General features: G+C 69.4%; 44 protein-coding genes and 1 pseudogene (2 of these 45 only partly in view). 33 read left to right on the top strand and 12 right to left on the bottom strand.

Annotated features, from left to right (window positions below; genetic code table 11):
• Together ACZ5K7_RS03180 and ACZ5K7_RS03175 are read left to right on the top strand one after the other, a co-directional pair.
• A protein-coding gene (locus ACZ5K7_RS03180) for a DUF4193 domain-containing protein (protein ID WP_003997302.1) crosses the window boundary here: on the top strand, positions 1-148 show its 3' end. Its footprint begins 149 nt before the window's first position; 148 of the gene's 297 nt are visible here — the last part of the coding sequence; its start codon lies off the left edge, out of view; its stop codon occupies positions 146-148.
• Positions 149-161: 13 nt separating this feature from the next.
• Positions 162-1,115: a hypothetical protein gene (locus tag ACZ5K7_RS03175; RefSeq protein WP_351709993.1), complete on the top strand. Its 954-nt coding sequence runs from the start codon at positions 162-164 to the stop codon at positions 1,113-1,115.
• Positions 1,116-1,150: 35 nt separating this feature from the next.
• On the opposite strand, the gene ACZ5K7_RS03170 is transcribed toward ACZ5K7_RS03175, so the two are convergent.
• The gene (locus ACZ5K7_RS03170) at positions 1,151-1,612 is read right to left on the bottom strand and encodes a DUF3093 domain-containing protein (protein ID WP_351709995.1); all 462 of its coding nucleotides are present in this window, start codon (positions 1,610-1,612) and stop codon (positions 1,151-1,153) included.
• A gap of 58 nt (positions 1,613-1,670) precedes the next feature.
• Here ACZ5K7_RS03170 and ACZ5K7_RS03165 point away from each other — a divergent pair, with 58 nt between their 5' ends.
• The 8 genes from ACZ5K7_RS03165 (at position 1,671) to ACZ5K7_RS03130 (ending at position 9,590) form a co-directional block, all read left to right on the top strand.
• Complete coding sequence (locus tag ACZ5K7_RS03165; RefSeq protein WP_351709997.1) at positions 1,671-2,255, top strand: PaaI family thioesterase; 585 nt, start codon at positions 1,671-1,673, stop codon at positions 2,253-2,255.
• A gap of 17 nt (positions 2,256-2,272) precedes the next feature.
• Complete coding sequence (gene dut / locus ACZ5K7_RS03160; protein ID WP_468909866.1) at positions 2,273-2,818, top strand: dUTP diphosphatase; 546 nt, start codon at positions 2,273-2,275, stop codon at positions 2,816-2,818.
• Between the two features lies 1 nt (position 2,819).
• Positions 2,820-3,584: a DUF3710 domain-containing protein gene (locus ACZ5K7_RS03155; RefSeq protein WP_351710003.1), complete on the top strand. Its 765-nt coding sequence runs from the start codon at positions 2,820-2,822 to the stop codon at positions 3,582-3,584.
• 144 nt (positions 3,585-3,728) lie between these two features.
• Positions 3,729-4,916 carry an alginate lyase family protein gene (locus ACZ5K7_RS03150; RefSeq protein ID WP_450972394.1) on the top strand — a complete coding sequence of 396 codons (1,188 nt, stop codon included), beginning with the start codon at positions 3,729-3,731 and terminating at the stop codon, positions 4,914-4,916.
• A gap of 158 nt (positions 4,917-5,074) precedes the next feature.
• A complete protein-coding gene (locus ACZ5K7_RS03145) occupies positions 5,075-7,645 on the top strand; it encodes an ATP-binding protein (RefSeq protein WP_468909782.1) in 2,571 nt (856 codons plus the stop codon).
• Positions 7,642-8,328, top strand: a complete 687-nt coding sequence (locus ACZ5K7_RS03140; protein ID WP_351710013.1) for a response regulator — start codon at positions 7,642-7,644, stop codon at positions 8,326-8,328. The genes ACZ5K7_RS03145 and ACZ5K7_RS03140 overlap by 4 nt, the downstream gene beginning before the upstream one ends.
• 104 nt (positions 8,329-8,432) lie before the next feature.
• Positions 8,433-8,831, top strand: a complete 399-nt coding sequence (locus tag ACZ5K7_RS03135) for an OB-fold nucleic acid binding domain-containing protein (protein WP_351325771.1) — start codon at positions 8,433-8,435, stop codon at positions 8,829-8,831.
• A 3-nt stretch (positions 8,832-8,834) separates the two neighbouring features.
• Positions 8,835-9,590 carry a DUF3159 domain-containing protein gene (locus ACZ5K7_RS03130; protein WP_351710016.1) on the top strand — a complete coding sequence of 252 codons (756 nt, stop codon included), beginning with the start codon at positions 8,835-8,837 and terminating at the stop codon, positions 9,588-9,590.
• Between the two features lie 76 nt (positions 9,591-9,666).
• Here ACZ5K7_RS03130 and ACZ5K7_RS03125 read toward each other — a convergent pair whose 3' ends face one another.
• Positions 9,667-10,338: a potassium channel family protein gene (locus tag ACZ5K7_RS03125; protein ID WP_351710019.1), complete on the bottom strand. Its 672-nt coding sequence runs from the start codon at positions 10,336-10,338 to the stop codon at positions 9,667-9,669.
• On the bottom strand, positions 10,338-11,009 hold the full coding sequence (locus tag ACZ5K7_RS03120; RefSeq protein WP_351325777.1) for a potassium channel family protein: 672 nt from the start codon (positions 11,007-11,009) through the stop codon (positions 10,338-10,340). The genes ACZ5K7_RS03125 and ACZ5K7_RS03120 overlap by 1 nt, the downstream gene beginning before the upstream one ends.
• Before the next feature lie 363 nt (positions 11,010-11,372).
• On the opposite strand from ACZ5K7_RS03120, the gene ACZ5K7_RS03115 reads away from it, so the two are divergent.
• The 3 genes from ACZ5K7_RS03115 to ACZ5K7_RS03105 all read left to right on the top strand — a co-directional run bounded on the left by ACZ5K7_RS03115 (position 11,373) and on the right by ACZ5K7_RS03105 (position 17,239).
• The gene (locus ACZ5K7_RS03115; protein ID WP_351710022.1) at positions 11,373-13,418 is read left to right on the top strand and encodes an APC family permease; all 2,046 of its coding nucleotides are present in this window, start codon (positions 11,373-11,375) and stop codon (positions 13,416-13,418) included.
• A 116-nt stretch (positions 13,419-13,534) separates the two neighbouring features.
• The gene (locus tag ACZ5K7_RS03110) at positions 13,535-14,863 is read left to right on the top strand and encodes a class I SAM-dependent RNA methyltransferase (protein ID WP_468909774.1); all 1,329 of its coding nucleotides are present in this window, start codon (positions 13,535-13,537) and stop codon (positions 14,861-14,863) included.
• A 543-nt stretch (positions 14,864-15,406) separates the two neighbouring features.
• Positions 15,407-17,239 (top strand): TerD family protein, encoded by a 1,833-nt coding sequence (locus ACZ5K7_RS03105; RefSeq protein ID WP_468909771.1) that lies wholly within the window; start codon positions 15,407-15,409, stop codon positions 17,237-17,239.
• A gap of 473 nt (positions 17,240-17,712) precedes the next feature.
• On the opposite strand, the gene ACZ5K7_RS03100 is transcribed toward ACZ5K7_RS03105, so the two are convergent.
• Complete coding sequence (locus ACZ5K7_RS03100; RefSeq protein WP_468909768.1) at positions 17,713-22,380, bottom strand: LamG-like jellyroll fold domain-containing protein; 4,668 nt, start codon at positions 22,378-22,380, stop codon at positions 17,713-17,715.
• Positions 22,381-23,137: 757 nt separating this feature from the next.
• On the opposite strand from ACZ5K7_RS03100, the gene ACZ5K7_RS03095 reads away from it, so the two are divergent.
• A complete protein-coding gene (locus ACZ5K7_RS03095) occupies positions 23,138-29,377 on the top strand; it encodes an RHS repeat domain-containing protein (protein WP_468909765.1) in 6,240 nt (2,079 codons plus the stop codon).
• A gap of 124 nt (positions 29,378-29,501) precedes the next feature.
• Here the strand turns inward: ACZ5K7_RS03095 and ACZ5K7_RS03090 are convergent, their stop codons facing one another.
• Positions 29,502-30,053, bottom strand: a complete 552-nt coding sequence (locus ACZ5K7_RS03090) for a hypothetical protein (protein WP_351710108.1) — start codon at positions 30,051-30,053, stop codon at positions 29,502-29,504.
• A 73-nt stretch (positions 30,054-30,126) separates the two neighbouring features.
• Here ACZ5K7_RS03090 and ACZ5K7_RS03085 point away from each other — a divergent pair.
• The 4 genes and pseudogenes from ACZ5K7_RS03085 to ACZ5K7_RS03070 form a co-directional block, all read left to right on the top strand.
• A pseudogene (locus ACZ5K7_RS03085) lies at positions 30,127-30,392 on the top strand (IS630 family transposase); the annotation flags it as partial.
• Between the two features lie 100 nt (positions 30,393-30,492).
• Complete coding sequence (locus tag ACZ5K7_RS03080) at positions 30,493-32,076, top strand: FMN-binding glutamate synthase family protein (RefSeq protein WP_468909762.1); 1,584 nt, start codon at positions 30,493-30,495, stop codon at positions 32,074-32,076.
• A 13-nt stretch (positions 32,077-32,089) separates the two neighbouring features.
• Positions 32,090-33,853: a thiamine pyrophosphate-dependent enzyme gene (locus tag ACZ5K7_RS03075; RefSeq protein ID WP_468909759.1), complete on the top strand. Its 1,764-nt coding sequence runs from the start codon at positions 32,090-32,092 to the stop codon at positions 33,851-33,853.
• 96 nt (positions 33,854-33,949) lie between these two features.
• Positions 33,950-34,795 carry an RNA polymerase sigma factor SigF gene (locus ACZ5K7_RS03070; RefSeq protein ID WP_450972401.1) on the top strand — a complete coding sequence of 282 codons (846 nt, stop codon included), beginning with the start codon at positions 33,950-33,952 and terminating at the stop codon, positions 34,793-34,795.
• A 932-nt stretch (positions 34,796-35,727) separates the two neighbouring features.
• Here the strand turns inward: ACZ5K7_RS03070 and ACZ5K7_RS03065 are convergent.
• The 3 genes from ACZ5K7_RS03065 to ACZ5K7_RS03055 form a co-directional block, all read right to left on the bottom strand.
• Positions 35,728-36,936: a phospholipase D-like domain-containing protein gene (locus ACZ5K7_RS03065; RefSeq protein ID WP_468909754.1), complete on the bottom strand. Its 1,209-nt coding sequence runs from the start codon at positions 36,934-36,936 to the stop codon at positions 35,728-35,730.
• Positions 36,937-37,231: 295 nt separating this feature from the next.
• Positions 37,232-38,863 (bottom strand): SpoIIE family protein phosphatase, encoded by a 1,632-nt coding sequence (locus tag ACZ5K7_RS03060; protein WP_468909751.1) that lies wholly within the window; start codon positions 38,861-38,863, stop codon positions 37,232-37,234.
• A complete protein-coding gene (locus ACZ5K7_RS03055) occupies positions 38,860-39,390 on the bottom strand; it encodes a methanogen output domain 1-containing protein (protein ID WP_468909748.1) in 531 nt (176 codons plus the stop codon). The genes ACZ5K7_RS03060 and ACZ5K7_RS03055 overlap by 4 nt, the downstream gene beginning before the upstream one ends.
• 268 nt (positions 39,391-39,658) lie before the next feature.
• Between ACZ5K7_RS03055 and ACZ5K7_RS03050 the strand changes: the two genes are divergently transcribed.
• The 4 genes from ACZ5K7_RS03050 to ACZ5K7_RS03035 all read left to right on the top strand — a co-directional run bounded on the left by ACZ5K7_RS03050 (position 39,659) and on the right by ACZ5K7_RS03035 (position 42,552).
• A complete protein-coding gene (locus tag ACZ5K7_RS03050; RefSeq protein ID WP_351710128.1) occupies positions 39,659-40,063 on the top strand; it encodes an ATP-binding protein in 405 nt (134 codons plus the stop codon).
• Between the two features lie 181 nt (positions 40,064-40,244).
• Complete coding sequence (locus tag ACZ5K7_RS03045; RefSeq protein ID WP_468909745.1) at positions 40,245-40,646, top strand: STAS domain-containing protein; 402 nt, start codon at positions 40,245-40,247, stop codon at positions 40,644-40,646.
• Positions 40,646-41,578 carry an anti-sigma factor RsbA family regulatory protein gene (locus ACZ5K7_RS03040; protein WP_468909742.1) on the top strand — a complete coding sequence of 311 codons (933 nt, stop codon included), beginning with the start codon at positions 40,646-40,648 and terminating at the stop codon, positions 41,576-41,578. Before ACZ5K7_RS03045 ends, ACZ5K7_RS03040 begins: the two co-directional genes overlap by 1 nt.
• 125 nt (positions 41,579-41,703) lie before the next feature.
• Positions 41,704-42,552 carry an RNA polymerase sigma factor SigF gene (locus ACZ5K7_RS03035; RefSeq protein WP_351710134.1) on the top strand — a complete coding sequence of 283 codons (849 nt, stop codon included), beginning with the start codon at positions 41,704-41,706 and terminating at the stop codon, positions 42,550-42,552.
• A 174-nt stretch (positions 42,553-42,726) separates the two neighbouring features.
• Here the strand turns inward: ACZ5K7_RS03035 and ACZ5K7_RS03030 are convergent, their stop codons facing one another.
• Complete coding sequence (locus tag ACZ5K7_RS03030; protein WP_351710137.1) at positions 42,727-43,956, bottom strand: flavin-containing monooxygenase; 1,230 nt, start codon at positions 43,954-43,956, stop codon at positions 42,727-42,729.
• Between the two features lie 328 nt (positions 43,957-44,284).
• Between ACZ5K7_RS03030 and ACZ5K7_RS03025 the strand changes: the two genes are divergently transcribed.
• Together ACZ5K7_RS03025 and ACZ5K7_RS03020 are read left to right on the top strand one after the other, a co-directional pair.
• Positions 44,285-44,884: an ABC transporter ATP-binding protein gene (locus ACZ5K7_RS03025; protein WP_468909738.1), complete on the top strand. Its 600-nt coding sequence runs from the start codon at positions 44,285-44,287 to the stop codon at positions 44,882-44,884.
• Positions 44,881-45,681 carry a hypothetical protein gene (locus ACZ5K7_RS03020; RefSeq protein WP_468909735.1) on the top strand — a complete coding sequence of 267 codons (801 nt, stop codon included), beginning with the start codon at positions 44,881-44,883 and terminating at the stop codon, positions 45,679-45,681. The genes ACZ5K7_RS03025 and ACZ5K7_RS03020 overlap by 4 nt, the downstream gene beginning before the upstream one ends.
• Positions 45,682-46,023: 342 nt before the next feature.
• Here ACZ5K7_RS03020 and ACZ5K7_RS03015 read toward each other — a convergent pair whose 3' ends face one another.
• Complete coding sequence (locus ACZ5K7_RS03015) at positions 46,024-47,763, bottom strand: PP2C family protein-serine/threonine phosphatase (protein WP_468909732.1); 1,740 nt, start codon at positions 47,761-47,763, stop codon at positions 46,024-46,026.
• A 678-nt stretch (positions 47,764-48,441) separates the two neighbouring features.
• On the opposite strand from ACZ5K7_RS03015, the gene ACZ5K7_RS03010 reads away from it, so the two are divergent.
• The gene (locus tag ACZ5K7_RS03010; protein ID WP_147995503.1) at positions 48,442-48,636 is read left to right on the top strand and encodes a ribbon-helix-helix protein, CopG family; all 195 of its coding nucleotides are present in this window, start codon (positions 48,442-48,444) and stop codon (positions 48,634-48,636) included.
• The gene (locus ACZ5K7_RS03005; RefSeq protein WP_351710149.1) at positions 48,633-49,025 is read left to right on the top strand and encodes a type II toxin-antitoxin system death-on-curing family toxin; all 393 of its coding nucleotides are present in this window, start codon (positions 48,633-48,635) and stop codon (positions 49,023-49,025) included. The genes ACZ5K7_RS03010 and ACZ5K7_RS03005 overlap by 4 nt, the downstream gene beginning before the upstream one ends.
• A gap of 276 nt (positions 49,026-49,301) precedes the next feature.
• On the opposite strand, the gene ACZ5K7_RS03000 is transcribed toward ACZ5K7_RS03005, so the two are convergent.
• Positions 49,302-50,159 (bottom strand): helix-turn-helix transcriptional regulator, encoded by an 858-nt coding sequence (locus ACZ5K7_RS03000; RefSeq protein WP_468909729.1) that lies wholly within the window; start codon positions 50,157-50,159, stop codon positions 49,302-49,304.
• Positions 50,160-50,396: 237 nt separating this feature from the next.
• Between ACZ5K7_RS03000 and ACZ5K7_RS02995 the strand changes: the two genes are divergently transcribed.
• The 4 genes from ACZ5K7_RS02995 to ACZ5K7_RS02980 all read left to right on the top strand — a co-directional run bounded on the left by ACZ5K7_RS02995 (position 50,397) and on the right by ACZ5K7_RS02980 (position 53,792).
• Positions 50,397-51,272, top strand: coding sequence for a helix-turn-helix transcriptional regulator (locus tag ACZ5K7_RS02995; protein WP_468909726.1), 876 nt, complete (start codon positions 50,397-50,399; stop codon positions 51,270-51,272).
• Between the two features lie 128 nt (positions 51,273-51,400).
• Complete coding sequence (locus ACZ5K7_RS02990) at positions 51,401-52,240, top strand: SDR family NAD(P)-dependent oxidoreductase (RefSeq protein WP_351710158.1); 840 nt, start codon at positions 51,401-51,403, stop codon at positions 52,238-52,240.
• 130 nt (positions 52,241-52,370) lie between these two features.
• Positions 52,371-53,153, top strand: coding sequence for an SDR family oxidoreductase (locus ACZ5K7_RS02985; RefSeq protein WP_468909723.1), 783 nt, complete (start codon positions 52,371-52,373; stop codon positions 53,151-53,153).
• 90 nt (positions 53,154-53,243) lie between these two features.
• Positions 53,244-53,792 carry an NAD(P)-binding domain-containing protein gene (locus tag ACZ5K7_RS02980; protein ID WP_351710164.1) on the top strand — a complete coding sequence of 183 codons (549 nt, stop codon included), beginning with the start codon at positions 53,244-53,246 and terminating at the stop codon, positions 53,790-53,792.
• A gap of 31 nt (positions 53,793-53,823) precedes the next feature.
• On the opposite strand, the gene ACZ5K7_RS02975 is transcribed toward ACZ5K7_RS02980, so the two are convergent.
• Positions 53,824-54,663: a GntR family transcriptional regulator gene (locus tag ACZ5K7_RS02975; RefSeq protein ID WP_468909719.1), complete on the bottom strand. Its 840-nt coding sequence runs from the start codon at positions 54,661-54,663 to the stop codon at positions 53,824-53,826.
• A 260-nt stretch (positions 54,664-54,923) separates the two neighbouring features.
• Here ACZ5K7_RS02975 and ACZ5K7_RS02970 point away from each other — a divergent pair, with 260 nt between their 5' ends.
• The 3 genes in view from ACZ5K7_RS02970 to ACZ5K7_RS02960 are tightly spaced (at most 32 nt apart) and all read left to right on the top strand, a layout consistent with a single transcriptional unit that may run on beyond the window.
• Positions 54,924-56,192: an extracellular solute-binding protein gene (locus ACZ5K7_RS02970; protein ID WP_468909716.1), complete on the top strand. Its 1,269-nt coding sequence runs from the start codon at positions 54,924-54,926 to the stop codon at positions 56,190-56,192.
• Between the two features lie 32 nt (positions 56,193-56,224).
• On the top strand, positions 56,225-57,214 hold the full coding sequence (locus tag ACZ5K7_RS02965; RefSeq protein WP_468909713.1) for a carbohydrate ABC transporter permease: 990 nt from the start codon (positions 56,225-56,227) through the stop codon (positions 57,212-57,214).
• Positions 57,211-57,671, top strand: the 5' portion of a protein-coding gene (locus ACZ5K7_RS02960; protein ID WP_468909710.1) for a carbohydrate ABC transporter permease. The gene runs 379 nt beyond the window's last position; 461 of the gene's 840 nt are visible here — the first part of the coding sequence; the start codon lies at positions 57,211-57,213; the stop codon falls past the right edge of the window. Before ACZ5K7_RS02965 ends, ACZ5K7_RS02960 begins: the two co-directional genes overlap by 4 nt.

Here is a 57,671-nt window from a genome sequence, read left to right as displayed (position 1 = left end):
CGCGGACCTCTCGAACGAGGAGCTGGCCGTCCGGGTGCTGCCCAAGCAGCAGGACGAGTTCACCTGCATGAGCTGCTTCCTGGTGCACCACCGCAGCCAGCTGGCCCGGGAGAAGAACGGTCAGCCGATCTGCCGCGACTGCGACTGAGGAGGGGTCGGGCATGACTGGCTCGACCCCACCTCGGAGGCGCCGCTTCTCTCTTCGGGGAGCGGACTCGGGGCCGTCCGACGGCCCGCGCGCGCGTGACGACGAGCGAGGCTCATCCGATCCGGGAGCCTCGCTCGAACCGGCGGCCGACCGGGGTGACCTCCCGGCGCCGGCGGACCAGCCCGCACCCGTCGCCAGGACGGGGGTCCCCCCGCTCGAGCGATTTCGAGAGTGGGGGAGGGCCGGGGTCGTCCGTGACAGAGCCGTGAATCTGGCCCGGGAAGGCGCCCGCAAGGGCGGCAGCCGGGCGCGAGCGGGGCTGGCCTACCTCGCGGACCGGATCATCGAGATCGCCCCTCGTGTCCCCGTACGCGACCTCGCGACCCTGCGCCGGCAGTTCCCGGACCTGGGACCGGAGCAGCTCGCCGACAAGCTGGTGGCGGGCGCGGCGGGCGCGACCTCGGCGGTCGGGGCCGGGGTCGGCGCGGCGGCGATGCTGCCGGTGCCGCCGGCGATGCCGACCGAGCTGGCCGCGGAGATCACCGGGGTCGCGGCGATCGAGCTGAAGCTGATCGCCGAGCTCCACGAGGTCTACGGCGTGCGGCCGCCGGGGAACCTGAAGGCCCGCAGCACCGCGTATCTGTCCTCCTGGTCGGGGGAGCGCGGGATCGACGTGATGAAGCCGTCGACGATCAACGGCGCCCTCGGCGGGCACATGAAGCGCGAGCTGCGTCAGCAGATCATGAAGCGGATGGTGCGGGACCTGCCCAACCTCATGCCGTTCATGGTGGGCGCCGCGGTGGGCGCGGTCATGAACCGCCGGGACACCAAGAAACTCGCGGCGCGGATCCGGGCGGACCTGAGAAAGATCCAGGTGCCGTGGGAGAAACTGCCCGAGCTGCCGCCGCTGGAGGAGCCGGCGGAGCCGCTGCCGATCGCCGAACTGCCGGAGGACCTCGGAGGCTGACGCCGGCCGGCGGCCCGCGGCGAGACCTGCCGGGCCTACCGGGCGTTCTTCGCGGCCTCGATCGCCGCCGCCAGAGCTTCCGGCTCGCGCGTCGACAGATACAGGTACGGCGTCGGGTCCGCCGGGTCCGTGACCTCCACGCGCAGGGCCCTGGGGATGTAGGCACGCAGCAGGAGGAAGGCGCGGACGTCGGCCTTGTACGTGCGCCAGGCGCGCGCCTCCTCCGGGTCCAGGACCTCGGACGCGCCCAGGGCGGACACCGGGATCTTCGCCTCGCCCGCGATCAGCGAGTCGCCCACCACCCGGATGCGCGGGGAGCCGTACGAACTGGCCACCACCGCTGCCGCCGCCGTGCCGCCCACCAGGCCGCCCAGCGTCGGCAGAGTGCCGAAGGGAAGCAGGACCAGGGCGCACGAGACGCCGATCAGGAAGCTGAGGAACCACCACGACCGGGGGGCCGTGAGGCGTTCTTCGTACGGGGTGGCGGAGAGCTGCATGGAGTCAAGCTTGGCACGGTGTCCGGATTCACCGGACGCGCGGGTAAGGTCTGCGGCTGTGAGTGGTAGTTCCGCAGCTCTTCAGCCTCCCGCCAGTGCCCGGAAACCGGTGCGGCATCCCGACGCTCCCGCGCCCGGCGAGCTCATCGGCGCGCACTACGAACAGTGTTTCGGGTGCGGCCGCGAGCACGCGCACGGGCTGCATCTGGAGGTACGGGCCGGCGCGGGGGTCTCCCTCACCGCCGAGTTCACCGTGCGGGCCGCCCACCAGGGCGCCCCGGGCCTCGCGCACGGCGGTGTCCTCGCCAGCGCTCTCGACGAGACGCTCGGCTCGCTCAACTGGCTGCTGCGGAAGATCGCCGTCACCGGACGGCTGGAGACCGACTTCGTACGGCCGGTGCCCGTGGGCACCACGCTGTACCTGGCGGCCGAGGTCGTCGCGGTGGCCGGCCGGAAGATCTACTCGACCGCCACCGGGCGCCTGGACGGCCCCGGCGGCCCCGTCGCCGTCCGTGCCGACGCCCTCTTCGTGGAGGTACCGGTCGAGCACTTCGTCGACAACGGCCGCGAGGAAGAGATCAAGGCCGCCATGAACGACCCGGACCAGATCCGGCGCACCCGCGCCTTCGAGGTGAACCCGTGAATCCCGCGTCCCCACCAGTGAGCCCTCTCGACGTGCTCATCCGCCGCGTAGACCCCGGCGTGCCGCTTCCGGCCTACGAGCACCCCGGTGACGCGGGAGCCGATCTGCGGACCACCGAGGCGTGCGAGCTGAAGCCCGGCGAACGGGGCGTACTGCCCACAGGGGTGTCGATCGCCCTCCCGGATGGGTACGCGGCCTTCGTACACCCTCGTTCGGGGCTCGCCGCCCGGTGCGGTGTGGCCCTCGTGAATGCCCCGGGGACGATTGATGCCGGGTACCGTGGGGAGATCAAGGTGATCGTGGTGAATCTCGACCCGCGCGAGGCTGTGCGGTTCGAGCGCTTCGACCGGATTGCCCAACTGGTCGTCCAGCAGGTCGAGAAGGTCCGCTTCCAGGAGGTGGCGGAGCTTCCCGGCTCGGCGCGGGCCGAGGGGGGCTTCGGGTCCACCGGCGGGCACGCCGCGGTGGGCGACGTGAGCGGCACAAGCGGTCAGGCCGCCGACGGTGGCCGGACGGGTGGGAATCGATACGCTTCGGTCGTATCCGACCGGGAAGGACAGTGACGTGTTCGGACGTCGCAACAAGAAGGGTGCCGCCGAGGACGCGGCCGGCGAGGCCGAGCAGGTCGTCGACAGCGTCGGCACCGAGGCGGACGAGGAAGAGGGCGAGCGCGAGCGCGTACGCCTGGAACCGGAGCCCCGGCCCGACGGGCCGTGGGACGACTCCGAGGTGCGTGAGCCGGGCGAGGGCCGGGTGGACCTCGGCGGGCTGTTCGTGCCCGGCGTCGACGGCATGGAGCTGCGGGTCGAGGTCGCGGGTGACGCGATCGTCGCGGCGACCGTGGTGCTCAAGGACAGCGCCGTGCAGTTGCAGGCCTTCGCCGCGCCCAAGCGCGAGGGCATCTGGGGCGAGGTGCGGGAGGAGATCGGCTCCGGCATCACCCAGCAGGGCGGCATCGTCGACGAGGTCGAGGGTCCGCTGGGCTGGGAGCTGCGCGCCCAGGTGCCGGTGCAGCTGCCGGACGGCACGGGCGGTTTCCAGGTCGTGCGGTTCGTCGGTGTGGACGGTCCGCGCTGGTTCCTGCGCGGGGTGATCTCCGGGCAGGGCGCGGTGCAGCCGCAGGCCGCCGGGCTCCTGGAGCAGATCTTCCGGGACACCGTCGTGGTCCGCGGCGAGGGCCCGATGGCCCCCCGTGACCCGATCGTCCTGAAGCTGCCGAACGACGCGCAGATGGTCCCCGAGGGCGTCCAGCAGCAGGAGGAGGGTTCGCGCTTCTCCGGCGGCATGGGCCAGCTCCAGCGCGGACCGGAGATCACCGAGGTCCGCTAGGCGCTCCGCCGGGAGAGCCGTTCGAGAGCCGCACCCTTCGGGGTGCGGCTCTTTTGTGTGCGCACCCCCTTGACGGCCGCATTGGTCTGTACCTACGGTCACGCCTCAACGCGCCGTTCATAAAGGCGCTTCACGTTCACCCACATGAACGAGAGGCCTTCAGGTATGCGCAGAACCGGACTCCTCGCGGCCGTCGTCGCCCTCGTCCTCGGAGCCCTTTCCTGGCCGGCCCAGGCCGCCCCAGCCACCTTCGTCCACCCCGGAGTCACCGTCTCCAGGGCCCAGCTGGACTTCGCCCGCACCGAGGTACTGGCCGGCGCCCAGCCCTGGAAGGCGGCCTACGACCAGATGATGGCGAGCAAGTACGCCGACCTGAACCGGACGCCCGCACCCAGGGCGACGGTCGAGTGCGGGCCGTACTCGAACCCCAACTACGGCTGCACCGACGAGCGCGAGGACGCGATCGCCGCCTACACCGACGCCCTCGCCTGGTACATCACCAAGGACGCCCGCTACGCCCAGAAGGCCATCCAGATCATGGACGCCTGGTCGGCCACCATCACCAGTCACACCAACAGCAACGCGCCCCTGCAGACCGGCTGGGCCGGCTCCTCCTGGCCGAAGGCCGCCGAGATCATCAGGTACACGTACACCGGTACCTGGGCGAACGAGGCCCGCTTCGCCACCATGCTGCGCAACGTCTACCTCCCCACCGTCATCAAGGGCTCCAACTCCAACGGCAACTGGGAGCTGACGATGATGGAGGCCGCCGTCGGCATCTCCGTCTTCCTGGAGGACAAGGCGTCGTACGACACGGCCATGGCCAAGTTCCGCACCCGCACCGCCGCCTATGTCTACCTGGCCTCCGACGGGTCGGTGCCGAAGACCGTGCCCAGTCAGAACCTCGACACCACCGCCAAGATCGTCTCCTACTGGCAGGGCCAGTCCACCTTCGTCACCGGCCTCACCCAGGAGACCTGCCGGGACTTCACGCACACCGGCTACGGCATCTCCTCGATCTCGCACGTCGCCGAGACCAGCCGGATCCAGGGCCAGGACCTCTACGGCACCGACGTCGGCGAGCGGCTGCGACAGGCGCTCGGCTTCCAGGCCAAGTACCAGCTGGGCACCGCCGTCCCCAGCTGGCTCTGCGGCGGCTCCCTGACCCTCGGCCTCGGGCCCGTCACCGAGGTCGGCTACAACGCCCTCCACAACCGGCTGGGCATCGCCATGACCAACACCCAGACGCTCACCCAGAACAACCGTCCCGCGGGCTCCAACAACCTCTTCGTGGCCTGGGAGACCCTCACCCACGGCGACAACCCCAACTGAACCGACGAGGTGCCCCGCGGCCCATCCGGAGAGGGCCGCGGGGCACATCAGAGTTGCGTCAAAGATGCCCGCTGCCCCGCCCACCGTCCCGTTCGCCGGGATTGTTGGCCGTAAGGTCGACGCTGCGTAGGCGGTAGTTACGGGAAGACAATAGGACCATGGCACGCGGCAAGCTTCGGATCTATCTCGGTGCGGCACCGGGTGTGGGCAAGACCTACGCCATGCTCTCCGAGGCCCACCGGCGCGTGGAGCGCGGCACCGACTGCGTGGTCGCCTTCGTCGAGCACCACGACCGGCCGCGCACCGAGGTGATGCTGCACGGCCTGGAGCAGGTCCCGCGCAAGGAGCTGGAGTACCGGGACGCCCTCTTCACGGAGATGGACGTGGACGCCGTACTGCACCGCGCCCCCGCCGTCGCCCTGGTGGACGAACTCGCCCACACCAACATCCCCGGCTCCCGCAACGCCAAGCGCTGGCAGGACGTCGAGGAACTGCTGGCGGCCGGGATCGACGTCGTCTCGACCGTCAACATCCAGCACCTGGAGTCCCTCGGCGACGTCGTCGAGTCCATCACGGGAGTGCGCCAGCGCGAGACCGTGCCCGACGAGGTGGTACGGCGCGCGGACCAGATCGAGCTGGTCGACATGTCGCCCCAGGCGCTGCGCCGGCGCATGGCGCACGGCAACATCTACCAGCCGGACAAGGTCGACGCGGCCCTGTCCAACTACTTCCGGCCCGGCAACCTCACCGCCCTGCGCGAACTGGCGCTGCTCTGGGTGGCCGACCGGGCCGACGAGTACCTGAAGCAGTACCGCAGCGAGCACCGGGTCTCCGCGATCTGGGGCTCGCGGGAGCGGATCGTCGTCGGGCTCACCGGCGGGCCCGAGGGGCGCACGCTGATCCGGCGGGCCGCGCGGCTCGCCGAGAAGGGCGCCGGCGGCGAGGTCCTCGCCGTCTACATATCCCGCAGCGACGGCCTGACCTCGGCCTCCCCGAAGGAACTCGCCGTCCAGCGCACCCTGGTCGAGGACCTCGGCGGCACCTTCCACCAGGTCGTCGGCGAGGACATCCCCGCGGCCCTGCTCGACTTCGCACGCGGGGTCAACGCCACCCAGATCGTGCTCGGCTCCTCCCGCCGCAAGGCCTGGCAGTACGTCCTCGGGCCCGGCGTCGGCGCCACGGTCGCCCGCGAGTCGGGACCCGACCTGGACGTCCACATCGTCACCCACTCCGAGGCAGGCAAGGGACGCGGACTGCCGGTGGCCCGGGGCGCCCGGCTCGGCCGGGGCCGGATCATCGCGGGCTGGCTGGTCGGACTGGCCGGCCCGGCCGTCCTGGCGGTGCTGCTGAACACCGTCGGCCTCGGCCTCGCCAACGACATGCTGCTCTTCCTGACCCTCACGGTCGCGGCCGCACTGCTCGGCGGGCTCTTCCCGGCGCTGGCCTCGGCGGCCTTCGGATCCCTGCTGCTGAACTACTTCTACACCCCGCCCCTGCACCGGCTGACCATCGCCGATCCGAAGAACATCGTGGCCATCGTGATCTTCTTCGGGGTCGCGCTGTCCGTCGCCTCGGTCGTGGACCTCGCCGCCCGGCGCACCCACCAGGCGGCCCGGCTGCGCGCCGAGTCCGAGATCCTCTCCTTCCTCGCCGGCAACGTGCTGCGCGGCGAGACCAGCCTGGAGGAGCTGCTCGAGCGGGTCAGGGAGACCTTCGGCATGGAGTCCGCCGCCCTCCTGGAGCGGGCGGCCGACGTCGAGCCGTGGAGCTGCGCCGGACGCGTCGGTGTCGGCCCCGCCCTGCAGCGGCCCGAGGACGCCGACGTCGACGTGCCCATAGGCGACCACATGGCGCTCGCGCTGACCGGCCGGGTGCTGCCCGCAGAGGACCGCCGGGTGCTCGCCGCCTTCGCCGCCCAGGCAGCCGTCGTCCTGGACCGCAGGCGCCTCCAGGAGGAGGCCGAGCAGGCCCGCGCGCTCGCCGAGGGCAACCGCATCCGTACGGCCCTGTTGGCCGCCGTCAGCCATGACCTGCGCACCCCGCTCGCCGGGATCAAGGCAGCGGTGTCGTCACTGCGCTCGGACGACGTGGCCTGGTCCGAGGAGGACCAGGCGGAGCTCCTGGAGGGCATCGAGGAGGGCGCCGACCGGCTCGACCACCTCGTCGGCAACCTGCTCGACATGTCCCGCCTGCAGACCGGCACCGTCACCCCGATCGTCCGTGAGATCGACCTCGACGAGGTGGTCCCGATGGCGCTGGTCGGGGTGGACGAGGGCAGCGTCGAGCTGGACGTCCCCGAGACCCTGCCCATGGTCGAGGCCGACGCCGGGCTCCTGGAGCGGTCGGTGGCCAACCTGGTCGAGAACGCCGTCAAGTACAGCCGGCCCGACAGCGTGGTCGTCGTGTCCGCCAGCGCCATCGCCGACCGGGTGGAGCTACGGGTCGTGGACCGCGGGCCCGGCGTGCCCGACGATGCCAAAGAACGCATATTCGAGCCCTTCCAGCGCTACGGTGACGCTCCGCGCGGCGCCGGGGTCGGTCTGGGGCTCGCGGTCGCCCGGGGCTTCACCGAGGCGATGGGCGGCACCCTCAACGCCGAGGACACGCCCGGTGGCGGCCTCACCATGGTCCTCACCCTTCGCGCGGCAGGATCGGTGACCGCAGCAGCAGAACCCGTGGCGGAAGCAGCAGCACAAGCCGCGGCAGAACCGGAAAGGCAGGCCTCATGACCCGTGTGCTCGTGGTCGACGACGAGCCGCAGATCGTGCGTGCCCTCGTGATCAACCTCAAGGCGCGCAAGTACGAGGTCGACGCGGCCCCCGACGGCCGTACCGCCCTCGAACTGGCCGCCTCCCGCCACCCCGACGTGGTCGTGCTCGACCTCGGCCTGCCCGACATGGACGGCGTCGAGGTGATCAAGGGGCTGCGCGGCTGGACCCGGGTGCCGATCCTGGTGCTCTCCGCCCGCCACTCCTCCGACGAGAAGGTCGAGGCGCTCGACGCGGGCGCCGACGACTACGTCACCAAGCCCTTCGGCATGGACGAGCTGCTGGCCCGGCTGCGGGCCGCCGTCCGCCGTGCCGAGCCGGTCGCCGGGGGCGGCGAGGACGACGTGCTGGTGGAGACCGAGGGGTTCACCGTCGACCTGGCCGCGAAGAAGGTCAACCGGGCCGGCCGGGACGTCCGGCTGACCCCCACGGAGTGGCATCTGCTGGAGGTGCTGGTCCGCAACACCGGCCGGCTGGTCAGCCAGAAGCAGCTGCTGCAGGAGGTGTGGGGGCCGTCGTACGGCACGGAGACCAACTACCTGCGCGTCTACATGGCACAGCTGCGCCGGAAGCTGGAGGCGGACCCCTCGCACCCCAAGCACTTCATCACGGAGCCGGGGATGGGCTACCGGTTCGAGAAGTGAACCGGGCCGGCGGTCCGGGCAGTGAGCCGGGCCGCCGTTCGGGAAACGAGTCGGGGCGTGAGCTGGACTACGGCAGTGTCGGTGAGCCCCGGTACGCTTCAGACATGAGTGCTGTTCCTCGTTCCGAAAAGCCGGCCGGCCGGTTCCGGCGCATGCTGGGCCGGCTGTCCTCGTCGCAGGAGGACCTGGAGTCCGAGGAGCTGCGCGAGGACGCCGACACGGCGGGCTGCATCCGCATCGGCGACTGCCAGGACCGGCAGATCGTCACCGTTACTGGTACCTTGCGCACGGTCACCCTGCGGCCGCGCGCCGGAGTCCCGGCCCTGGAGGCCGAGCTGTTCGACGGCTCCGCGGCACTGGACGTGGTGTGGCTCGGCAGGCGCTCCATCGTGGGCATAGAACCGGGGCGCAGGCTGATCGCATCGGGCCGGATCTCGCTGAGCCGGGGCCGCCGGGTGCTGTTCAATCCCAAGTACGAACTGAGACCCCTCGGTAGGGAGTAACCGGTGACGTCGCTCGACAAGCCGACCGAAGACACGCAGGCGGAGGACGATGCGCGGGCGGTGACCGAGGCCGCGCTGTTCGAGGCCTTCGGCGGCGTGCGCGGCATGGTCGAGACGGTGCTGCCCGGCCTGCTGTTCGTCACGATCTTCACCATCAACAAGGACCTGCACTGGTCGGCGATCGCCGCCCTCGCGGTCTCCGTGGTGCTGGTCGTGGTCCGCCTGGTCATGAGGGACACCGTCAAGCACGCCTTCAGCGGGGTCTTCGGCGTCGCCTTCGGCGTCGTCTTCGCGATGATGACCGGCAACGCCAAGGACTTCTACCTCCCCGGCATGCTCTACACGCTGGGCCTGGCGCTGGCCTACATCATCACCACGCTGTGCGGAGTGCCGCTGATCGGCCTGATCCTCGGCCCGGTCTTCAAGGAGAACCTCTCCTGGCGCACCCGCAACCCCGGCCGCAAGAAGGCGTACGCCAAGGCCAGCTGGGCCTGGGGCCTGATCCTGCTCGCCAAGTGCGCGATCCTCTTCCCGCTGTACTGGTGGGCCAACACGGCCCAGCTCGGCTGGGTGCTGGTCGCGCTGAAGATCCCGCCGTTCCTGCTCGCCGTCTGGCTCACTTGGGTCTTCCTGGCGAAGGCACCGGCGCCGATCGACGTCTTCGCCGAGATGGAGGCGGAGGAGAAGGCCGAGGAGGAGCGCAAGGCCGCGCTGGCCGCGGAGAGCGGCGAACCCTCCGGCGGACGGCACCGCAAGTAGCCGGCGGACGGCACCGCAAGCAACCACGGGAAAGGGCGCCCTCGATGCCGAGGGCGCCCTTCGCCGTACCCGTACGTCAGACGTCTTCCCGCCGAACCGACAGCAGGTCCTCCAGCTGTTCCTCGCGGGCCTGGGCCGCGACGAACAGGAGTTCGTCGCCCGCCTCCAGGGAGTCCTCGCGCGAGGGGGTGAGGACCCGGGTACCCCGGATGATCGTGACCAGGGAGGTGTCCTCGGGCCACTCCACGTCGCCGACCTGGGTGCCGGCCAGGGCCGACTCCTCCGGCAGGGTCAGCTCCACCAGGTTGGCGTCGCCGTGGCTGAAGCGGAGCAGCCGGACCAGGTCGCCGACGCTCACCGCCTCCTCCACCAGGGCGGACATCAGGCGGGGCGTCGAGACGGCGACGTCCACGCCCCAGGCCTCGTTGAACAGCCACTCGTTCTTGGGGTTGTTGACCCGGGCGACGACGCGCGGAACGCCGTACTCCGTCTTCGCGAGCAGCGAGACGACCAGGTTCACCTTGTCGTCGCCCGTCGCGGCGATCACGACGTTGCAGCGCTGCAGCGCCGCCTCGTCCAGGGAGGTGATCTCACAGGCGTCGGCGAGCAGCCACTCCGCCTGCGGGACCCGCTCCACCGAGATGGCGGTCGGGGCCTTGTCGATCAGCAGGACCTCGTGGCCGTTCTCCAGCAGCTCGCCCGCGATCGAGCGGCCGACGGCGCCGGCTCCGGCAATGGCGACCCTCATCAGTGACCGCTCTCCTCTTCCGGACCCCCGGCGAAGGCGGCCTCGACCTTGTCGACGTCGTCCGTGCGCATCATCACATGGACCAGGTCGCCCTCCTGCAGCACCGTCTGCGAGGTGGGCAGCATCGCCTCACCGAGCCGGGTGAGGAACGCGACCCGGACGCCGGTCTCCTCCTGGAGCGTGCTGATCTTGTGGCCGACCCACTTCGGGGAGGCGTGCACCTCGGCGAGCTGGACCCCGCCGGTGGGGTCGCGCCACAGCGGCTCCGCGCCCGAGGGCAGCAGCCGGCGCAGCATCTGGTCGGCGGTCCAGCGGACCGTGGCCACGGTCGGGATGCCGAGGCGCTGGTAGACCTCGGCACGGCGCGGATCGTAGATGCGGGCCGCGACGTTCTCCACGCCGAACATCTCGCGGGCCACCCGGGCCGAGATGATGTTCGAGTTGTCACCGCTCGAGACGGCGGCGAAGGCGCCCGCCTCCTCGATGCCCGCTTCGCGCAGAGTGTCCTGGTCGAAGCCGACCCCGGTGACCCGGCGGCCGCCGAATCCCGGGCCCAGCCTGCGGAAGGCGGTGGGGTCCTGGTCGATCACGGCGACCGTGTGCCCCTGTTGCTCCAGGGTCTGGGCGAGAGCGGAACCCACTCTGCCGCAGCCCATGATGACGATGTGCACGACCGTCCTTCCGGTGTCCAAAAGTTAGTGCTCAGCCCCATCAGGGTCTCAGACCGAGGCTTAAGCTACACACGCACGGTCCCGGGCGGGCACCCCTGTGCCACGCTCATCGCCGAGTGATGCTGCGCACGCTCCAGGCAGTGAGGATTCCGAGGCCGACGAGGGCGACCGTGGCTCCGATCAGTTCTGCGGTCGCGGGCATGAGACCTCCGAAGTGCGAAGACGGGCGGGATCTGCCATCTAGGCACGAATGGCGCGAAGGCTGCGGAATCCGCAGTTCCGACCGTCACTTTTTTCACTCGGGAGGCAGATCCCGTATTGCGGCTGGAGGCCTGCCAGGTCGAAGGCCTACGATCCTCTCTCGTGTCCAAACTGACCGACGTGCCCAAACGGATCCTGATCGGGCGCGCTCTGCGCAGTGATCGGCTGGGCGAAACGCTCCTGCCGAAGCGCATCGCACTCCCCGTCTTCGCCTCCGACCCGCTGTCCTCCGTCGCCTACGCGCCGGGGGAGGTCCTGCTGGTCCTCTCCATCGCGGGCGTGTCGGCGTACCACTTCAGCCCCTGGATCGCCGTCGCGGTCGTCGTGCTGATGTTCACGGTGGTCGCCTCCTACCGGCAGAACGTGCACGCCTACCCGAGCGGCGGCGGCGACTACGAGGTCGCCACCACCAACCTCGGCCCCAAGGCCGGCCTCACCGTCGCCAGCGCCCTGCTCGTCGACTACGTCCTGACCGTCGCCGTCTCCATCGCCTCCGGCATCGAGAACCTCGGCTCGGCGATCCCCTTCGTGGTCGAGCACAAGGTCTTCTGCGCGGTCACCGTGATCGTGCTGCTGACCCTGATGAACCTGCGGGGGGTGAAGGAGTCCGGCAAGCTCTTCGCGATCCCGACGTACGTGTTCGTCGGCGGCGTCTTCATCATGATCGCGTGGGGTGCGTTCCGGGGCCTGGTCCTCGGGGACACGATGCGGGCACCCACCGCCGACTACCACATCAAGGCCGAGCACCAGGGCCTGGCCGGCTTCGCCCTGGTCTTCCTGCTGCTGCGCGCCTTCTCCTCCGGCTGTGCCGCGCTCACCGGAGTCGAGGCGATCTCCAACGGCGTCCCGGCCTTCCGCAAGCCCAAGTCGAAGAACGCGGCGACCACGCTGGCCGCGATGGGTCTGCTGGCGGTCACCATGTTCTGCGGCATCATCGCGCTCGCCATGGTCACCAAGGTCCGCATGGCCGAGAACCCGGCCACCGACCTGCTCCACAACGGCGTCGCGATCGGCTCCGGCTACGTCCAGAACCCGGTGATCTCCCAGGTCGCCGAGGCCGTCTTCGGCAAGGGCAGCTTCCTGTTCATCCTGCTCGCCGCCGCCACCGCCCTGGTCCTGTTCCTGGCGGCGAACACCGCGTACAACGGCTTCCCGCTGCTCGGCTCGATCCTCGCCCAGGACCGCTACCTGCCGCGCCAGCTGCACACCCGCGGCGACCGCCTCGCCTTCTCCAACGGCATCGTGCTGCTCGCCGGCGCCGCCGCCCTGCTGGTGGTCATCTACGGCGCCGACTCGACCCGCCTCATCCAGCTGTACATCGTCGGTGTGTTCGTGTCCTTCACGCTCAGCCAGACCGGCATGGTCCGGCACTGGAACCGCCACCTGGCGACCGAGAAGGACCCGGCCAAGCGCAGCCACATGATCCGCTCCCGCGCGATCAACGCGTTCGGCGCCTTCTTCACCGGCCTGGTGCTGGTCGTCGTCCTGGTCACGAAGTTCACCCACGGCGCCTGGGTGGCGCTGCTCGGCATGTGCATCTTCTACGCGACGATGACCGCGATCCGTAAGCACTACGACCGGGTCTCCGAGGAGATCTCGGCCCCCGAGGTGCCGGACGACGACCTGGTACGGCCGTCCCGCGTGCACTCGGTCGTCCTGATCTCCAAGATCCACCGCCCCACGCTGCGTGCCCTGGCCTACGCCAAGCTGATGCGCTCGGACACCCTGGAGGCGCTCACCGTCAACGTCGACCCGGCCGAGACGAAGGCGCTGCGCGAGGAGTGGGAGCGGCGCGGCATAGACGTGCCGCTGAAGGTCCTCGACTCGCCCTACCGCGAGATCACCCGGCCGATCATCGAGTACGTCAAGAGCCTGCGCGCCCAGTCCCCGCGGGACGCGGTCTCCGTGATCATCCCGGAGTACGTCGTCGGCCACTGGTACGAGCATCTGCTGCACAACCAGAGCGCCCTGCGCCTCAAGGGCCGGCTGCTGTTCACCCCGGGTGTCATGGTGACCTCGGTGCCCTACCAGCTGGAGTCCTCGGAGGTCGCGAGGAACCGGGCCCGCAAGCGGCAGGACTGGAACGCACCGGGCGCGGTCCGGCGCGGTCCGGCCGAACACCGGCCGAAGGAGCACAGCGGGGGGTGAGCCGGAAGGGGCGTCCGGCGCGGGGGCGGGCGCCTTCGGCGAACACGTAGACTGGTGGGCTGTCGTCGGCCCTCGCGCGGCCGTACCCCCTCTCGTTGATCTGGAGTCACCCCGCCATGCAGGCAGAACCGAAGAAATCTCTGGTGGGGACGGAGTACGAGGTCGAGGTGGGCCCGGTCGCGCACGGCGGGCACTGCATCGCCCGGACCGCCGAGGGCCAGGTGCTGTTCGTCCGGCACGCGCTGCCCGGCGAGCGGGTCGTGGCCCGGGTGACCGAGGGCGAGGAGGGGGCCCGCTTCCTGCGCGCCGACGCGGTCGACATCGTGGACGCCTCCAAGGACCGCGTCGAGGCTCCCTGCCCCTACGCCGGCCCCGGCCGGTGCGGCGGCTGCGACTGGCAGCACGCCAAGCCGGGCGCCCAGCGCCGGCTCAAGGGCGAGGTGATCGCCGAGCAGCTGCAGCGACTGGCCGGCCTGACGCCGGAGGAGGCGGGCTGGGACGGCACGGTGATGCCCGCCGAGGGCGACAAGCTGCCGGCGGGCGAGGTGCCCCAGTGGCGCACGCGCGTGCAGTACGCGGTCGACGCCGACGGCAACGCGGGACTGCGCCGGCACCGCTCGCACGAGGTGGAGCCGATCGAGCACTGCATGATCGCGGCGCCGGGCGTCAGCGAACTCGGCATCGAGGAGCGCGACTGGTCGGGCATGGTGTCGGTGGACGCGATCGCCGCGACCGGTTCCCAGGACCGGATGGTGATCCTGGAGCCCCGCCCCGGCGCCCGCCTGCCCCTGGTCGAACTGGACAAGCCGGTCTCGGTCCTGCGGGTGGACGAGAACGACGGCGGCATCCACCGCGTCCACGGCCGCGCCTTCGTCCGCGAACGGGCCGACGGCCGCACCCACCGCGTGGGCAACGGCGGCTTCTGGCAGGTCCACCCGAAGGCGGCGGACACCCTGGTGACGGCGGTGATGCAGGGTCTGCTGCCGCGCAAGGGCGAGATGGCGCTGGACCTCTACTGCGGAGTCGGCCTGTTCGCCGGCGCCCTCGCCGACCGCCTCGGCGAGAAGGGCGCGGTGCTGGGCATCGAGTCCGGCAAGCGAGCGGTGGAGGACGCGCGCCACAACCTGGCCGACTTCCCCCGGGTCCGCGTCGAACAGGGCAAGGTCGAGTCGGTCCTCCCGCGCACCGGCATCACCGAGGTCGACCTCATCGTCCTCGACCCGCCCCGCGCGGGCGCGGGCCGCAAGACGGTGGAGCACCTGACATCGCTGGGCGCCCGCCGAATCGCCTACGTCGCCTGCGACCCGGCCGCCCTCGCCCGCGACCTGGCGTACTTCCGGGACGGCGGGTACCGGGTGCGGACGCTGCGGGCGTTCGATCTGTTTCCGATGACGCATCATGTGGAGTGCGTGGCGATTCTTGAGCCGGCCGCGAAGGGCTCCTGACCTGCTCCTGCATGTCGGCCACGTCCTCCGCTGCCGTCGCGTGCTTGTCATGGCAGTAGCCAGCCTGTTCGCGGAGGTCAAGGAGTGTTGCCTATCGCAGGGCACGAGGAGCGCTGGTTTCCTCACTTCTCGGCTATCCGAACGCGGTAGTCGTAGAGGTGGGTGGTGTCTGTGCCACGACGTCATGTCCGCAGCGGCCGCGCAGAGGTGCGCTCGCAGCATGTCTGCGGCTTGTCGCTCTACAGCGGCGAAGACCTTGCCTATGTTGCCGTCGAGCTCACGAGTCGCACCCCCGGCGAATCAGCCCTTGCGGGTGGGGTCAGAACTGACTCCAGCACCGGTCGCGAAGAGATCCTGACCTGCGGTTTGGTGCGTGCGCATTGCGCGAGGCGCGGGTGCCGCCGTTCTTGATTGGTGCCGGTGGGCTGGCTCTCCGTTACCGATACACCACGAAAGCCGCCAAGTGCGTGCGAAAATCCCACCGGTCGATCATCGCGGTGGAGGGTGCGTGTCGCCCGCCGCACCGGGGGAGGGGAGCCTCACATGGTCCTGCTGTCATCGAGCCCGAAGTGGCCCACCCTGCCTGACTACTTCCATGACTGGGCGCTGGTGGACGTGGAGACCTCCGGGCTGAGACCCGGTCGGGACCGTGTCCTGTCCCTCGCGATCCTCACGCTGGACGCGCACGGCAACCAGACGGGGGAGTTCTCGACCCTCCTCAACCCAGGCTGCGACCCCGGCCCCGTGCACATCCACGGCCTCACCCCGGCCCGGCTCGCCGGCGCTCCCACCTTCGAGGAGATCGCGCCGCAGGTGGGGGCGCTCCTCAGCAGCCGGGTCCTGGTCGCCCACAACGCGCAGTTCGACTACGACTTCCTGGCCCACGAGTTCGCCCACGTCCGTTCCTGGGTGCCGGTGAGCAGGCGGTTGTGCACGCTGGCTCTCAACCGCCTGGTCGGGCCCGCGACGCCCGATCTCAAGCTGGGCACGCTCGCCGCGCACTACGGCGTGCGTCAGGAGAAGGCCCACGACGCGCAGGACGACGTACGGGTGCTCTCCGGCATCCTGCGCGGCTCGCTGGGCGCGGCCGAGCAACTGGGCCTGTCCCTGCCGCTCTTGGACTGCCCGCCCCGCCAGGACTACAAGCCGCATGTCCCCAAGACGCCCTGCGCATACCGCAATCCGGGTCGTCTGGAATCGGGCGGGGCGCTGGTGCAGGGGATGAAGGTCGCCATCACCGGGGACACCCAGGTCTCCCGTGAGGAACTGGTCGCCCGCTCGGCGGCGGCCGGGCTGAACATGATGACGTCGGTCAGCGGCCAGACCGGCGTTGTCGTGACCAATGACCCGGGCGCCGCATCTGCCAAGCTGCGTCGCGCCGAGGACGAGGGCGTGCCCCTCGTGGACGAGCCGACCTACCTTCGGCTGTTGGAGAGCGTGCGGCCGGGTCAGGCCAAGGGCACCGCTCGGCAGGGTCGCGCGGCCGAGACGTCCGCGGGCGCGACGACCGTACAACCTGAACCCGTACCGAGCTTGCCGGCGCAGCGCACGGCCACGCAAACTGCGCCCGCCGCCCATGCGGACCAGCCGCTCACCGGGCGCAGGGTCCTGGTCCTGGGCGGCACCCACGACGAGGCCGTCGAGGCACGCGCGCGTGCTGTCGCCCTTGGCGCCTCCGCGGCGGTCAATCTCTCGGCCGGTGTGACCGACGTCGTCGTGCTTCCCGGCGGCGAGGCGGACCGGCGCATGAGTCGTATCGCCGCCCTCGGCCTCCGTGTCCACGACGCCGACTGGCTGCTCGCACCCACGCCTGCGCCGGCACAGAGCCTGGCCGGTGACCGGTCGGACATGGCAGAGGTACTGGTCCGAGGTGCCGTCATCGACCTGTCCGACACCACAACGCCCTGGACGGTGGCCGCCACCTGGCGTCAGCAGACCGCCTGCGATGTGGACGTCGTCGCCTTCGCGGTCGACGCCCAGGAACAGGTCCCGGGGGACGAGGACTTTGTCTTCTACGGCGCCCCCGAGCACCCGGACGGCACCGTGCGGCTCGCTACCGACGGTCCGACGGAGCAGGCCGTCACCGCCGACCTGGAGCGGCTGCCTCTGGAGATCCACCGGGTCGTGATCGCCGCCGCGATCGACGGTGCCGCGACCTTCTCCGACGTCGGAGCCGTCGAGTTCACCGCCTCCTGCGGGATCGGCGCGGCCCCGACCGCCCGGGCCACCCTCGACGCCGCCACCACCGAGCGCACGATGATCCTCGCCGAGCTCTACCGCAGAGGCGACGGATGGCGGCTGCGTGCGGTCGGACAGGGCTACGACCATGGCTTGGCCGACCTTGCTCGCGGCTACGGCGTCGATGTCGCCGAATGACCGACGGACTCCCAATTGGCCAGCTGCAGCTACCGGCAGGTTGTGACGCTCGTTTGACGCTCCGGGCGCCTGAGGAGCCTTCTAGTAGCGCCGTAAACTGCCACTGACCTGCGACTATGTCAGTGTCCTCCTGTGGTGATCCGTTTCCGATGACGCATCATGTGGAGTGCGTGGCGATTCTTGAGCCCGCGGCAAAGGTCATCTGACCTGCGCGTTCGTGGATCCGATAGGTCTGCTCGACCTCTTTTGGAGTGCCGAGCGGGTGCACCGTGTGGAGTGCGGTGTAGTGCCTGAATCTGTCACCGATGAAGGGTGATGAGGCATCACCTGGAGTGCGTGACGATCTCGGAGCCCGTCGTCCGATGAAGCGGGCTGGTGGCAGCTCGGCGTTGGCTGGCGTGGGTTGGGGCTCATGTGGTTCGCCGCCGTGGGTGCTCCCGGCCCGACAGCCAGGGGCACCCACGGCGCAGGGGTTAGGGGATTTGTTGGTAGAGGGCGGTCACCTGGTTGGGGGTGAGGGCGTAGTTCCAGGCCTGGACGGTGCTGATCAGGCCGGGGAAGAAGTCGGAGTTGCTGCCGTTGTACAGGCTGCGGCCGATGGTGAAGGCGTTGGCGGCGTTCCAGGAGGTGACGCCGGTGGCGGTGGCGGCGAGGGTGCCGTTGACGTAGAGCTGGGCTGTCTTCGTGGTGGCGTCGTAGGTGCCGACCAGGTGGGTCCAGGTGTTGGCGGCTGCTGCTGTTGCCGACTCGGCGACGGTGAGGGCCGGGTTGGTGGTGTCGGTGCCGGCGAAGGTGAGGGCCCATCGTGGGCTGCTGGTGTTGGCGTAGTCGTACTGGAGGTAGAAGGGGCTGTTCTGGGCGCCGTCCTGGGCGGCGACGGTGGCATTGCGGGTGGGCAGTGAGGAGAGTTTCACCCATGCCGAGACGGAGTAGCTGCCGGCGGTGTTGAGCGCCTGGCCGCCGCCGGCGGCGTAGCCGGTGGAGCCGTCGAAGGAGAGGGTTTCGCCGCGGGTGGTGTCGTTGGTCCAGGTGGTGCTGCCGTTGAGGGTCAGGGTGTTGCCGCCGACGCCGGTGGTGTCGTTGACGGTGTAGGGGGTGTCGGTGGGGGCGGTGTCGTTGGCGACGGTGAAGCCGTCGCCGTCGTCGAGGGCCCAGGTGTCGTGGGGGGAGAGGATGGCGAGGGTTTCGGCGGCGTATCCGGAGTTGGTGAGGTTGACGTGGTCGCCGGTGTCGGCGGCCGTGGCGAGTCTGTTCTCGCCGTTCCCGGTGTCGGGTACGGCGAGAGCGGTGTCGAAGTCGGCGAAGTAGACCGGCGGGGTGGACCAGGGGCTGCCGAGATCCATGTCGTCGAGCCAGCCGTTGACGTCGGTGCGGTTGGCGTCGACGGCGCTGGTGCAGGGGTCGTTGGCGGCGGCACCGTCGCCGGCGAAGCCGTCGCAGGGGGTGAGGGAGGTCAGGGTGGTGGAGATGCCCCAGCCCTGGAGCTGTTGGACAAGGGCGGTGTAGCCGTTGCCTTCGAGGTCGTCCGGGGAACTGCCGCTGAGGAGGTCTTCGAGACCTTCGTAGACCACGACGCTGCTGATGCCGGGCTGGTCGAGGATGTCGCGGTCGATGCGGGAGAGCGCTGAGGGGCCGCCGAGGGTTTTGCCGTTGTAGGTCTGCGGGTTGTCGGTCATCAGGTCGTTGGACTCGATGCCCTCGGCGATGGTGCCGTAGGGGCTGGGGGTGGTGGGTTCGGCGCCTTCCAGGGTGTCGGAGACGCGGCTTCCGCTGGCGACGGGGGTGGTGTTGGGCTGGAAGGCGTCGATGAGTCCGTCACCGAGCACCGCTTGGGTCGGGGTGTGGCTGGTGGTGACGTCGACATTGGTGACGAGGTCGGTGAACCAGCCCTGCAGGGTTCCGGTGCTGCCGTCGAAGGGTGTGCCGGTGGTGTCTGTGGTCTTGTCCCCGGCGCCGGTGACGGTGACGTACTGGTAGGCGTTGTTGGCGAACGAGTGCTGGACCAGGTACGGCACGGAGTTGCTCAGTTGGTAGGAGACGAGGAGGTAGTGGTTGGCGGTGACGGGGAAGGTGAGCGGGTCGCTGTAGAGGGAGCCGCCCTGGGGGATGGTCACCGACTGGCTTCCGCCGAAGGTGAGGGTGGTGGGGGTGGCGGCGGGTACGGCGGATGGGCCGCCGGACGCGGAGTTCTGGGCGATGGTGGCGTGGCCGATGGACAGCTTGCTGGTGCCGAGGGCGTTGTCGAGCTTGATGCGGACGGTGTTGCCGGAGATCGAGGCGGGGAGGGCGATACGGAAGGTCTGGTTGGAGAAGTTGGCGCCCTGGAAGTTGTACTGGCCCTCGTTGGGGTTGGCCCAGGCGCCGGTCCAGCTCTGGCCGGCCGGTGCGGCGGCGGTGGTGCCGGTGACCTCAGGGGTGCCGGTGGTGGTGTTGCGGGTGGCCATGCTGAAGATGTGCAGTGACTGGGCGTGGTAGCCGATGTGATTGCCCACATCGGGCAGCGTCACCGAGGCGATGGTCTTGGCCGGGTCGATGGGTACGGAGAACGCGAAGAGCCGGTGCGGGGAGGCTGCCTGTCCCGCGACGTCGTTGCGGTGCGGCAGGACCACGGCGGCGATGGCGTCGTTGCTGACGCTCCAGTTGGGGACCGTCAGATCGTATTTTGCGGTGGTGCCGTCGGTGTAGGTGATGGTGCCGGTGGCCGCGCAGGCGCCCACGGGGTCGGTGCCGTTGAAGCAGTAGGAACCATTCACCGGGGTGCCGGCCGGGACGTAGGGCGCGGTGTCGTCGTTGGCGATGGCGCCCGGCGTGGACAGGCCGGAGAAGCTGGATGTGGCGAGGAAGTCCAGGGCGCTGCCGGAGCCGTTGTAGGTGATGGTCTGGTTGGCGGCCAGGACGTTGTCCTTCTGTCCGGAGCCGAACGCGGGCAGGGTGAAGGTGGCCCCGTTGACGGTGACTTTGCCGCCGCTGGCCCAGCCTGCGGTGGTGAGGTCGGTGGCGGAGAAGCTGTCGCCGACGCCGTCGATGTCGGCCTGGCCGGGGTTGGCGTCGGCGCTGATGCCGGTGTTGTTGAAGCACGCGGACAGGCTGGCGCAGGTGGTGTTCGGGTCTCCGGTGGCCAGGAACGGGTAGCCGGTGGTGCCGGAGTCGTCGCCTGCGGCGTCCACGGCGTACACCCACAGGGTGTGCGGGCCGGGGGAGTAGGGGGTGATGGTCACCGCGGCGGCGTTGCTCGAGGCGGCGACGATCTGGGAAGCGGGCGGGTTGCTGGTGGCGGGCGGTACGTCGACGGAGTAGACGAACTTCGTCGCGCCGGCCCCGCCGCTGGTGGCCACGTTGAAGCTGCCGGCGGTGCCGGCCGCGGCGCCCGGGCCCCCGTCGTTGTCGGTGTTGGGGTAGAGGTTGTTCTTCGAGGTGACGGTGGGGGAGCTCGGCGCGGTGGGTTCGGCGACGAAGTGGCAGGTCGGGGACTGGGTGTAGGAGGTGGAGTCCTCACCGTCGGTGACCTTGACCTGCCAGTCCACGATCTGGCCGCTGGTCAGCGAGCTGATGAAGCTCGACGGCAGGCTGTAGGCGGCGTAGGAGCCGCTGGCCAGGTTGTCGCTGCTGAGCCCGGTGTGCAGGGTGGTGGAGCCGTTGATCCAGTACTGGAAGGTCGCCTGCAGCTTGTCGCCGTCGGCGTCGGAGACCTTCGCCTTCAGCACGGGTGGGGTGCTGGCGATGGTCTTACCCATGAACGGGTAGTCGGGGCCGGTGGTGTCGCAGGCCGCGTCGTCCGCGCCGGCGACCGCTGCCATCGTCGCTTTGGAGGGGGCAGCGGGAGGGAGGTTGTAGAAGATCTCCAGGCTGGGGTTGTGCGAGAAGCGGGAGAAACCGCCGTCGTCGTGGCCGGCCTCGGCGGAGTCCTCGCTGAGTGTGGCGGTGAAGGTGGCGGAGTGACCGGCGGCGTTGTGGGCGATCGGGGTGAGCACGTTCAGACCGTGGGTCACGGAATTGTTTGAGGGGCAGAACGTCGGGTTGTAGGCGCGCGCGTAGCCGGCGGAGGTGGAGTAGTTGTTGTAGCCGGGCCGGTTGCTCCAGTCGGTGCCCGATCCGATGCCGCCGGACCAGTGCAGGTTGACGGTGTAGGAGCTGGAGCAGGACGCGGAGTAGATCTCCGTGGCGTTGACGGTGGCGGTGTTGATGTGTGCGCCGAAGATGGTGGAGGACAGCTTCCACTGGTAGATCGCGTGCTCTTTGCCCGTGTAGCAGGAGCCTTCCTGCCAGCCGTTGTAGCCGACCCCGAGGTATCCGTTGTCGGCGAGTGAACCGGTCTGGTTGTAGAAGGACTTGTTGGGGCAGCCCTGTTTGACCTGGTCGAAGGCCGGGGCGGCGGGATCGTAGGGATGCCAGTTGAACGTCGGGTCGATATAGACCGGGAACACCGTGGAGCGGGCCTTCAGCATCCGGGAGTCCGGTACGAGGGACAGCGCCGAGGCGGACACCTTCGTACCCACCGGTGCCTCACGCGCGGCCAGCCCGGGGTGCGCGGCGTCCGAGGGGTCCGCGGCGACCTTGGCCTTGCTTGCCGTACCTACCTTCTTGGTGGCCGGTGTCGGCAGCACGGTGTTGGAGTCCCACATCAGCGGGCTGGCCGCGTCCATGAGGTCCCGGCCACGGGTGTCACGCAGTGCCAGGTTGTCCGCATTGCCCCGGGTCAGGCGGCCACCGGTCACCTGGGAGCCCAGACGCAGGGTGGTCAGCGCCGGGTTCCGGGCGGCGGCAGGGGAGTTGACGACCAGTGTGTCGGAGAAGCCGCCGGCGGCGGTGGCCGAGACCACCAGGTCCACCGCGGGCAGCACGGACCGGTACGTAGCGGATCCGCCCTTGATGACGGGAGCGGGCAGCGTGCCCGGCCAGGAAACGGCCATGCTCACGCCGTTGTAATGGGTGGTGACCAACGGGGCGCGGCCGCCGCCGGAGAAGGACACCGTGCCGTACGCGGTCGCCGCCGGAGACCATGTGCCGTCGCTGTTGTGATGCAGTGTCATGTCGACGGCGACCCAGTTGCCGTGCTGCTTGGTCCGTACGGGCTCGGGGTTGGCCGACAGCTGGAATCCGCCGCGGGGACTGGCGGTCACCTGCTGGACGGGGGTTGTCAACGAGCTGATCGTGGCGGCCTTCCCGGTTTTCCGGGCAGTCGTCGCAGCGGTCTCCATCGCCTCACGCTGGGCGGCTGACGGGCCGTATCCGTTCGGCAGTTGCGACAGATCCGATTGCTCAGGCGTGTCTTTGGCGACCGGGGCGGATGCGCCGGAGGAGTACTGGGCCGCGCCCCCAGTAGTGCCCCCGGAGGTGTCGGCATGGGCCGGGGCCAGGCTCGCTGTGGCGGCGACCAGGGCAAGCGCGGCGGTGACCGCGGCTCTGCTGCGGCCGGTGGTTCTGCGTGCGCCGGGTATGTGGTGCCATCGCATGTGGAGATCCACCCCTGTCTGATGACCTGAAGATCCAGTAGTTCACGACGCTAGGAGTCCGCTGCTGTCCGTGGCCAGAGGGGCAGAGTGGCTGGAGTCGATCATTCCGCCTGGTTGACCGCCGAATGTTGTCATGTAAGCGACGTAAGAGTCTGGTCATGACTTGGTAGGAGGGTTCGTCGAGTGTGAAGGGGTGGGTAGCGTCCGCTCGGATCGAGTGATCGTTATGGACACCGAGGAGCGGGACGCTGTGGTTTCTGGTAGACACCGGAGCAACAAGGCAGTCCGAACGGGCCGGCCCGCACGCGCGTGGCTGAGCCGCATCGCGTTGCGCGCCCCCACTGCGGCTCTCGCAACGATGGTTCTGTGCGCCGGTGTACTGCAGGCGACGCCGGCCGTTGCCGCCGACCGGCATCAGGCGCCCACCCCCACCCATGACAAGCCGGTGCCGGTCACCGCTGTGGCCTCGCACTATCACCAGCCCAAACCCATGCCGGCCTACCGGCCCCCGCACATCTCATGGCCCTCCGGTGCGGCGAAGGTCACCCTGGGCGGGGTCGGCGCGAAAGCGAAGCAGGCATCCGGCGCGGCGATACGTGCCGGGTCGCTCCCGGTGTGGATAGGCCCGGCGAAGACCGCGGCGAAGCGCACCGCCGCGCGGGCCGGAAAAACCACGGCCGCCACTCCGTCGGGCGTCGGCGTGCGGGTCCTGCCCCGCAGCGGGGCGAGCGCCGCAGGCGTGAACGGCGTCCTGCTGGGGCTGGACCGCAGCGATGGCACCAACGCCGAAGGCCGCGTCGGCCTCAGGCTGGACTACTCGGCGTTCACCGCCGCCTTCGGCGCCGACTGGGCATCCCGCCTGCACCTGGTGACGCTGCCCGCGTGTGCCCTGACCACGCCACGGCTGGCCCGCTGCCGCACCCAGACACCGCTCGCGTCCGCGAACGACAGCACCGAGCGCCGGCTGAGCGCCGACATCACCCTTCCCGCAGTGAACAGCAGCATCGCGACCGAACAAGCGTCGGTGGTGGTGGCGGCGACCTCGTCGGCGGGCGGAGGCGGCGGCGACTACTCCGCGACGTCACTGAAGCCGTCCGGGTCATGGCAGGCCGGCGGAAGCACCGACGCCTTCCACTGGTCCTACCCGATCGACACACCGTCGGTACCGGGCGGACTCGAACCGAAGATCACGCTGGATTACAACTCACAGTCTCAGGACGGCCTGACCTCCTCCACGAACAACCAGGCCTCGTGGATCGGTGACGGCTTCGAGTACAGCCCCGGCTACGTCGAGCGGTCCTACCAGTCCTGCCACGAGAACCCTTCCGGCGCGACCAGGACCCAGGACAAGTGCTGGTCCAGCAACAACACGATCACGCTGTCGCTCGGCGGCCAGTCCACGACCTTGGTCAAGGACGACACCACAGGCGACTGGCACGCTCAGAACGACTCCGACGAGCGGGTGCAGTACAAGACCGGAGCCACCAACGGAGCCCAGAACGGCGAGTACTGGGTCGTCACCACGGACGACGGCACCCAGTACTACTTCGGGCAGAACCAACTGCCCGGATACGCCAGCGGGAACACAGCCACCAACTCGGTGTGGACCGCGCCGGTCTACGCCACCGCCTCCGGTCAGCCCTGCTACAACGCGACGTTCGCCAACTCCTGGTGCCAGCAGGCCTACCGCTGGAACCTCGACTATGTCGTGGACGCCCACCAGGACACAGTCTCGTACTTCTACACCACCGAGACCAACTACTACGCCCGTGACCTGGGAACCACCGCCAACACCTCCTATATCCGCGGCGGTTACCTCAACAAGATCATGTACGGGCAGCGGGCCGGCGCGGTGTACTCCACCTCCCCGGCCGGCCAGGTCACCTTCACCGTCAACGGCCGCTGCTCCACCTCCGCCACCGGCTGTGCGACCTCGGGCCTGTCCTCCTCGACCGCTTCCAACTGGCCCGACGTCCCCTACGACCTCAACTGCGCCAGCGGCGCCTCCTGCTCGGTCAACTCCCCGACCTTCTGGTCGGAGTACGAGCTGACCGGCATCCAGACCCAGGCGCTGGTGGGTACCACCGAGACCAACGTCGACTCCTGGAGCTTCGCCCACTCCTTCCCGGCGACCGGCGACTCCACCACCGCTTCCCTGTGGCTGTCCTCGATCACCCGCACGGGGCAGGACACCAGCGCCGGAGGCTCGACCGCCTCTCTCTCCACCCCCGCTGTCAGCTTCACCGGCACAGCGCTGTCCAACCGCGTCAACGTCACCAACGGTTACCCGCCCATCACCCGCCATCGGCTCAACACCATCACCACCGAGACCGGCGGGATCATCAACGTCGCCTACTCCTCAGCGGCCTGCGCCTCCGGAACCCCGAGCGACCCGAGCCAGAACACCAAGCTGTGCTACCCGGCCTACTGGACCCCGGACGGTCAAACAGCTCCGATCCAGGACTGGTTCAACAAGTACATAGTCACTGGCGTCACGCAGCAGGACCCGACGGGCGGCGGCGTCAACGACACCGTCGCCATCCACTACACCCCGGTCGGCTCTCCGGCCTGGCACTACGACGACAACCCGCTCACCCCGTCAGACCAGCGCACCTGGAACCAGTGGCGCGGCTACCAGGGCATGAAGGTGACCACCGGCACCGCCCCTGACCCGGTCACCGAAACCGACTACACCTACTTCCGGGGCATGGACGGCGACACCCTGCCGAACAGCGGCACCCGGTCGGTGACGATCAGTGACTCCCGGGGCGACACGGGATCCGCCGACCTCGACCAGTACGCGGGACTGACGTACGAGACGATCGCCTACAACGGCTCGGGCAGCGGCAAGATCGTCACCGACACCATCGCCGATCCGTGGACGTCCGCCGCGACCGCCAGCCACACCGTGGGCGGTGGCCTGCCGGTCCAGCACGCCTACTTCACCGGCGACAAGAGGCAGCGGGCCTACACGCCGCTTTCCTCCGGCGGCACCCGCGAGACCGAGACCGACTACACCCACGACTCCCACGGACGCGTGACCGAGACCGATGACCTGGGCGACGTCTCGACCGCCTCGGACGACCTCTGCTCCACGACCACGTTCGCGGACAACACCACCGCGTGGATCCTGAACGCGCCGGACGAGAAAACCACGGTCGCCGTGAAGTGCTCGGCCACTCCGTCGCTGCCGGACGACGCGGTCTCCGACACCCGTACGTACTACGACCTCTCCACCACCTTCGGCACCGCCCCCACCATCGGCGACACCACCATGGTGCAGCAGGCCACCGCCTACACCGGCGCAACGCCCACCTTCACCACGATGGCCACCAGCACGGTGGACCAGTACGGGCGCACCCTGACGGCCACCGACGCGGACAACCGCAAGACCTCCACCGTCTACACCCCGACCACCGGCGCGGAGCCCACCTCGGTCACCGTCACCGACCCGCTCACGCACACGACGATCACCACCTACGACGCCCTGCGCGCACTCCCGCTGAAGTCCACCGATGCCGGCGGATACGTGACGACGGAGCAGTACGACGCGCTGGGCCGGCTGACCGCCGTGTTCAAGCCGGGCATATCGTCCGCCGTCTACAAGGACTCCTATGTCCTGTCCAACAGCGCGCCCTCGGTGGTCACCACCCAGACTCTCAACGACGACGGCACCTACCGCACCAGCGAAGTCCTCTACGACGCACTGCTGCGCAGCCGGGAGACCCAGACCGGAACCGTGGACGGTGGCCGGCTCGTCACCGACACCGTCTACAACACCGATGGCCTGACCGCCAAGACCACCGACCCCTACTACACCACCGGGGTCCCCGGCTCCACACTGGTCCAGGCGCAGGACGGGCAGATCCCCTCCGAGACCGGCTTCGCGTACGACGGCGCGGGCCGCCAGACCGCGGCCATCTCCTACGCCCTCGGCACGGAAACCTGGCGGACCACCACCGCCTACGGCGGCAACGTCACCACCACCGTCCCCCCGGCCGGCGGCATCGCCAAGAGCGTTCTGACCGATGCCCGTGGCAGGACCACGGACCTGTACGAGTACCACGCGGGTGCTGCGGCGGACCCGGTCAACGACCCGGCCTCGGACTACTCCGACACCCACTCCACCTACTTCCCCAGTGGGAAGCAGGCCACCGAGACCGATGCCGCCGGGAACTCCTGGTCCTGGACGTACGACCTGCTCGGCAACCAGACCTCCGCCACCGACCCGGACACCGGAACCTCGCACTCGACGTACGACAACGCCGGTCAGCTCCTGACGGTGACGGACGCCCGCAGCAAGCAGACCACTTACACCTACGACCTGGACGGGCGCAAGAACTTCGCCTACGACACCACCGGCGGCGCCGCCACCTCCGCCGGTGACGAGATCGGCGCCTGGACCTACGACACCCTGAAGAAGGGGTACCCGACCTCGTCGGTCTCTTACCAGAAGGGCACCACCAGCCCCTCGGTGGCCAGCACCGTCCTGGCCTACAACGGCTTGGCCAAACCCGCGGCCGACAAGGAGACCCTGGCGAACCTGCCCTCCAACGAGGCCGCCCTCGCCCCCGCCGCCGGCTACACCACCAGCTACAGCTACACCCTCACCGGAAACCTCGCCTCCCAGGGCGACCCGGCGTCCGGCGGCCTGCCCGCCGAGACCATCAACTACGGCTACGACACCTACGGCCGGCCCACCAGTGCCGGAAGCGACGGTGCCACCGCTTCCTGGGACTACGTCACGGCCGTCGGCTACTCGGAGTACGGCCAGCCCCTGCAGTACACCATGGGCCCCTCCGGCACCTGGGTCGCGCTGTCCCTCACCTATGACCCGCAGACCCGGGCGCTGACCGACGCCAAGACCACTGACGCCACCGCCGGCAGCGTGGTCGACGACACCGGCTACACCTACGAGGACAAGAGTAGAAACGTCTCGGCCGGAGCAGGCCTGGTCACCTCCACCACCGACAAGCAGAACGGTGGCACCGGCACCGACACCCAGTGCTACCAGTACGACTACGCCACCCGCCTGTCCACAGCCTGGACCGCCACCGACCAGTGCGCCGCCACCCCCACCCCTGGCAGCAGCGCGTCCGTCGGCGGCCCGAACGCGTACTGGCAGTCCTGGACCTACGACGAGGCCGGCGACCGTAAGACCCAGACGGACCACGACACCTCGGGCACCACGGCCAACGACACCACGACCACCTACAACTACCCGCCCCAGGGCTCGGCCACCGACCAGCCCCACACCCTCACCAGCACCACAGCGACCGGTCCCGACGCCGCCAAGAACACCGCGTCCTACACCTACGACCTGTCCGGTGACACCGGCACCATCACCGGGGGCGCCACTGGCGACCAGAGTCTGGTCTGGAACGACCAGGGCAAGCTCGCCACCGACACCACCAGCGCCGGCACCACGAGCTACCTCTACGGCACCGACGGCAACCTCGTCCTGCGCACCGACCCGGGGCAGGCCACCCTCTTCCTGGGTGACGAGCAACTCGTGGAGAACACCTCCACCTCAGCCCTGTCCGGCACCCGCTACTACTCGATCGGTGGCACGCCGGTCGCCGAGCGCTCCAGCACCGGTGACATCCAGTACCTGATCCCCGACCGGCAGGGCACGGACAGCCTGGCCGTCGACTACCAGACCCTGACCGTCACCCGCCGCCAGTACCTGCCCTTCGGCGGCACCCGCGGCACCGCTCCCACCACCTGGCCCGGCGACAAGGGCTACGTCGGCGGCACCCCCGACTCCACCACCAGCCTCGAGAATCTCGGCGCCCGCGAGTACGACCCGGCCAACGGCCGCTTCCTCTCCGCCGACCCGGTCCTGCAGCTCGCCGATCCCACCCAGCTCGCCGGGTACGACTACTCCGGCAACAACCCGACCACCGGGTCCGACCCGACCGGCCTGGACAACTGGTGGGCCGACCCCACCATGAACAAGCCCGTCGTCAAGGGTGCCAAGCCCATATCCCAGAAATTGGCCAACGAGCAAGGGCTCGGCGAAAACTGCAACTCCCACAACTGCTCCGACTACGACCCGAAGGCCAAACCCAGCTACTTCGAGAGCGCAGCCGAAGAGGCGGAAGAGGCAAAGGCCAACTACGCCGAAGATCAGCACATCAAGGCCATCAGCGGTAAGAACACGTCCGCTGGTGCGATCGCTGCCGCGGATGAGAAATGGGAGACGCAGCAGTACCTCGATGCGTCCCGGCAGGTGCGCGCTGCGGTACTGGCGCGGCTGCAGGAGTTGCAGGCCGACGGAGAGATCAGTATGAGGCAACTCAAAGCCTTCGGCTCCATCACCGTGGCGTGGGACGAGAAGAAGAAGATGATGTACTGGGCCGCTTACAAGGTCGGGTCCAGTGGCAAGGGAGACTACTGCGCCGAGGACTACTGCAGCATGGAAGCCGCGAAAAACGGATCGAACCCGAAGGATCTTCAGTTCACCGAGGCGGTCCGCGGCCGTAATGGGAGCGAGGTCGATATCTGCGCGCGGTGCCAGGAGAGCCACGAAATCGAGCAGTTCCGGGCCTCCGGTGCCAAGATGGCCGAGGACGGCCGTTTCTTCTCCCAACAAATGGCAGAATCGGCCGAGGCAGAGGCGATGGCACAAGCCGAAGCGGAAGGCCTTGCCGAGGGGTTCGCCATGGGTGCCGAGGACGAATGACACCTGTCTCCAGACAGCCCGGCCCAGCTGGGTGAAGCCCGGCTCCGCACCTTGCGGGCGGCGTCCATCGGGGCGCCGCCCGCGGCTTTTCTCAATCGGCCACGACTGGTGTTGCCGGGCCGGCCTACTTGGCGTCGGGACCGTTGCGGATCCAGCGGTACCGAGGGGGAAGATCGGTACCCGGCGTGACGAAAGACCGTGCGCCGTGACCGACGGGACCGATGACGGGGCGGCGTACGATTTCCTCGAACCAGTTGGCGGCGATGCGGCCCAGCTCCGTCAGGGATCCGGTCGCCTCCAGCGATTCCACGTCGTCGCTGGGCTCGGGCCGATAGGTGGTGTTGTGTCGTTGGCTGCAGAAGAGGCGGTCGCCGGCCACGGTCGCGCCCAAGGTCCTGAATACGCGATTTTTCTCCAGATCGAGAAGGTCGACGGCCAGCAGTAGCACCTGTTCTCCGTCGGCCAGTGCCTTGTCGATCGCAACGTCATAGGGGTCGCGATCGTGCTCACCATCGCCCTGGCTTTCTTCGCCAGTCTCGTCCGGCTCGCTCACCAGGACAGAGGTCGCACTGGGCGGGCATTCCGGCCAGAAACGTGCTGATTCCCGCACCACGGCAGCCAGTTTCTGATTCCGGTCGTTCACATCGTCGTCTACGTCGAACCAGTCTTCATCCACCGCATCAGCTTACTCAGGTTGAATTCGTGGAGTCCGTGGCCCGTGACGGTTCTCGTTGCGGTACGTCGTGGTCATGCGGTGTGCGCACGGGGGCGGGCTGACGCCCAGGCAGCAGGAGAAGCGGGAGCGGGTGCGCCTCCAGTCGGCCGAGCGGTTCGCTCGTGTGAGAAGGCCGAGGCCGTCGCGAAGGAGCTCCGGGCGACGTTGCGGTCGGTGCGACGCTGGCGGCGGGAGCGGGAGTTGAAGCGGGGCCCGCTCGGGCACGGCTGGGACGACGAGTTCTTGCGGTGGCACGGTTGGTCCGCGCAGGTGCCGCTGCGGCGAGCGATCGAACGCGAGCGTGGCCGAGGGCTCGGCCCGTCCGGCGGCCACCGCGACTGGGAGCGTCCAGTGCCCGGCTGGCGCGCATGGCGATCGATAACCGGGCAATGCGCCAGGTGTGACACGCGTTGGAATCGTCCTCCTGACTCTGGTAACCGCTCTCGGGGCTTTGGCCGCGGCGCTCGGGATCTCGCCCTCCTGGTGGTTCGCGGCCGTCCCGCTCATGTTGACGGGGGTGCTGGGCGCCTGGGACCTGGTGCAGCGGCGGCACTCGGTGCTGCGCAACTATCCCGTCCTCGGCCATGCCCGCTACCTCCTGGAGCGCGTACGCCCGGAGCTGCAGCAGTACTTCATCGAGCGGAACTATGACGGGCGCCCCTTCGACCGGGATGTGCGCAGCATCGTCTACGAGCGCGCCAAGGGCACCGACGCGGAGGAGCCGTACGGCACCGAGCGGGACGTGTACCAGCCCGGTCACGAGTTCCTGGTCCCGTCGATGGCGCCGTGTCCGGTGCCGAAGGACCCGCCGCGCGTGAGGATCGGCGGACCGGACTGCAGCCGTCCGTACGACATGGCACTGCTGAACGTCTCGGCGATGAGCTTCGGCTCGCTCTCCGCCAACGCGGTCCTCGCGCTCAACGGGGGTGCCGCGGCCGGGGGTTTCGCCCAGGACACCGGTGAGGGCGGGCTGTCCGAGTATCACCTCCGTCCGGGAGGCGACCTCGTTTGGGAGATCGGCACAGGGTACTTCGGCTGCCGTACCGAGGAAGGCGATTTCGACGCGGCCGAGTTCGCCGACAAGGCCGCACACGATCACGTCAGGTGTGTGTCCCTGAAACTGTCGCAGGGCGCCAAGCCCGGCATCGGCGGTGTTCTGCCGGGAGCCAAGGTGAACGCCGAGATAGCCCGGGTCCGCGACGTGCCCGAGGGGCGGACGGTCGTCTCCCCGCCGTACCACCGGGTGTTCTCCACCCCGCGCGAACTCGTGCGCTTCATCGCTCGCATGCGCGAGTTGTCCGGTGGCAAGCCTGCCGGGTTCAAGCTGTGTGTGGGCTCCCGCCGGCAGTTCCTGGCCGTGTGCAAGGCCATGCTGGAGGAGGGCACTGCGCCTGATTTCATCGTGGTGGACGGCGCCGAGGGTGGGACCGGTGCGGCGCCGCTGGAGTTCGCGGACCATGTGGGCACCCCGCTCACCGAGGGTTTGCACACCGTCCACAACGCCCTCGTGGGCGTGGGCCTGCGCGATCGGATCAAGATCGGGGCGAGCGGCAAGATCGCCACCGGCACTGACCTGGTCAAACGAATGGTGCAGGGCGCCGACTACGGCAACGCTGCGCGGGCGATGATGTTCGCCGTCGGGTGCATCCAAGCGCAGAGGTGCCATACCAACACCTGCCCCACGGGTGTCACGACCCAGGACCCACGGCGTGCCCGCGCCCTCGACGTAGGCGACAAGACGACGCGCGTCCAGCGTTTCCAGCAAGCGACCGTGGCCAGCGCGTTGCAGATCATGGCGTCCATGGGTGTCACCGATCCCGCGGAACTGCGTCCGCACATGCTCCGCCGACGCGTCGACCCCTGCACCGAGCGCTCCTTCGAGGAGCTGTACGAGTGGCTTGCGCCAGGGCAGCTTCTCGCCGAGCCGCCCGCCTCCTGGGCGGCCGACTGGCAGGCCGCCGACCCCGACCGTTTCACCGTGTGACCTGGAGGACTACGTGACCCGTACTGTTGCCCGCGTCATCGTGGACGCGTTGAGCGAGCTCGGCGTGCGCCAGGTGTTCGGCGTCGTGGGAGACGCGCTCAATCCCCTGACCGACGCCATCCGCACCACCGAGGGCCTGGAATGGGTGGGCTGCCGGCACGAGGAGGCGGCGGCTTTCGCCGCGAGCGCCCAGTCACAGCTCACCGGCACCCTCGGCGTGTGCATGGGCACGGTCGGACCCGGTTCCGTCCACCTCCTCAACGGGCTGTACGACGCGGCCAAGAGCCACGCCCCGGTCCTGGCCATCGCCGGCCAGGTGCCGCTCGCCGAACTCGGCAGCGACTACTTCCAGGAGGTGGACAACGACGCCCTCTTCAGGGATGTGGCCGCGTTCCGCGCGACCATCACCTCTCCCGACCAGCTTCCGCAGATGCTGGAGACGGCGGTGCGTCACGCACTGGGCCGCAGGGGCGTCGCCGTTCTCACGGTGCCGGGTGACCTGGGCGAGCGGGAACTGACCGCCGACCGGCCGGCCCGGTTCTCCCTGAACGCCCCGGTGAGCCGGCCGGACGGGTCGGCCGTCCACCGCGCCGCGGAACTCCTCGACCGCTCCGAACGGGTCACCCTGCTCGTCGGTGAGGGCGCCCGCGCCGCTCGCGAGGACGTCCTCACCCTCGCCGACCGCCTGGCCGCACCGATGGTGCTCACCCTGAAGGCCAAGGCGGGCTTCGAAGGCGACGACAACCCCTTCCAGGTCGGCCAGACGGGGCTGATCGGCAACCCCGCCGCCGCTGCGGCCCTCCAGGACGCGGACACCCTGCTGCTGCTCGGCACGGACTTCCCCTACCGGGACTGGTATCCCGAGGGCCGGACCGTGATCCAGGTGGACACCGAGGCCACCCATATCGGACGCCGGGTACCGGTCGACGTCGGGCTCGTGGGAGACACCGGCGCCACCGTACGCGACCTCCTGGACGACCTCGCCGCCGCGCCCGCCGGGTTCGAAGGCGCACGTGACCGCTCGCACCTGGAGAAGGCGCGTGAACGCTTCGACCAGTGGCGCACCGGTCAGGCCCGGCTCGCCGATCCGTCGCACGACAAGGGCGTGGTGGGCCGTATCCGCTCCGCGCTGGACAACCGCGCCCATGACATCCGCCCTGAGGCGCTGGCCGCGGCCGTCGACCGGATCGCGGCCGATGACGCCGTCTTCACCTCTGACACGGGCATGGCCACCGTGTGGCTCTCGCGCTTCGTCGAGATGCGCGGCGAGCGGCGCCTCATCGGCTCCTACAACCTCGGCTCGATGGCCAACGCCATGCCCCAGGCCCTGGGCGCCCAGTGCCTGGACCGCGAGCGCCAGGTCGTGGCCTTCTGCGGCGACGGCGGACTGAGCATGCTCCTCGGCGACCTCATGACCCTGAAGACGTACCGCCTTCCCGTCAAGCTCGTCGTCTTCGACAACCGCCGACTGGGCATGGTGAAACTCGAACAGGAGCAGTCCGGCCTGCCCGAGTTCGGCACCGTGCTCGACAACCCCGACTTCGCCGCCGTAGCCGAAGCCATGGGCATCACCGGCATCCGTGTGACCGACCCGGCCGATGTGGAGGGCGCCGTGCGACGCGCCTTGGGCAGTCCGGGCCCGGTCCTGCTGGACGTCCTCACCAACCCCGACGAGATCGCCGTCCCGGCCAAGCCGACCGTCGAGCAGGGCTGGGGTTTCGCGGTCGCCAAGGTGAAGGAAATCGTACGCAGCCATGGAGAGCCCGGCGGGAAATGACAACAGTTCGAGGAATGCCGATCGGCGGACGGGGTAGACGCGTGCCTGCCGGACGAGGGACCGGCGAGGACGAGGCTGATCGACTGGGAGGGCGCCATGATGCCGACGACGACCGTGCTGACCGCCGAGCAGACGGTGGATGTGCCGGAGATCACGGACCCTTCCAAGGTCGCGCCGAAGGACGCGCGGGAGCTGTCGAAGCCGTTCTTCGACCGGCTGGCCGTCCTGGAGGAGGGAACGCCCGAGTATCAGTACGCGCGCAACACGCTGATCGAGATGAACATGTCCCTGGTCCGCTTCGCGGCCGGCCGGTTCCGCAGCCGCGGGCCGGAGGAGATGGAGGACATCGTCCAGGTCGGCATGATCGGACTCATCAAGGCGATCGACCGCTTCGAGCTGACCCGCGAGGTCGAGTTCACCTCCTTCGCCGTGCCGTACATCGTCGGCGAGATCAAGCGGTTCTTCCGCGATACCTCCTGGGCCGTACATGTCCCGCGCCGGCTCCAGGAAGCCCGCGTCCAACTCGCCCGCGCCAACGAGGAACTGCGCAGCCGACTGGGCCGGACACCGACCACCACAGAGCTTTCCGAGCTGATGAGCCTTCCGGAGGACGAGGTCGTCGAGGCCCAACTGGCCTCCAACGGCTACAAGTCCGCCTCCCTGGACGCGGCGATCAACGGCAGCGAGGACGGCGAGGCCGCGCTGGCGGACTTCATCGGCGACGAGGACGCCGCCCTCGGCCTGATCGAGGACTTCCACGCCCTCGCCCCGATGCTCGCCGAACTCGACGAACGCGACCGCAAGATCATCCACTGGCGGTTCGTGGAGGAACTCACCCAGGCCCAGATCGGTGAACGTCTCGGTGTCTCCCAGATGCACGTCTCCCGGCTGATCTCCCGCCTCCTGGCCCGCCTGCGGGAAGGCATGCTCAGCACCGTCTGACGTGCGAAGGCATGCTCAGCACCCTCTGACGGTCGAGGGCCCGGCAGCCGGACGGCAGCCGGGCGTCCCGCGGAGCGGGGGACATGTCGGGTGTAGTGCCTCACTTTTGCGAGGGTGACTGTCTGCATCCTCCATGATGCGGACGCTCTCACCCCCGCCCTCGGGCCGTCTCATCCGGCACTACGGTGCGACACCACCCGGCCGCGTGTGTCGCGTACCGCACCAAGTGCCTGCTGCCCGAGACACGGTCCCTTGCCTCTCTCAGCCACCGTGTGGCGGACAGAGCCGTCGGCACGTTCCCGTGTCCGCCGGGGACCTGCGGGTGCGGGCCTGGTGGCGACTTGAGCGACGGCCATGGACGGGAAATCGCCGGCATGGTGGCGGGCGAGAAGGCCGATGAGCAGTTGAGGCGAGACTCGGTGCCTGCGTGTTCGGCCCTCGGCGATCCGTCGAAAGGGGCCTTCCCGGAGTCACGCCGGGCAGGGGCGGGGTCTTCTCCTCCCGGACTCCTGTACCAAGAGGCCGGCTTCTTGTACGCGCTCCGCCCTCGACGCCGCCCGTGCGGGCCGGCTTTACCTGACAGAGCTGGGCATGGACCGCGGTGAGCAAGGGCGCGGACGACCATGCGGCGGGCCGTCGCGGCAGCGTGTCCATCGGTGACCGAAGCCGTTTCCGGTTCTCAGCGGCCAGATGCGGCAACTCGCAGTGCGCTACGTCTCGTTCTGCGGCAGGGTCGCCAGGGGGCGCCTACCTGTGGCCGAGCGGCCCCGCCGACCGGCCCGGGAACCGCCCCGGTGAGCGGCTTTCGTGTGCCGCCGGGAGGACCATCGGTCTGTGGGACCGCGGGTACGGCGTGCCTTCGCTTCACCGTGCGGCGCCGGCCGGCTCGCGCGGATCCTGCGGTTCGCCATTGTGTCAGGGTGCCGGTCGGCTCACAGGAAGCGCCGGATCGGGGTGACGGCGGCTTCCTTGGCGCGTTGCAGCACTGCCCGTCGTCTCCATCGAGTGAGCTCGATGCCCACGCTGTGGCGCAGGTCCGCCTCGTAGTCGCGGTCGAGGGAGGCGGTGAACTCCTCGTCCAGGACGGCGAGCATCACTTCTTCGTCGTGGTCCATGGACCGGCGGTTGAAATTGGTGGAACCGATGAGAGAGGCGACCGAGTCCACGGTGATGATCTTGGCGTGCATCATGGTCGGCTGGTACTGGCGGATGTGCACGCCGGCCTGCAGCAGACGCGTGTAGTGGTGTTGACCGGCGAGCTGGCAGGCGCGCTGGTCGGTGTGGGGGCCGGGCAGCAGGATCTCGACACGCACGCCGCGACGTGCGGTCTGGCACAGCAGGTCGATGAAGTAGGCGTCAGGGGCGAAGTAGGCGGTGGCCAGCCGGAAGCGTTCGTCGGCGGAGGTGAGCATGACCCGGATGAGGGTTTGCATGTCCTGCCAGCCGATGCTTGCGGAGCCGCGCACGACCTGCACCACCGACGAGCCGGCCTGCGGGTGTTCCGTGAAACGGTCGCGGTCATCGAAGAGTTCGTCATGACACTCGGCCCAGTTCTGCGCGAACGCGGCGGCGATGCCGTCCACGGCCGGGCCGCGCACCTGGACGTGGGTGTCGCGCCACTCGGCAGGGTTGCGGGCATTGCCGCTCCATTCCTCCGCGATGCCGACGCCGCCGGTGAAGGCGGTGTGTTCGTCGACGATGAGGGCCTTGCGGTGGCAACGGTGGTTCTGTTTGAACGGTGACAGCCACACGGGTTTGCGGAACCAGGCCACCTGCACGCCCGCGTCGCTCATGAGGTCCAGCAGCCGCCGCTCGATCTCCTTGGCGCCGAAGCCGTCGAGCAGCAGTCGCACGCGCACCCCCGCGCGGGCGCGGTCGGCCAAAGTGACGGCGAAGTCGTGGGCGATCTGACCCCGCCAATACACGAACGTCATCATGTCGACGGTGTGCCGAGCCGAGCGGATCGCCCCGAGCATCGCGGGGAAGATCTCATCACCGTTGCGCAGGGGCACCAGGTCATTGCCTTCGGTGGCGGCCACGCCGATCAGTCGTTCCAGGCGACGGCGCAGGCGCTGCTTGCGCGCTGCTGCGTCAGGCGCGGTGTCGCGCGCAGGGGATGCCGGTATGCCGTCGAGTTTCACGCCGAATCTCCCACTGGACCATGAAGACAGAACATCACGGGCGCTGGGCGAGCCCGAACAACCACGTTCCCGGCCGGCACCGCGGTACTCCAGCAGCCTGCCTGGACCGAGCCCACCGCCACCGCGACGCCAGCCGCACGGTCTTTGCTGAGGACGCCACTCAGGCGATCACCGTCGTGTCGTCCCGACGCTCTTTTGACGCTGTTGGTTGCGTGCGGGGCAGGCCGACCGGTTTTCAGGAATGCGCGACGTGGCACGTGTCCTGGTTCAGGGGAGACCTGCCGAGGGCAAGGGCTCACGCCGTCCTCGGCGCCCCTGCGCCCTGCTGTCGCCGGGTGGAGGGGCGGCCAGGCCGGTGGGAGAAGCGGACGGCGAGCAGGGCCCGGTCGTCGGGAAACGCCGCTTCGGGCTGGTGGTGCAGGAAGCGGTCGCACAGTTCGGTGATGTCCAGGTCGCTGGTGGTGCGGGCCAACTCGGTCAGCCGTTGCATTCCTACGGCGAGGTCTTCGCGGCGGCGCTCGATCAGCCCGTCGGTGTACAGCAGCAGCGTGTCGTTCTCGGTCACGGTGGTGTCGGCCTGCCGGTAGCGGATGCCCCGGACTGGGCCGAGGGGCGGGGAGGTGGCGTGGTTGAGGTAGGTGCTGGAGCCGTCGGCGTGGATGAGCAGCGGCGGCGGGTGGCCGGCGGTGGCGTAGGTCAGGGTGCGGGTTCGGCGCTCGAAGACCAGATAGCAGGCGGTGGCCATCTGCTCCGGGTGGTAGCGGCCGAGGAAGGTGTTGACTTCGTCGAGGACGGCGGCGGGGTCGGTGCCGCAGCGCGGCACGATGTTGCGCAGGGCGGCGGTGATCTGTGCCATGACGGTCGCTTCGTGCAGTCCGTGGCCGGCGACGTCGCCGATGCTCAGGCCGATGTGATCGGCGTCCACGTCGTAGACGTCGTACCAGTCGCCGCCGACCGACAGCAGGTCACTGCCCGGGGCGTAGCAGGTGGCCGTCTCCAGGCCGGGAAGCTGTGGCAGCCGGGGCAGCAGGTTGAGCTGCAGGCGTTCGGCGACCCGGTGCTCGTGTTCGTGAAGGCCCGCTCGGCGCAGGGCCTGGGCGATCTGTTGGGCCACAGCCGTCACATGCTCGGGAGCGGTGGAGCTGTCTGAGCCGTAGACGATCAGCATGCCCAGGTGGACGCCGTCCGCCTCCAGCGACAGGGCAAAGGGAACCGCGTCCGCGGCTTCACGAGCGAGCGGGCGGTCCGAGGAAGACGGCCGGTCCAGGTCGGTCCAGCCGCCCGCGCCGGCCGGAAGGCCGTTGTCCTCCGGCTGCAAGGGCGGTACCAGCCGTGCCGAGTGCAGATAGAGCTCCGCCGCGGTGGCCCCCAGGGCGGCCGGCGCCGCCTCGCTGACGGCGCGGGAGACCTCCGCGAGGGTGATCGCGGCGGCCAGGGCGGCGGTCAGGTCGTACAGGTGCTGCAACTGGGCCCGGGCGGTCTGTTCGGCGGCCAGCAGCCGCGCCCGGTCCACTTCGGTGGCTCGGCGGAAGGCCACCTCCCGGTTCAGCGCCTCCACCTGCTGGCTGAGCATGACGAACCGGTCGGACGTCCCGGCCTCGACGAGATGCAGCTGAACGGCCGGCTGCGGGCCGTCCCACCAGGCGGCCCGAGCCCCGTGACAGAGGAAGCGCCGCGTGCGGCCGTCGGCGTCCTTGAGGACCAGCGCGCCGGGCACGGGACTGCCGCTGCGCAGCCACCCGGCCAGCTGCTGACGCAGCAGCGGGGTGTCGTCGGGCCGTAGATCGAACACGCTGGCGCCCGGGCGCAGCCGGTCGTCACAGCGGCCGGCAGCCGGGTTGGCGGCCAGCACGCGGCCGTCGGCCCCGCACAGCAGCACCGGATGGGGCAGCGGTCTGGTGATGGCCCTGAAGAGGCCGAGGGTCATGGAGCCACAGCCCGGTCGCCGAAGTACTCACGGCCGCTCACCGTCTCGACGTCCACGTCGGGGACCAGGTGCACCGCCACCCGGCAGCCGGCGTCGCCGCGGGCGATGGTCTCCCCCGGCTCCACCCTCGCACAGCCCAGATTGCGGGCGGCCTTGGTGCCGAAGACGTTGGACGTCATCATGCACATCGACTCCCGGTCCACCACCTTCTCAGCGAACGGGCACACCCGGTTGCCCAGCACGATCTTCGTCTCGTCGTGCTCGATGACGTAGAAGTCACCGTTGATGCGGCGCTCGAGGTCCACCAGCGCCTCGGCGACCTGCTCACCCGTGAGCCGGTCGGTTCCCAGTGCCTTGAGGTACATCTCGTCGATCTGCGTGCCGACGGCCTGCCCCACGAGGCTGACGTGGCCGGACGCCTCCTCCAGGCCGATCACCGACTCCGGCGACGTCGCCGGCTCACGCACCAAAGTCCGCAGGAACACGTCACGGTCCAGGGGAATCTCCACATCCGAAACCTGTTCCATGCCCGCTTCCTCGCCCTCGGGCCCCGGCGGCGGAGCGACCGGCGTGGCCTCATGTCGTGTGACGGGATGATTCTGCCAGCGCCCTCCAGCCCGCCACCACCAGTCCCGTCGACAGCGGCGATCAACCCTTCACAGGATCGGCCCGTCATCCGACGGACACAGATGGTTCACCAGGCGGTCAGGGGTAACCCGACAGACGACTGCGACCGGCTGTACGCAGCGCCAGCCGGCGGCAGAGCAGGGCCGCCACCCAGGTTGGAGGAACCTCGTGAACGTCGAATCGACCATCCCATCCTGCGAGTCGCGTTTCCCCGCTGTCACGGCGAGCATCGCGGCCGCCCGGCACTGGGTCCGCGACTGCGTGGAAGGTTTCGGCGGTCCGCCGCACCAGCACCGGATGACCCAGACCGCCGAACTGCTCGTCTCGGAAATGATCACCAACGCCATCCGCCACGGCGCCGGCCCACCCCTGATCAGACTCACCTGGAACGGCCGGCTGCTACGCATCGCGGTCAGCGACTACAGCGACCGCCGGCCGCGCATGCGTGTCACCAAGAACACCGAGCCCGGCGGCTTCGGCATGCAGCTCCTCGAACGGCTCGCGTACCGCTGGGGCGTCACCCCGCGCCACCCCGGCAAAACGGTCTGGGCCGAAATCAGCCTCGCTCCCTGAGCTCGCCCTCCCCCTGAGCGGGAGTCAGCATGGGCGCCACTACGGGAGGACACCCACTCGGTCGCATGAGTTCCGTCAGCTCGCCTCACCGGGACCCGCGCAGGCCAGGCCCGGCCCGATTCCCACGCCCGGCCGGACTGGGCGTCCGTGATGTCTGACCGAGTATCGTACAAAGTGATCGGTGGAGCCGCCGTGCGGCCGAGCCCGGGGAACTGGGGGCAAGAGCGTGGATGTCGTACCTGGCGTGGGCGGGCGCCCCGCCGTGCCGCCACGTGGTGCGGTACTGCAGATCGATCCGTTGCCTGACAGTTCGGGGCTGGGGGCGATAGGGGAGATCAGCATGAACACACGGTCCGTATGGCAGCAGGCGCTGAATCAGCTGGTCGAGCGTCGCACGGATGTGCTGCACGTGGATCTGTCCCGGGTGAGGTTCGTGGATGTGGCCGGTGTGACGGACCTGGCGGTCACCGCCCAGCGTCTCCCCGAGGGGCAGCGGATCGTGCTTCACCGACCACCGCCGCAGTTGCCACGCATCCTCGAGCAATTCTGGCCCGATATCGCCGCGATCGAGGTGGCCGCGTGATGAGCACAGCCACCTCGCACGAGCCGTTCGTTCACCCGGCTCTCTTCTACCGCGGCACGGACCAGTACATCGAGGGCACGGTTCCCTTTTTGCGGGAAGGGCTGGACGCCGGTGAGCCCGCAGCCGTCGCCGCTCCGCCGGATCGCCTGGAGCTGATCCGCGAGGGGCTGGGGGAGCGAGCAGCGGAGGTGCGCTTCATCGACATGACCCAGGCCGGCCGCAACCCCGGCCGCATCATCCCCAGCGTGCTGCGCAAGTTCGCCGACGCCCAGCCGAGCGCCCGCCGGGTCCGCATCATCGGCGAGCCGATCTGGCAGGGTCGTTCCGCCGTCGAGTACCCGGCGTGCGTCCAGCACGAGGCGCTGATCAACACCGCTTTCACCGGGCGCGCGGTGACCATCCTGTGCCCCTACGACGCCGGGCAGCTGGACAAGCAGGTCCTCAGCGACGCCCTGGCGACCCACCCGGTCGTCATCGATGCCGATGGCCAGACGCAATCCACCGCCTATGGCCCCGAGCAGATCATCGCCCGCTACAACGAGCCACTGCTCGCCCCCCTCGCAGCCGCGGTCCGCCCGTTCGCCGCCCAGACACTGCCCGACACCCGCGACTTCGCCGTGTCCCAGGCGCGGTCCCTGGGCGTGTCCGGCGTGAGCCTGGGAGATCTGGAACTCGCGGTGGCGGAGCTGACCACCAACAGCGTCATCCACGGCGCCGGTTCGGGGACACTGCGGATCTGGGCCGAGAGCGGCCGGATCGTCTGCGAGGTCCACGACGGCGGACAGCTGACCGATCCCCTGGCCGGCCGCCGCCCGCCGAATCCCACGCAGCCCGGCGGCCGTGGACTCCTGCTCGTCCACCAACTCGCCGACCTCGTCCGCGTCCACACCGGCCCCGACGGCACCACCATTCGCTGTTACCTCCCCAGCTGACCACGGCCAGGTGGCGGGCCCGCTCAACACAGCACAGGTATGGGTACGGGAGTACGGGGTAGACGCGGCGCCGTCGGCCGCTTTGCAGGCGGTAGCGGTCGGCTCGAACTTTGGGAGGGCACAGCATGGCAGTCATGAGCATTCCGGCGGCACAGGACGCACGAACGAGCGAGCTGCCGGAGGTCGCCGACCCCTCCCGGGTGGCGCCCAAGGACGCTCGCCAGCTCTCCCGGCTCTTCTTCGAACAGCTGACGGTCCTGGAAGAGGGCACCCCCGAGTACAGCTACGCCCGCGGAACGCTGATCGAGATGAACATGTCCCTGGTCCGATACGCGGCCGGCCGTTTCCGCAGCCGCGGCGCGGAGGAGATGGAGGACATCGTCCAGGTCGGCATGATCGGCCTGATCAAGGCCATCGACCGGTTCGAGCTGACGCGCGAAGTGGAGTTCACCTCGTTCGCGATCCCCTACATCGTGGGCGAGATCAAGCGGTTCTTCCGCGACACCACCTGGGCCGTGCACGTGCCGCGCCGGCTGCAGGAAGCCCGCGTCGAACTCGCCCGCGCCACCGAGGAACTGCGGAGCCGGCTCGGCCGCACGCCCACGGTCCAGGAGCTGTCGGAGCTGATGAGCCTGTCCGAGGAAGAGGTGCGGGAGGCTCGTCTGGCCGCCAACGGCTACAACTCCTCCTCCCTGGACGCCGCGATCGGCGGGAGCGAAGACGGCGAGAGCGCCCTGCAGGACTTCATCGGTGCCGAAGACCAGGCGCTGGAACTGGTGGAAGACTTCCACACCCTGGCCCCGCTGCTCGCCGAACTCGATGAGCGGGACCGGCAGATCATCCATATGCGGTTCGTGGAAGAACTCACCCAGGCCCAGATCGGCGAACACCTGGGCGTGTCCCAGATGCACGTCTCCCGACTCCTGGCACGGACCCTGAGTCGCCTGCGTGAAGGCATGCTCACCCACCGCTGAGGCCCACCGGCAACGCGATGCCAGGTCCGCAAGGTCCGTCGGCGGATGCCGTCCAGAACCGGGCGACCGCGCTGCCGTCGAGGTGGGCGGCAGGCGTCGGTCGATGAAGGCGGCGGACGACATGTGGATGACTCTGGGGGCAAGCCGCTGAAGGGCCAGGCTTCCGAAGCTCCGTCAGCTCGGAGCGTGCCCTTTGCCGAGTGCGTCAGCCGTGCGGTCGCCGAGCTGGGGGGTGAAATGGGTTGCCCGCGCCTTCTCGCGGCGGAACGCGTGGGCGATGGCGCGCGCCTCGATGCCTGCCTGTCGAAGGACACCCGTGAGGGGATTGGTGTATCCGGCGAAGTAGAGACGTGAGGCTTCGGGATGGGTCTGTGCCCCTACGGCGAGGGGTTGCCCGTCATCGTCGAGTACGCCCAGGGACCCGACCAGGTCGTGCAGGTTGGGCCGGTACCCGGTGGCGGCGATGACCGTGTCGGGCCGCAGGCGGGTGCCGTCGGCCAGTAACACGTCGGGACCGTCGAACGCCTGGACGGCCGAGACCGGCTCGACCTGCCCGGACCGGACGGCGTCCACGAAGCCGTGGTCGAGCACCGGGTTGACCCCTTCGCGGGCATTGCGGGTGTACAGGCCCGTGCGGGGCCGCGGCAGTCCCCGTGAGGTCAGGTCGGGCACCGCGAGACGTTGCGTGAGCAGGGAGGTGCGGTCGCGCCATGCGAGCGGGAGGGCCTCCGTCAGCCGGCCGGCCGCATGCCATCGGGCGCTGGAGCGGGGCAGGATGTTGGGTGGGGTACGGACCGCGATCCGTACCCGTTCGGCTCCGGCTCCGGCCAGGACGCTCGCGATCTCTGTACCGCTGTTACCGGCGCCGACCACCAGGACGTGCTGCCCGCGGTAGGGGGCCGGAGAGCGGTAGTGGGCCGAGTGCAGCAGCGCGCCGGTGAAGGTCGAACGCCCGGGCCAGTCGGGGATGCTCGGGGTGTGGCAGCGGCCGGTGGCCACCACGACCGCGCCGGTGGGCACCGGACCGTCCGGGGTATGGACCAGCCACTGTGCTTTCGAACCTGGCTCGGCCCGCTCGATGCGCTGCACCGGGGTGGCCACCCGGACGTCGAGCCGATGATGGACGACGTAACCCTCCAGGTAGCGCACGTAGTCGTCCCGGCTCACCCACCGGCCCGCCTGGCGCGGCACCGACAGGCCGGGGAGTTTCGACGTGCTGGGAGTGGTGTGCAGGCGCAGGTGGTCATAGCGCTGCGCCCAGCTCGCTCCCACGCGGTCCGACCGTTCCATGATCACGGCCGGCTCTCCGGAGCGGTTCAGTAGCGCGGCGGCCGCCAGGCCGTGGGGGCCGGCTCCGATCACGATCGTGGGAGCGCTGAGGTCTCGCTGTGGTGTCGTGGGCATCGCCTCCTACAACGGCAGACCGAGGCGCACGTCACGCCCAACTGACGGGTGTGGAACAGCGGGTGACCGCCGTTACACCGGCGGTACGGAGTCGTTGGACACCGGGCAGTAGACCTTGCGGGGGATCGGTCCGCCCCAGGGCCGGGCCGTCCGGGCAGGACGCGGCTGAGCGGTCATGAGCCTGGCAAGCCAGGGGACATGAGCCTGCGCGGCCCCGGACTCCGTGGCGGGCCTTTCCTGCGGGTCGGCTCGCTCCACCTGTCCGATCCTTCGAGGGGCTCATGTGCAGGCAGTGACGACGCGCCACCGGTCACACCGGCCACGGCTGATGATCAGCGGAGTCTGCAAGGGGTACGGCGGCAGGCAGGTCCTGCGCGAGGTGGATCTTGATGTGTCTGCCGGGACGCTGGTGGGAGTCGTCGGCGAGAACGGGGCGGGGAAGAGTACTCTGCTGAAGATCGCCGTGGGACACGTCGCACCGGACCGCGGAACGGTGACACGGACCGGGACGGTGGGGTACTGCCCGCAACGGGCGGTACTGAACGACGCGTTCACCGTCGGACAGCATCTGCGGTTGTTCCAGATGGCCTACCGGCTGCCGACACTGGAGCGCGCCGACGAGCTGATGGAGCAGCTGGCGCTGACCGGCTGCCGGCGACAGCAGGCCGGCGAACTCAGCGGCGGAACGCGACAGAAGCTGAACCTGCTGATCGCTCTCATGCACGATCCGCAGTTGCTGGTCCTGGACGAGCCCTACCAGGGCTTCGACTGGGACACCCATCAGCGGTTCTGGACCCTGGCCGCCGACCTGCGTGATCAGGGCCGGTCGATCATCGTGGTCTCTCACCTGCTGCACGACCTGCACCACTTCGACGCGATCGCTCACCTGCGCCAGGGGCGTCTGCACTTCGAGGAGACCGACCGATGAGGCTCTCCTGGACGGCATTCACCGAACTGCTGCGCTGCACTCTGCTGGGCCACCTGCGCAACCGGCTGGCCCTGGTTCTGGCGGTCGCGTTCATCCCGGTCTGGATCGCCGTGGCACGCCTGTGCACCTCCGGCCAAGTGGTGCGCATCCGGCTGGACGCCATCAGCACGCCCGTCTCCGCCCCGGCCAGCCAGGCCGGCCAGGTGGCCAGCGCGCTGGGCGCCATCACCATGGTCGCCGGCTTCATCGCCTTCACCGAGACCTTCCAATCGCGGGAGACGGACCGTCGTCTGCTGCTGGCCGGCTACCCCCGGCTGCCGATACTGCTGGCCAAACTTGCCGCCGTCGCCCTCACCGCCGCCCTGCTGGCCTTCTACACCACGATCCTGCTGTGGATCTCCCTGCCCGTACGCCACACAGCACCCCTGGCGCTGGCCCTTGCGGGCGCCGGCCTTGCCTACGGCGGCATCGGTCTTCTGCTCGGCTCCCTGGTCCGCGGCGAGCTGGAGGGCTTCTTCCTCATCATCATGCTCAGCCTGGTCGACACCGGCCTGCAGAATCCCGTCTTCAACACGCTCATGGACGTGGCGGGCGTGTCCGCGCTTCCTCTGTACGGCGTGAACCAGCTGGCGCTGAGCTCAGCCCTCACCCCGCACATCCCCTGGTCCCACGGCCTGCTCTCCCTCACCTGGTCCGCAGCGACCGGTGCCCTGGCGCTGCTCGTCCTCCACACGCACCGCCCTTCCCGCCCCCCGTGGTCCCGCAGAACGAGAGTCCAGACAGAGCGATCACGGTGATGTCGTGCTGTGCCGAGTCCGCCGTCGAAGGTGATGACCATACGCCGGAGCCGACCTGGGCACCGTGACGCCGATACCGCGAGCACCGCAGGACCTGCCGTACGCCTTCACCACACAGCTCCTCCTGGCCGCCCCCGACCTGCATGCCCACGATGCCCGTCCTCCGCGGCGAACCGGGCACGCGGACACCGCGTTCCGGCCCCGCTCACCGGCGGGGCAGTGCGGGGCTCGCACAGCGCGAAGTTCTCGCGCGGCGGAGGGAGGCGTTCGAAGCCTCAGCCCACCGGCTCGGGAGCTTCGACAGGCTCCCGTTCCGCCCACTCGATCTGACTCACGCGCGGGTCAGGCGGGCCCTACGAGAGGGGGTGTGCGCAGCGCGATCATGGCGACGTCGTCATCGTTGTCGCTGGGGCGGACCTGGTCCAGCAGCAAGTCGCAGAAGGAGTCGAGGGGGCGGTGGGCGAGGGAGGCCGCGTGTCGGCGCAGCCGGTCAAGCCCGTGATCGATGGAGTGGTGCGGGGATTCGACCAGTCCGTCGGTGTAGAGCAGGAGCGTGGCCTGGGGTGGCAGGACGGTGACGGCGTCGGGGCGAGGTCTGGTGACTCCGGTTCCGAGGAGTATGCCGTGCGCCTCGTCGAGGTAGCGGGTCTGACCGTCGTGGGTGATGAGCAGGGGCGGCGGGTGGCCGGCGTTCGTCCAGCGTAGGCGCCACAGTGTGTCATTCCCGAGGGTGAGCCTGGCGAGGATCATGGTGGCCATGGGTACCTCGGCTATGTGCATCACGGCATCGTCGAGCCGTGTGACGACGGCGCTGGGTGCGGCCTCGGGGTGGGACCAGGCGAAGGCGCGCAGCATGTTGCGGACCTGCGCCATGCCGGCTGCGGCGTCGAGATCGTGTCCGACGACGTCGCCGATGGCCAGTGCGTGGGCGTGGGCGGCCAGAGCGAAGGCGTCGTACCAGTCACCGCCCACGGATGAGGCGTCCGGAGCGGGTACGTAGCGCGCGGCCATCTCCAGCCCGGGCAGGACGGGCAGCTGGGGCAGCAGGTGGCGTTGCATGGTCTCGGCGACTTTGCGCTGGCGCTGGTAAAGGCGCGCGTTGTCCAGCGCCAGGCCCGCCCGGCGGGTGAGGTCCTCCAGCAGCGGCAGGTCGGCAGGGGTGAAGGCGTCATGACGCTGGGCGCGGCCCAGGGTCAGGGCGCCGAGTACGTCCCGCAGTCCGCGAATGGGCGCGATGACGGCGGAGTGCATACCTGTCGCGGTGAACAGACGCTGCTGCTCGACCGCTATGCCGGAGTCGGGCGGACCTTGGTAGGTGGCGGGGCCGGCGAGGGAGGAGGCGGCGCCGCGCAGGGCCCGTGACAGGGGCATCGGTGACTCTGCCGGCACGGGAGGCATCGGGCCCTGCAGGTCGTCCCGCTCGACGAGAATGCCGTCCTTGTGCTCCATCACGAGAACGCGTCGCACTTCGTCACGTTCGGTGAGCAGGTCGAACACGGCCCAGTCCGCGAGCCGGGGCACGGTCAGGGCCGCCAGTCGGCGCAGCGCCTCGTCCGCGTCCAGGGTGGATGTGAGCTGCGTGGTCGTCTCCGCCAGCAGGGACAGGCGGTCCAGTTCCGTCAGCGGCGCGGAGTGCCCGCCGTCGGTGTGGCGCACGTCCCCTGGCTTCGGCTCGTACAGCATCGCCAGCGCACCTGTCCCGCCCGGAACGGGTGAGTAGGGCGTGACCAGCCAGGACAACTGGAGGAGAGTGCCGTCCCCGCAGGCGAACCACTCGGCGTCACCGTGTCTGGTGTCCCCCGTGAGGATGGCCTTCCTTATCCGGCAGCGCGTGCGCGGCACCGAGTGCCCGTATCTGTCCCGGTGCAGCAGGTCGTGGAAGTCCTGACCGACGAGTTCTGAGGCTGCTCTGCCCAGCAGGCTTTGGGCCGCGCCGTTGACCGCGACGATGAGGCCATCGTCATCGACCACGATGGCGGACGCCCGCAGGTTTTCCAGCGTTACGTCGAGCAGGGCGCCAGAACGCGCCTGATGCCCGGACAGGGGAACAATTTCCCTGCCGGGAGCGGCGACGTCGTCCATGTTTCTCCTCTGTTCAAGTCCGAATCGAGTCGAGTACCCCAACCGGATTCCGGCATGCATCGAAGGCTCGCCTTTCCTGCGGTGACTGCTCGAGCACATCCTGGTGGTGCAGGAAGAAGCTGTCCTTGAAGTCCCGAATGCCGGTCGCGAGTGATCAGGAGGAATGGACTGTTGGTCTTGACGCTCTCGGCGCACGCACGCGGAGCAATGAGCCGGAAAACGGTCCCTGAGCTGGTGTTCTTCGTGACTCGTCTGGGACGGCCTCTTTTTGATGACGCATCATGTGGAGTGCGTGGCGATTCTGGAGCCGGCCGAGAAGTGCGTCTGGCCTGCTGCTTTGCATTCCAGGTGGTCGATTGAGCTGCAGTTTCAATCGCTGACGCGGGTCTCGCGGACGACGTGGCGATGCGGAATGCAGAATTTTGCCGCTCCGATCATGCTCGAAATCGGAGGTCCTCACGGATCTCTGCGGCCCGGGCCGTCGGCACGGCACGGACTCCGGCTCAGGCGTCCTGTTGCACCTCCTCAGCGGCGGCGCGGGCGCTGCTACCTCGGTCCCACGCACCTTGGAACGGAGTGGGCGGCCCGACCGGGTCACAAAGGACCGCGCTGTGGTCCGGGATCTTGAGTGCCTGGTATCACCTCGCCACCTAGATACCAGTCCGGTATCATCGCTGTATGGCGATGACACTCCGACTCCCCGACGACCTTGACGCGAAGCTCACCGAGCGTGCTCGTCGGGAGCGCCGCAGCAAGCAGGAACTTGCCATTGAGGCCATCCGCGACGCCCAGAATCGGGCCGAGCTGAAGGTCGATGACGTCCTGGCCGAGCTCATGGACAGCGATGCGGAGATCCTGGACTACCTGAAGTGACCGGAGTGCGCCACATCCAGATCGACGAGATCCTGGCCATCGCGCGCACGGTCAACGGTACCGAGCACAGCGTGCGTGACATGGGACTTCTGGTGTCGGCGATCGAACGGCCACGGACGAACGTGTTCGGAGCCGAGCTGTATCCCACGCTGCACGAGAAGGCGGCGGCACTGCTGCACTCCGTTGCCCGCAATCACGCGCTGATCGACGGCAACAAACGCACCGCCTGGCTTGCCATGCGCGTCTTCCTGCGGTTCAACGGCGTCAGCGCCACTACCGCCCCGCCACCCGTCTCCGTTGCCGGCCCGTTCGTCGAGGAAGTCGCGCAGGACAACATCGATGTACCGACCATCGCCAAGCGCCTGTCGGTCTGGTTCCCCGTTTCCTGACGTCCGAGGAGCGCCTTCCCGCCTGAGGTGGCGGTCAAGGGAGGTTGAGCGGTCGGCTTCCCGACCCCGCCCCTCTTTTCCCTGCGGCCACGGAACACGGGCCGTCCGTGCCCTTCGCGCGCGAATGTCCCCCCGCCGTGCGAGGCGGGTCAGCGCGGCGGGCGTGCCGGATTCCACAGGCCCGGGATGCCGCCGGTCGTCCCTGGGGTCCGGTTTCCGCCCTGGAAACCGCGTCCGACCTGCCGACGGCGGGCCGGTACCAGCCCGCACCGGAGCTCAGGTGCTCGCGTCCACCGCTTCGGTCCGGGCCTGCTTCGGCCGGGTGGCCATGGCCCTCAGGGTCTCGAAGGCGGTCGCCGTCGGGCTCGCCGGTTCGGCCTGGTAGACCACCAGCTGCTGGTGCGGGGCCCCGTTGACCGTGAAAGCCGCGAACCTGATGTGCAGGTCCCCGACCTGAGGGTGTTTGAGGTGCTTGCCCTCCTGGGACTTGCCCTTCACGTCGTGCAGCTGCCAGAGCGCGGCGAACTCCGCGCTCCGGGCGGACAGTTCCGCCACGACCTCGGCGATGCGGACGGACTCGGGGTCATGGCCGTAGGCGGCCCTGATCTCGGCGACGCAGGAGTGCGCGGCCCGCTCCCATTCCTGGTAGAAGTCGCGTCCCGCCGGGTCGACGAACACCATGCGCGCGAGGTTGTCGAACTGGTCGAAACCGCTGTGGAGGGCCGTGGCCAGGGAGTTGCCCGCCATGATGTCCAGGGCCGGCCCCACGACGAAGGCCGGAGTGTGATCCCATCCTTCCATCAGCTGCAACAGCTGCGGGCTGACGTCCGTCTCGCCCCAGTCGTGGGGGCGCTGTGAGGCGGCGAGGCAGAGGCGGTTGAGATGGTCGGTGGACTCCGCGTCCAGTTTCAGCGCCTGCGCCACGGCATCGAGGACCTGCGGGGACGGGCTGTTCTCACGCCCCTGTTCCAGCCTGATGTAGTAGTCCGAGCTGACTCCGGCGAGCAGCGCGACTTCCTCTCTGCGCAGTCCCGGCACCCGGCGCCGCCCGTGTTCGGGCAGACCGACGTCATGTGGCTTCAGGGCTTCTCTGCGGGCTCGGAGAAAATCACCCAAAGGCGTCCCATTGCTCATGCGGCAAGACTAGATGGATTTCGTCCGGTGAGAAGTGCCGGGCGCCCAGAATCGCATCAGGTCGCGTGATCGTCGCAGAGGGTGATTCCCCGCCCCGGAGTGCCGAGGAGGGGAGGGCGACCGAGATGTCAGGCCGTGGTCCGGCACCGTCCTGCCTCGTGGAGTCCGTAATCCTGGGTGTAATGCACCCACCGTCGGCGGGACTTTTCCGGGTGTTCTCCGCCTAGCCTCGATGACATGGACAACGACACGCACCCCGGCTCGGTGGAAGGGCTGGGCCGGTTCCTCCGTGCCCGCAGAGAACGCCTGAGCCCCAGGGCGGCGGGACTGCCCGCCGCCGGCCGGCGAAGGGTGCCCGGACTGCGGCGCGACGAGGTCGCGACGCTCGCGGGCGTCAGCCTGAGCTACTACAGCCGGCTGGAGCAGGGTCGTGAACTCAGTCCCTCGCCCCGGGTCCTCGAGGCCATGGCCCGGGTGCTGCAACTCGGGGACGAGGACAAGCGGGAGCTCTTCCGGCTGGCCCAGCCGGCGGCCCGCCGTACGAAGGCGCCCGTCCGGGTCGAGCGTGTCCGGCCGCACCTGCGACAGCTGATCGAGAGCTGGACCAGGACACCGGCGTTCATCATCGGCCACGCCCAGGACCTGCTGGCCACCAACGCGTTGGCCGACGCCCTCTACCGCGACTTCGCCCAGCACGACAACGTCCTGCGCATGCTCTTCCTTGACCCCGCCGCGAAGACCTTCTACCGCAGCCCGGAGCGGGCCAGGCACCGGGCGGTCGCCGACCTTCAGCAGGCCGCCGCGAGCACCCCGGAGGACCCCCGCATCCTGGAGCTGGTCGGTGAGCTGTCGGTGCGCAGCGGCGAGTTCCGCGCCCTGTGGGCACGCGAGTACACCCGGGTCCCGCCCTACGAGACCAAGCAGGTGTACCACTCCGTCGTGGGCGACCTGGAGCTGCGGCACGAGGCCCTCAGCATCCGCAGCGCCCCGGGGCAGCAGCTCGTCGTCCTGCAGGCCGAGCCGGGCTCCCCCTCGGCCGACGGGCTGGCCCTGCTGGGCTCCGTCAGTGCGCCCGAAGTGCCGCACCAGCCGAACCCCGCGCACGGCAGCTGAGCCCCATCCTGGGTGCGGGACTCCCAGGAAAACCGCAGCCTTCATATCACCGTGGTGGAGGGACAGACTCGAATACGTCAACAAGAAATCCCCCCTCGAAGGGGAAAGCGACGAAAGAGGTTTTTCTCATGGCTACGTGGTTTGTCACCGGTGCCTCCCGCGGAATCGGCGCGGAAATCGCTCGTGCGGCTCTGGCCGACGGTAACAATGTCGTGGTCGCCGTACGAAATCCGGAGCGCGTACCGGACGATCTGAAGAGTTCCGACAAGGTCTTCGCGGTCGCCCTGGACGTCACGGACAACGACAGCATTCCGCAGGCGGTCGAGGCCGCCGTGGAGCGGTTCGGCGGTATCGACGTCCTGGTGAACAACGCCGGCCGCGGCCTGCTCGGCGCGCTGGAGGAGATCTCCGACGCGGAGGCCCGGTCGCTGTTCGACCTCAACGTCTTCGGCCTCATCAACGTCACCCGCGCCGTGCTGCCCGTGATGCGCAAGCAGGGTTCGGGCCGGCTGGTGCACATCGGATCCCGCTCCGGTTTCGAGGGCGAGCCGGGCGTCAGCCTGTACAGCGCCTCGAAGTTCGCCGTCGCCGGCATCAGCGAAGCGCTCTCCGCCGAAATGGCGCCGTTCGGAATCCAGTCGATGGTCGTCGAGCCGGGCGTCTTCCGCACCGACTTCCTGGACGCCAGCTCCCTGTCGGTCGCCGGGAACCGCATCAGCGACTACGACGACACCCCCGCGCACGTGACGCTCGACTGGATCGACCAGGCCAACCACGCGCAGCTCGGCGACCCCGTCAAGGGCGCCGCCCTCATCGTCGAGGTGGCCGCCGCCGACAAGCTGCCCACGCATCTCTACCTGGGGCGCGACACGCTGGAGCGGCTCGACGTCAAGTACCAGCAGGTGCAGGACGACCTCGCTCCGTGGCGCGAGAAGTCCGCGGCCACCGCGCACGACGACGCCGCCTGACGACGACGCCGCCTGACGCCGATGCCGCCTGAGGCCGACCCTCCGCCGGGTGTTCGGCCCGCCCGACCGGTTCGGGCACCCGGAGCCTTCCCCCTTTCCCTCCCCCTGTGATCAAAGAGATCGAGGTTTTGTGATGTCTGCTGCCCTGCTCACCGGTACCCCCCTGGCCGGCCGTGTCGCCGTCGTCTCCGGCGCCTCCAGCGGCATGGGGGCCGTCACCGCCGAGCGCCTCGCCGGACTCGGCGCGACCGTGGTCGTACTGGCCCGGCGCAAGGAGCGCCTGGACACGGTGGTCAAGAACATCGAGGCCGCCGGCGGCACCGCGCTCGCCCTGGCCGTCGACGTGACCGACCGCGCCGCCGTCCAGGCCGCCGCCGACCAGGTCGCCGAGCGCTTCGGCAAGGCCGACCTCGTGTTCAACAACGCCGGTGTCCAGCTGATCTCCGGCATCGAGGAGCTCAAGGTCGACGACTGGCAGCGCCAGATCGACCTCAACATCGGCGGCCTGATGAACGTGATCGCCGCGTTCGTCCCGCACCTGACGGAATCCGCCGCCGCGGGCAGGCCCGCCGACCTGATCAACACCTCGTCGATCGCGGCCACCCGCATCCTGACGAAGTTCTCCGTCTACTCCGGCACCAAGGCGTACATCAGCCACCTCACCCGGCTGCTGCGCGTCGAGCTGGGTCCCAAGATGGTCCGGGTGGCCACCATCGAGCCCGGCATGGTCGACACCGAGCTGCCGGACCACGTCACCGACCCCGACGCCTCCAAGCTGATGGCCGACCTCATCCACGACATCGACGTCCTGCAGAGTGCCGACGTCGCCGAGACCGTCGCCTTCATGGCCGCCGTCCCGCGCCACGTCAACCTCACCGAGATCACCATCCTGCCCACGGCCCAGGCCGTCTGACGTTCGTTCCGGCGTGGCGGGGGAGAGCGGCCCGGTGCCGTTCTTCCCCGCCACGTCTCCATCCGTAGCGAGGACCCGAGAGGACCCGACATGAACATCACGGTGATCGGACGAGGGCGGGTCGGCGGTGGCCTGGCCCGGCTGTGGGCGACGGCAGGCCACGAGGTCAGGACGCTGGGGCGGGACGGAGGAGACGCCTCGGACGCCGATGTCGTCGTCGTGGCCGTCCCCGGCCACCTCGTCGGCGAGGCGCTGCGTGGTGTCACCGGGCTGAACGGCCAGGTGACCATCGACGCGACCAACCTCTACACCGGGCGCGACGGCGACTTCCCGTCGCTGTCGCATCAGGTCAAGTCCGTCGTGGGCGGTCCGACGGCGAAGGCGTTCAACACGGTCTTCGCGTCCGCGTACGAGCTGATCGGCGAGCAGCGCGTGACACCGAGCAACCTGTACGCGGCCGAGCCGGGCGCGAAGGACGTCACCGCACGGCTCATCGCCGACGCCGGCTTCGACCCCGTGTACGTCGGCGACCTCGATCCGGGAGCCCGGCTGCTGGAGGACAGTTCCGGTCTCACGCGCGCGCTGGCCGGCCGGATCGGCCCGTTCTTCTACCGCTACGGCCGGCCCGGAGAGCTGTAGGCCCGCCGGTCGTAGGCCGTATCCCCGTGGCTCACGGTGCCGACTGGATGTCGCCGCGCGTGGAGGACGTGATGGTGTCGCCGTGTGCGAAGTCGCCGGGCGGGATGCCGGGATGGTGTCCGACGCCGGCCGACGGCACCGTGGCCGAGGGGCCGAGAGTGAGCCGGGAGACGATGCGGTAGCGGTCTCCGCGGTAGATCGAGTGGACGTACTCGACGGGCTGACCCGTGGTGTCCGAGGTGAGCCGCTCGAAGAGCAACGCCGGGGACAGTTCGGGCACGTCGAGCAGTGCGGCCTCGGCCCGGGTCACGACGGTCGGCTCGATCGCCTGTACGGCCTCCTGGACGTGCACGCCATGCTGTTCGCGCAGATGCTCGTACAGGTCGCCGGCCTCCAGTTCCGCGGCGGACAGGGTGGGGACCAGGTCGGCCCTGATGTGCAGGTGCTCGATGGCCATCGGGGCGCCGTCCACCAGGCGCAGCCGTGCCACGTACACGATCTCGGCCGCGGGGGAGATGCGCAGCCTGCGGCCCACGCGCGCGCCCGCCGGGATGGTGGAGAACTCCAGCAGGCGGCTCGACCAGGTTCCGGAGGCCTGGGGCACCGTCATGGCCTGCTGTCCGGAGACGAGTTCCTGGGTGATCTTCTCGGGCGCGACGAACATGCCGCGCCCGTGCTCCCGGACCAGCAGGCCCGCGGCGACCAGTTCGTCGACCGCCGCGCGCAGGGTCGGACGGGACACTCCCAGACGGGCACACAGGGTGCGCTCCGAGGGGATCGCGTCTCCCGGGCGCTGTGACTCGACCAGGTCGAGGAGGAAGTCACGCACTCGCTCCCGTTTGAGCACCGCACCCGGTTCGTCGGCCGTCATGTCGTACTCCCTCTTGCCCGCAACCCCAGTTGACCAGTTGACCAGTGGTCGCCTGTAACCGCCCTCTTGGTTCGGGAAGTGTAACGGCCCCCGTGCAGTGATCGTCCGGAATCCGACTGGATCGTGCGCCAAAGCCCGTTGATGCATGGGGGGTTGACGCCTCAATTGGTCTATGCCACCTTCGTCCCCACATCAAGAGGTGAGCTGTCCAGTGGACTTCACTGGTCAGGTGGTCAGGTCATGTCCTCCAGAGGTGAACCGTGAAGCTCCGCTTGTTTGCCGGTGTGTCCGCGCTCCTGATGACGGCCGGGCTCAGTGCCTGCACCAGCTCCTCCGATACCTCCGGCGACGGCTCCGGCAAGAGCACCACGATCGACGTGTGGCTGATGCGCGACAGCGTCTCGGCCCGGTTCCAGAACGAGTTCGTCAAGGGCTTCGAGGCCGCTCACCCCGAGATCAAGGCGAAGGTGCAGATCCAGGAGTGGGACGGGATCGGCGAGAAGGTCACGGCGGCCCTCGCCAGCAACGACGCCCCGGACGTCATCGAGACCGGCAACACCCAGGTCGCCCAGTTCGCGCAGAGCGGGGGACTGCTCGACCTCAGCGACAAGGTCGACGACCTCGGAGGGAAGAGCTGGCTCAAGGGCCTCGCCGAGCCCGGCGCCTACGAGGGCAAGCAGTACGGCATCCCCTACTACGCCGCCAACCGCGTCGTCATCTACCGCACCGACCTGTTCAGGAAGGCGGGCATCGACGCGACCGCCATCAAGACCCGCGACCAGTGGATCGCCGCCACCGGGAAGCTCGACACCGGTGGTACACAGGGCATCTACCTGCCCGGCCAGAACTGGTACACCCTCTCCGGCTTCGTCTGGGACGAGGGCGGTGACCTCGCCACCCGGTCCGGCGGCGAGTGGAAGGGCAGCCTGGACACCCCCGAGGCGATCCGCGGCATGGAGTTCTACAAGAAGCTCCAGGCCCTCGGCAGGGGTCCCAAGGACGCCGACGAGGCAAACCCCCCACAGGCGGACGTCATGGCCAAGGGGAAGGTCGCCCAGGTCGTCTCGACACCCGGTGGCGCCAACGTCGTCATCCAGAACAACCCCGCGCTGAAGGGCAAGCTCGGCTTCTTCCCGATCCCGGGGAAGACCGCCGCCACCCCCGGCGCCGTCTTCACCGGCGGCTCCGACCTCGTCATCCCCACCGCCTCCACCAAGCAGGACGCGGCCTACACCTTCATCAAGGAACTCACCGGCGACACCTGGCAGAAGAAGCTCGCACTCGCCATGAGCTACGTCCCGAACAAGACCACCCTGGCCTCCGCGGTCGCCTCCGACCCGGGCGCCGCGGCCATGGCGGTCGGCGCGGCCGAGGGCCACGCCACGCCCAACACGCCCGGCTGGGCGGCGGTCGAGGCCAAGAACCCGATCAAGGACTACATGACCGCCGTGCTCACCGGAGGCGATGTGCGGAAGGCGGCCACCACGGCGTCCGAGGCCATCACCGCAGCGATGAACTCCGGCTCCTGAACCGTCGTCGACACACGGGAAGGAGGAGTGCCGTGCCGGCAGTCCGAGAGCAGACCGCGTCCCGCCCCCCACTCACCACCCGGCCACCCCGACGGTCCGGCGCCGCGGGCAGGCGCCGCCCGTCGACGGCCGCCGGCCGCGGGATCTGGCCGTACCTCCTGATCGCGCCCGCCGTCCTCGGCACGCTCTACCTGCTCGTCTATCCCCTGGTCCGCGCCGTGGTGATCTCGCTCCAGGACTTCGGTCTGCGCCAGCTCATCCTGGGCGACGCGCGGTTCGTCGGATTCCGGAACTACGAGACACTGCTGGGCGACGACCGCTTCTGGGAGGTGGTGCGCCGCACCTTCCTCTTCATGGCGGTCGACGTCGTACTGATCATGGTCCTGTCCACCCTGGTCGCGCTCATGGTCGAGCGCCTCGGCCAGTTCGGCCGGACCGCGGTACTCAGCGCGCTCGTGCTGACCTGGGCGATGCCCGTCATCGCGGCGACCACCGTCTTCCAGTGGCTGTTCCACTCGGAGTTCGGCATCGTCAACGCGGTCCTGACCGACCTGGGGTTCGAGTCCTTCCACCGGTACCCCTGGTTCGCGCACGGTCCGGCCGCGTTCGCGATCGTGGTCGTCCTCGTCGTATGGCAGTCCGTGCCGTTCGCGGCGATCACCCTGTACTCGGCCCTCACCACCGTGCCCACCGAGCTGTACGAGTCGGCGCGGCTCGACGGGGCGTCGGGTCCGCGGATCTTCCGCTCCATCACCCTCCCGATCGTCCGGCCGATCTTCCTGCTGGTGCTGTCGCTCGAAGTGATCTGGACGTTCAAGGCGTTCGTCCAGATCTGGGTGATGACCAACGGCGGCCCCGGTGACGCGACCACGATCCTGCCCGTCTACGCGGTGCAGACCGCCCTGTCGCGCCAGCGCTACGACCTCGGCTCGGCGGCCTCCATGCTCACCGTCGTGCTGATGTCGGGCGTACTGGTCCTCTACTTCCGCCAGATGTTCCGCCAGGAGGACGAGCTCGCATGAGCACCACCCGGCCCCGCATCCGCCGTCTGCCCCTGAACGCAGCCGCCGTCCTCACGGTCGCGGTCTGCCTGTTCCCGGTCTACTGGATGGTCGCCACCGCGTTCACCCCGACCCGCGACATCCAGTCCGACAACCCCCGGATCATCCCGGAGAGCTGGACCCTCGACCACTTCCGCACCGCCGTCGGCGCCGCCGGCTTCGGCCTGTTCTGGCGCAACAGCATCCTCGTCACGCTCAGCGCCGTCCTGCTCGCCCTCGTCATCGCGCTCGGCGCGGCCTACGCGGTCGCTCGGATGCGGTGGAAGGGGCGCCGGCAGTTCATGCTCATGGTCTTCATCGCCCAGATGGCGCCCTGGGAGTCACTGATCATCCCGGTGTACATCATCTCCCGGGACACCGACATGCTCGACCGGCTGCCGACCCTGACCCTCGTCTACTTCATGATGACGCTGCCCTT

This window comes from Streptomyces sp. NPDC031497, from assembly GCF_055580905.1.
The sequence above is the reverse complement of the archived record's forward strand: the minus strand, read 5'-3'. Positions and strand labels throughout refer to the sequence as shown.

Excerpts from the sequence above, each read along its gene's own strand:
- ACZ5K7_RS03175 (WP_351709993.1), top strand. The coding sequence starts at position 162 with ATGACTGGCTCGACCCCACCTCGGAGGCGCCGCTTCTCTCTTCGGGGA.
- ACZ5K7_RS03170 (WP_351709995.1), bottom strand. The coding sequence starts at position 1,612 with ATGCAGCTCTCCGCCACCCCGTACGAAGAACGCCTCACGGCCCCCCGG.
- ACZ5K7_RS03150 (WP_450972394.1), top strand. The coding sequence starts at position 3,729 with ATGAACGAGAGGCCTTCAGGTATGCGCAGAACCGGACTCCTCGCGGCC.
- ACZ5K7_RS03145 (WP_468909782.1), top strand. The coding sequence starts at position 5,075 with ATGGCACGCGGCAAGCTTCGGATCTATCTCGGTGCGGCACCGGGTGTG.
- ACZ5K7_RS03140 (WP_351710013.1), top strand. The coding sequence starts at position 7,642 with ATGACCCGTGTGCTCGTGGTCGACGACGAGCCGCAGATCGTGCGTGCC.
- ACZ5K7_RS03135 (WP_351325771.1), top strand. The coding sequence starts at position 8,433 with ATGAGTGCTGTTCCTCGTTCCGAAAAGCCGGCCGGCCGGTTCCGGCGC.
- ACZ5K7_RS03125 (WP_351710019.1), bottom strand. The coding sequence starts at position 10,338 with ATGAGGGTCGCCATTGCCGGAGCCGGCGCCGTCGGCCGCTCGATCGCG.
- ACZ5K7_RS03110 (WP_468909774.1), top strand. The coding sequence starts at position 13,535 with ATGCAGGCAGAACCGAAGAAATCTCTGGTGGGGACGGAGTACGAGGTC.
- ACZ5K7_RS03105 (WP_468909771.1), top strand. The coding sequence starts at position 15,407 with ATGGTCCTGCTGTCATCGAGCCCGAAGTGGCCCACCCTGCCTGACTAC.
- ACZ5K7_RS03070 (WP_450972401.1), top strand. The coding sequence starts at position 33,950 with ATGATGCCGACGACGACCGTGCTGACCGCCGAGCAGACGGTGGATGTG.
- ACZ5K7_RS03060 (WP_468909751.1), bottom strand. The coding sequence starts at position 38,863 with ATGACCCTCGGCCTCTTCAGGGCCATCACCAGACCGCTGCCCCATCCG.
- ACZ5K7_RS03055 (WP_468909748.1), bottom strand. The coding sequence starts at position 39,390 with ATGGAACAGGTTTCGGATGTGGAGATTCCCCTGGACCGTGACGTGTTC.
- ACZ5K7_RS03040 (WP_468909742.1), top strand. The coding sequence starts at position 40,646 with ATGAGCACAGCCACCTCGCACGAGCCGTTCGTTCACCCGGCTCTCTTC.
- ACZ5K7_RS03035 (WP_351710134.1), top strand. The coding sequence starts at position 41,704 with ATGGCAGTCATGAGCATTCCGGCGGCACAGGACGCACGAACGAGCGAG.
- ACZ5K7_RS03030 (WP_351710137.1), bottom strand. The coding sequence starts at position 43,956 with ATGCCCACGACACCACAGCGAGACCTCAGCGCTCCCACGATCGTGATC.
- ACZ5K7_RS03025 (WP_468909738.1), top strand. The coding sequence starts at position 44,285 with ATGATCAGCGGAGTCTGCAAGGGGTACGGCGGCAGGCAGGTCCTGCGC.
- ACZ5K7_RS03020 (WP_468909735.1), top strand. The coding sequence starts at position 44,881 with ATGAGGCTCTCCTGGACGGCATTCACCGAACTGCTGCGCTGCACTCTG.
- ACZ5K7_RS03015 (WP_468909732.1), bottom strand. The coding sequence starts at position 47,763 with ATGGACGACGTCGCCGCTCCCGGCAGGGAAATTGTTCCCCTGTCCGGG.
- ACZ5K7_RS03010 (WP_147995503.1), top strand. The coding sequence starts at position 48,442 with ATGGCGATGACACTCCGACTCCCCGACGACCTTGACGCGAAGCTCACC.
- ACZ5K7_RS03000 (WP_468909729.1), bottom strand. The coding sequence starts at position 50,159 with ATGAGCAATGGGACGCCTTTGGGTGATTTTCTCCGAGCCCGCAGAGAA.
- ACZ5K7_RS02995 (WP_468909726.1), top strand. The coding sequence starts at position 50,397 with ATGGACAACGACACGCACCCCGGCTCGGTGGAAGGGCTGGGCCGGTTC.
- ACZ5K7_RS02990 (WP_351710158.1), top strand. The coding sequence starts at position 51,401 with ATGGCTACGTGGTTTGTCACCGGTGCCTCCCGCGGAATCGGCGCGGAA.
- ACZ5K7_RS02980 (WP_351710164.1), top strand. The coding sequence starts at position 53,244 with ATGAACATCACGGTGATCGGACGAGGGCGGGTCGGCGGTGGCCTGGCC.
- ACZ5K7_RS02975 (WP_468909719.1), bottom strand. The coding sequence starts at position 54,663 with ATGACGGCCGACGAACCGGGTGCGGTGCTCAAACGGGAGCGAGTGCGT.